General features: G+C 43.5%; 50 protein-coding genes (1 of these 50 running past the window's edge). 31 read left to right on the top strand and 19 right to left on the bottom strand.

The genetic code is table 11. From position 1 onward, the window contains the following. Both IRQ95_RS11830 and tal read right to left on the bottom strand, forming a co-directional pair. The coding region (locus IRQ95_RS11830) for a thiamine pyrophosphate-dependent enzyme (protein ID WP_267254553.1) at nucleotides 1-913 on the bottom strand (913 nt) is incomplete at its 3' end. Between the two features lie 81 nt (nucleotides 914-994). Next, nucleotides 995-1,945 carry a transaldolase gene (tal, locus tag IRQ95_RS11835; protein ID WP_194437126.1) on the bottom strand — a complete coding sequence of 317 codons (951 nt, stop codon included), beginning with the start codon at nucleotides 1,943-1,945 and terminating at the stop codon, nucleotides 995-997. A 460-nt stretch (nucleotides 1,946-2,405) separates the two neighbouring features. Here tal and IRQ95_RS11840 point away from each other — a divergent pair, with 460 nt between their 5' ends. Further along, nucleotides 2,406-3,398: a sugar-binding transcriptional regulator gene (locus tag IRQ95_RS11840; RefSeq protein WP_194437127.1), complete on the top strand. Its 993-nt coding sequence runs from the start codon at nucleotides 2,406-2,408 to the stop codon at nucleotides 3,396-3,398. A gap of 85 nt (nucleotides 3,399-3,483) precedes the next feature. On the opposite strand, the gene IRQ95_RS11845 is transcribed toward IRQ95_RS11840, so the two are convergent. The 4 genes from IRQ95_RS11845 to moeA are packed head-to-tail and all read right to left on the bottom strand — an operon-like array spanning nucleotide 3,484 to nucleotide 6,737. Next, entirely contained in the window at nucleotides 3,484-4,314 is an 831-nt protein-coding gene (locus tag IRQ95_RS11845; RefSeq protein ID WP_194437128.1) for a sulfurtransferase, read from the bottom strand. 57 nt (nucleotides 4,315-4,371) lie between these two features. Then, nucleotides 4,372-4,692, bottom strand: coding sequence for a hypothetical protein (locus IRQ95_RS11850; RefSeq protein WP_194437129.1), 321 nt, complete (start codon nucleotides 4,690-4,692; stop codon nucleotides 4,372-4,374). A gap of 51 nt (nucleotides 4,693-4,743) precedes the next feature. After that, nucleotides 4,744-5,493 (bottom strand): molybdopterin-synthase adenylyltransferase MoeB, encoded by a 750-nt coding sequence (gene moeB, locus IRQ95_RS11855; protein WP_194437130.1) that lies wholly within the window; start codon nucleotides 5,491-5,493, stop codon nucleotides 4,744-4,746. Between the two features lie 8 nt (nucleotides 5,494-5,501). Further along, complete coding sequence (gene moeA / locus IRQ95_RS11860) at nucleotides 5,502-6,737, bottom strand: molybdopterin molybdotransferase MoeA (RefSeq protein ID WP_075652762.1); 1,236 nt, start codon at nucleotides 6,735-6,737, stop codon at nucleotides 5,502-5,504. Between the two features lie 181 nt (nucleotides 6,738-6,918). Between moeA and folE the strand changes: the two genes are divergently transcribed. Together folE and dbpA are read left to right on the top strand one after the other, a co-directional pair. Then, the gene (gene folE / locus IRQ95_RS11865) at nucleotides 6,919-7,572 is read left to right on the top strand and encodes a GTP cyclohydrolase I FolE (protein WP_075652761.1); all 654 of its coding nucleotides are present in this window, start codon (nucleotides 6,919-6,921) and stop codon (nucleotides 7,570-7,572) included. Nucleotides 7,573-7,713: 141 nt separating this feature from the next. Continuing rightward, entirely contained in the window at nucleotides 7,714-9,090 is a 1,377-nt protein-coding gene (dbpA, locus tag IRQ95_RS11870; protein ID WP_431358053.1) for an ATP-dependent RNA helicase DbpA, read from the top strand. 112 nt (nucleotides 9,091-9,202) lie between these two features. Here dbpA and dld read toward each other — a convergent pair whose 3' ends face one another. Together dld and IRQ95_RS11880 are read right to left on the bottom strand one after the other, a co-directional pair. After that, a complete protein-coding gene (dld, locus tag IRQ95_RS11875; protein ID WP_194437131.1) occupies nucleotides 9,203-10,909 on the bottom strand; it encodes a D-lactate dehydrogenase in 1,707 nt (568 codons plus the stop codon). Nucleotides 10,910-11,265: 356 nt separating this feature from the next. Further along, nucleotides 11,266-12,390 carry a fatty acid desaturase gene (locus IRQ95_RS11880; RefSeq protein WP_194437132.1) on the bottom strand — a complete coding sequence of 375 codons (1,125 nt, stop codon included), beginning with the start codon at nucleotides 12,388-12,390 and terminating at the stop codon, nucleotides 11,266-11,268. A 178-nt stretch (nucleotides 12,391-12,568) separates the two neighbouring features. Between IRQ95_RS11880 and IRQ95_RS11885 the strand changes: the two genes are divergently transcribed. From IRQ95_RS11885 to IRQ95_RS11905, 5 genes are all read left to right on the top strand, one after another. Next, nucleotides 12,569-13,117, top strand: a complete 549-nt coding sequence (locus IRQ95_RS11885; RefSeq protein WP_194437133.1) for a GNAT family N-acetyltransferase — start codon at nucleotides 12,569-12,571, stop codon at nucleotides 13,115-13,117. A 123-nt stretch (nucleotides 13,118-13,240) separates the two neighbouring features. Continuing rightward, entirely contained in the window at nucleotides 13,241-14,380 is a 1,140-nt protein-coding gene (locus IRQ95_RS11890; protein ID WP_194437134.1) for an efflux RND transporter periplasmic adaptor subunit, read from the top strand. A gap of 10 nt (nucleotides 14,381-14,390) precedes the next feature. Further along, nucleotides 14,391-17,543, top strand: coding sequence for an efflux RND transporter permease subunit (locus IRQ95_RS11895; protein ID WP_194437135.1), 3,153 nt, complete (start codon nucleotides 14,391-14,393; stop codon nucleotides 17,541-17,543). A 406-nt stretch (nucleotides 17,544-17,949) separates the two neighbouring features. Beyond that, on the top strand, nucleotides 17,950-19,446 hold the full coding sequence (locus IRQ95_RS11900) for a methyl-accepting chemotaxis protein (protein ID WP_348541607.1): 1,497 nt from the start codon (nucleotides 17,950-17,952) through the stop codon (nucleotides 19,444-19,446). A 154-nt stretch (nucleotides 19,447-19,600) separates the two neighbouring features. Then, on the top strand, nucleotides 19,601-19,966 hold the full coding sequence (locus IRQ95_RS11905) for a HopJ type III effector protein (protein WP_194437137.1): 366 nt from the start codon (nucleotides 19,601-19,603) through the stop codon (nucleotides 19,964-19,966). A 52-nt stretch (nucleotides 19,967-20,018) separates the two neighbouring features. Here the strand turns inward: IRQ95_RS11905 and emrD are convergent, their stop codons facing one another. The 3 genes from emrD to IRQ95_RS11920 form a co-directional block, all read right to left on the bottom strand. Further along, a complete protein-coding gene (emrD, locus tag IRQ95_RS11910) occupies nucleotides 20,019-21,224 on the bottom strand; it encodes a multidrug efflux MFS transporter EmrD (protein WP_194437138.1) in 1,206 nt (401 codons plus the stop codon). 185 nt (nucleotides 21,225-21,409) lie between these two features. Continuing rightward, nucleotides 21,410-21,718, bottom strand: coding sequence for a cysteine-rich CWC family protein (locus IRQ95_RS11915; protein ID WP_194437139.1), 309 nt, complete (start codon nucleotides 21,716-21,718; stop codon nucleotides 21,410-21,412). Nucleotides 21,719-21,880: 162 nt separating this feature from the next. Beyond that, nucleotides 21,881-22,357 (bottom strand): MarR family winged helix-turn-helix transcriptional regulator, encoded by a 477-nt coding sequence (locus IRQ95_RS11920; RefSeq protein ID WP_075652751.1) that lies wholly within the window; start codon nucleotides 22,355-22,357, stop codon nucleotides 21,881-21,883. Nucleotides 22,358-22,687: 330 nt separating this feature from the next. On the opposite strand from IRQ95_RS11920, the gene IRQ95_RS11925 reads away from it, so the two are divergent. Beyond that, complete coding sequence (locus IRQ95_RS11925) at nucleotides 22,688-24,265, top strand: BCCT family transporter (RefSeq protein WP_194437140.1); 1,578 nt, start codon at nucleotides 22,688-22,690, stop codon at nucleotides 24,263-24,265. 84 nt (nucleotides 24,266-24,349) lie between these two features. Here IRQ95_RS11925 and IRQ95_RS11930 read toward each other — a convergent pair whose 3' ends face one another. Together IRQ95_RS11930 and IRQ95_RS11935 are read right to left on the bottom strand one after the other, a co-directional pair. Next, complete coding sequence (locus IRQ95_RS11930; RefSeq protein WP_194437141.1) at nucleotides 24,350-26,236, bottom strand: DUF294 nucleotidyltransferase-like domain-containing protein; 1,887 nt, start codon at nucleotides 26,234-26,236, stop codon at nucleotides 24,350-24,352. 107 nt (nucleotides 26,237-26,343) lie between these two features. Further along, nucleotides 26,344-27,540: an aromatic amino acid transport family protein gene (locus IRQ95_RS11935; RefSeq protein ID WP_194437142.1), complete on the bottom strand. Its 1,197-nt coding sequence runs from the start codon at nucleotides 27,538-27,540 to the stop codon at nucleotides 26,344-26,346. Nucleotides 27,541-28,179: 639 nt separating this feature from the next. Between IRQ95_RS11935 and IRQ95_RS11940 the strand changes: the two genes are divergently transcribed. Together IRQ95_RS11940 and IRQ95_RS11945 are read left to right on the top strand one after the other, a co-directional pair. Beyond that, nucleotides 28,180-28,788: an acyl carrier protein phosphodiesterase gene (locus IRQ95_RS11940; protein ID WP_194437143.1), complete on the top strand. Its 609-nt coding sequence runs from the start codon at nucleotides 28,180-28,182 to the stop codon at nucleotides 28,786-28,788. A 51-nt stretch (nucleotides 28,789-28,839) separates the two neighbouring features. Next, nucleotides 28,840-30,099 (top strand): DEAD/DEAH box helicase, encoded by a 1,260-nt coding sequence (locus IRQ95_RS11945; RefSeq protein ID WP_194437144.1) that lies wholly within the window; start codon nucleotides 28,840-28,842, stop codon nucleotides 30,097-30,099. Nucleotides 30,100-30,165: 66 nt separating this feature from the next. On the opposite strand, the gene IRQ95_RS11950 is transcribed toward IRQ95_RS11945, so the two are convergent. Next, entirely contained in the window at nucleotides 30,166-30,873 is a 708-nt protein-coding gene (locus IRQ95_RS11950; protein ID WP_194437145.1) for a TetR/AcrR family transcriptional regulator, read from the bottom strand. 997 nt (nucleotides 30,874-31,870) lie between these two features. Between IRQ95_RS11950 and IRQ95_RS11955 the strand changes: the two genes are divergently transcribed. From IRQ95_RS11955 to IRQ95_RS12005, 11 genes are all read left to right on the top strand, one after another. Beyond that, a complete protein-coding gene (locus tag IRQ95_RS11955) occupies nucleotides 31,871-32,611 on the top strand; it encodes an SDR family oxidoreductase (protein WP_194437146.1) in 741 nt (246 codons plus the stop codon). 10 nt (nucleotides 32,612-32,621) lie between these two features. Further along, on the top strand, nucleotides 32,622-33,836 hold the full coding sequence (locus IRQ95_RS11960; RefSeq protein ID WP_194437147.1) for an acetyl-CoA C-acyltransferase: 1,215 nt from the start codon (nucleotides 32,622-32,624) through the stop codon (nucleotides 33,834-33,836). A gap of 24 nt (nucleotides 33,837-33,860) precedes the next feature. After that, nucleotides 33,861-34,208, top strand: coding sequence for a phasin family protein (locus IRQ95_RS11965; protein WP_194437148.1), 348 nt, complete (start codon nucleotides 33,861-33,863; stop codon nucleotides 34,206-34,208). A 58-nt stretch (nucleotides 34,209-34,266) separates the two neighbouring features. Next, on the top strand, nucleotides 34,267-36,060 hold the full coding sequence (gene phaC / locus IRQ95_RS11970) for a class I poly(R)-hydroxyalkanoic acid synthase (RefSeq protein WP_194437149.1): 1,794 nt from the start codon (nucleotides 34,267-34,269) through the stop codon (nucleotides 36,058-36,060). A gap of 247 nt (nucleotides 36,061-36,307) precedes the next feature. Then, nucleotides 36,308-36,823 (top strand): lipocalin family protein, encoded by a 516-nt coding sequence (locus tag IRQ95_RS11975; RefSeq protein ID WP_194437150.1) that lies wholly within the window; start codon nucleotides 36,308-36,310, stop codon nucleotides 36,821-36,823. 147 nt (nucleotides 36,824-36,970) lie between these two features. Further along, the gene (locus tag IRQ95_RS11980) at nucleotides 36,971-38,041 is read left to right on the top strand and encodes a S41 family peptidase (RefSeq protein ID WP_194437151.1); all 1,071 of its coding nucleotides are present in this window, start codon (nucleotides 36,971-36,973) and stop codon (nucleotides 38,039-38,041) included. Between the two features lie 530 nt (nucleotides 38,042-38,571). After that, on the top strand, nucleotides 38,572-38,832 hold the full coding sequence (locus tag IRQ95_RS11985) for a FeoA family protein (protein ID WP_194437152.1): 261 nt from the start codon (nucleotides 38,572-38,574) through the stop codon (nucleotides 38,830-38,832). 182 nt (nucleotides 38,833-39,014) lie between these two features. Next, nucleotides 39,015-41,018 carry a ferrous iron transport protein B gene (gene feoB / locus IRQ95_RS11990; protein ID WP_194437153.1) on the top strand — a complete coding sequence of 668 codons (2,004 nt, stop codon included), beginning with the start codon at nucleotides 39,015-39,017 and terminating at the stop codon, nucleotides 41,016-41,018. Nucleotides 41,019-41,027: 9 nt separating this feature from the next. After that, entirely contained in the window at nucleotides 41,028-41,177 is a 150-nt protein-coding gene (locus tag IRQ95_RS11995) for a FeoB-associated Cys-rich membrane protein (RefSeq protein WP_194437154.1), read from the top strand. A gap of 493 nt (nucleotides 41,178-41,670) precedes the next feature. Then, on the top strand, nucleotides 41,671-41,820 hold the full coding sequence (locus IRQ95_RS12000; RefSeq protein WP_194437155.1) for a hypothetical protein: 150 nt from the start codon (nucleotides 41,671-41,673) through the stop codon (nucleotides 41,818-41,820). Then, nucleotides 41,804-44,296, top strand: coding sequence for a sensor domain-containing phosphodiesterase (locus IRQ95_RS12005; protein ID WP_194437156.1), 2,493 nt, complete (start codon nucleotides 41,804-41,806; stop codon nucleotides 44,294-44,296). Before IRQ95_RS12000 ends, IRQ95_RS12005 begins: the two co-directional genes overlap by 17 nt. 59 nt (nucleotides 44,297-44,355) lie before the next feature. Here the strand turns inward: IRQ95_RS12005 and IRQ95_RS12010 are convergent, their stop codons facing one another. Next, the gene (locus IRQ95_RS12010) at nucleotides 44,356-46,059 is read right to left on the bottom strand and encodes an FAD-dependent oxidoreductase (protein WP_194437157.1); all 1,704 of its coding nucleotides are present in this window, start codon (nucleotides 46,057-46,059) and stop codon (nucleotides 44,356-44,358) included. 209 nt (nucleotides 46,060-46,268) lie between these two features. On the opposite strand from IRQ95_RS12010, the gene IRQ95_RS12015 reads away from it, so the two are divergent. Genes IRQ95_RS12015 through IRQ95_RS12025 form a run of 3 tightly spaced genes read left to right on the top strand, consistent with a single transcriptional unit; the run spans nucleotide 46,269 to nucleotide 47,462 of the window. Then, nucleotides 46,269-46,592, top strand: coding sequence for an ArsR/SmtB family transcription factor (locus IRQ95_RS12015; protein WP_194437158.1), 324 nt, complete (start codon nucleotides 46,269-46,271; stop codon nucleotides 46,590-46,592). Then, nucleotides 46,589-47,008: a YeeE/YedE family protein gene (locus IRQ95_RS12020; RefSeq protein ID WP_123783185.1), complete on the top strand. Its 420-nt coding sequence runs from the start codon at nucleotides 46,589-46,591 to the stop codon at nucleotides 47,006-47,008. The genes IRQ95_RS12015 and IRQ95_RS12020 overlap by 4 nt, the downstream gene beginning before the upstream one ends. 10 nt (nucleotides 47,009-47,018) lie before the next feature. Further along, nucleotides 47,019-47,462, top strand: coding sequence for a YeeE/YedE family protein (locus IRQ95_RS12025; protein ID WP_194437159.1), 444 nt, complete (start codon nucleotides 47,019-47,021; stop codon nucleotides 47,460-47,462). Nucleotides 47,463-47,521: 59 nt separating this feature from the next. Here IRQ95_RS12025 and IRQ95_RS12030 read toward each other — a convergent pair whose 3' ends face one another. Then, nucleotides 47,522-48,436 carry an endonuclease/exonuclease/phosphatase family protein gene (locus tag IRQ95_RS12030; protein WP_228481387.1) on the bottom strand — a complete coding sequence of 305 codons (915 nt, stop codon included), beginning with the start codon at nucleotides 48,434-48,436 and terminating at the stop codon, nucleotides 47,522-47,524. A gap of 272 nt (nucleotides 48,437-48,708) precedes the next feature. Here IRQ95_RS12030 and nrdD point away from each other — a divergent pair, with 272 nt between their 5' ends. From nrdD to IRQ95_RS12050, 4 genes are all read left to right on the top strand, one after another. Then, complete coding sequence (gene nrdD, locus IRQ95_RS12035; protein ID WP_194437160.1) at nucleotides 48,709-50,829, top strand: anaerobic ribonucleoside-triphosphate reductase; 2,121 nt, start codon at nucleotides 48,709-48,711, stop codon at nucleotides 50,827-50,829. A gap of 69 nt (nucleotides 50,830-50,898) precedes the next feature. Then, a complete protein-coding gene (gene nrdG, locus IRQ95_RS12040) occupies nucleotides 50,899-51,366 on the top strand; it encodes an anaerobic ribonucleoside-triphosphate reductase-activating protein (protein WP_194437161.1) in 468 nt (155 codons plus the stop codon). 245 nt (nucleotides 51,367-51,611) lie between these two features. Next, the gene (locus tag IRQ95_RS12045) at nucleotides 51,612-52,793 is read left to right on the top strand and encodes an amino acid aminotransferase (RefSeq protein WP_194437162.1); all 1,182 of its coding nucleotides are present in this window, start codon (nucleotides 51,612-51,614) and stop codon (nucleotides 52,791-52,793) included. Nucleotides 52,794-52,851: 58 nt separating this feature from the next. Continuing rightward, a complete protein-coding gene (locus tag IRQ95_RS12050; protein ID WP_194437163.1) occupies nucleotides 52,852-53,505 on the top strand; it encodes a putative ATP-dependent zinc protease in 654 nt (217 codons plus the stop codon). Nucleotides 53,506-53,576: 71 nt separating this feature from the next. Here IRQ95_RS12050 and bamJ read toward each other — a convergent pair whose 3' ends face one another. Together bamJ and IRQ95_RS12060 are read right to left on the bottom strand one after the other, a co-directional pair. After that, nucleotides 53,577-54,050: a BamJ family beta-barrel-assembly machinery protein gene (bamJ, locus tag IRQ95_RS12055; RefSeq protein WP_194437164.1), complete on the bottom strand. Its 474-nt coding sequence runs from the start codon at nucleotides 54,048-54,050 to the stop codon at nucleotides 53,577-53,579. Nucleotides 54,051-54,067: 17 nt separating this feature from the next. Next, entirely contained in the window at nucleotides 54,068-54,685 is a 618-nt protein-coding gene (locus IRQ95_RS12060) for a thiol:disulfide interchange protein DsbA/DsbL (protein WP_194437165.1), read from the bottom strand. A 228-nt stretch (nucleotides 54,686-54,913) separates the two neighbouring features. Between IRQ95_RS12060 and IRQ95_RS12065 the strand changes: the two genes are divergently transcribed. After that, on the top strand, nucleotides 54,914-55,537 hold the full coding sequence (locus IRQ95_RS12065; RefSeq protein WP_194437166.1) for an OmpA family protein: 624 nt from the start codon (nucleotides 54,914-54,916) through the stop codon (nucleotides 55,535-55,537). 186 nt (nucleotides 55,538-55,723) lie between these two features. Beyond that, nucleotides 55,724-57,226, top strand: coding sequence for a glycerol kinase GlpK (gene glpK, locus IRQ95_RS12070; protein ID WP_194437167.1), 1,503 nt, complete (start codon nucleotides 55,724-55,726; stop codon nucleotides 57,224-57,226). A gap of 104 nt (nucleotides 57,227-57,330) precedes the next feature. On the opposite strand, the gene elbB is transcribed toward glpK, so the two are convergent. Next, nucleotides 57,331-57,671: the 3' portion of an isoprenoid biosynthesis glyoxalase ElbB gene (gene elbB, locus IRQ95_RS12075; protein WP_194437168.1), read on the bottom strand. It continues 310 nt past the right edge of the window; 341 of the gene's 651 nt are visible here — the last part of the coding sequence; its start codon lies off the right edge, out of view; it ends in the stop codon at nucleotides 57,331-57,333.

The raw sequence follows: 57,671 nt of genomic DNA on the forward strand, positions 1-57,671 counted from the left end.
AAGCCGCTTCTTTATCTGCGCCTGCCGCTTTTGCATCCCACTGCGCGTACACGTCAGCAGGGATTTCAAATGCAGGGTGTTCCCAACCAAGGAATTCACGCGCTGCTGCGATTTCTTCTGCACCTAGTGGTGCGCCGTGGCAGTCGTGTGAGCCTGATTTGTTTGGCGAGCCAAAACCGATGATGGTTTTGGTACAGATTAGTGTTGGGCGTGGGTCAGCTTTTGCTGCGATGATGGCAGCATTGATCGCTTCTGCATCGTGACCATCCACCGCTGGGATTACGTGCCAGCCGTACGCTTCAAAGCGTTTCGGTGTATCATCTGAGAACCAGCCTTCTACGTGACCATCGATAGAGATACCGTTGTCATCCCAGAATGCGATCAGCTTACCAAGACCAAGTGTACCTGCTAGAGAACATGCCTCGTGCGAGATACCTTCCATTAGACAGCCGTCACCCATGAACACGTAAGTGTGGTGGTCAACAATGTCGTGACCTTCTTTATTGAACTGAGCAGCCAGTGCTTTTTCAGCCATTGCCATACCAACCGCGTTGGTGATGCCTTGACCTAGTGGACCCGTGGTTGTTTCGATACCTGGTGCGTAACCGTACTCAGGGTGACCTGGCGTCTTAGAGTGCAATTGGCGGAAGTTTTTCAGATCATCAATAGATAGCTCGTAACCACTTAGGTGTAGTAGAGAGTAAATTAGCATTGAGCCGTGACCGTTAGACAGTACAAAACGGTCGCGATCAGCCCATTCTGGGTTCGCTGGGTTATGGTTTAGATGAGAACGCCAAAGAACTTCAGCGATGTCCGCCATACCCATAGGTGCTCCTGGGTGACCAGAGTTTGCTTGTTGTACACCGTCCATGCTTAGCGCACGGATTGCATTAGCTAAATGTTTACGATCCATAATAAATACCAGATAGAGTTAATTTCTAAATAGGGAAAAGAAGAGGGGAACGCAAACGTTCCCCTTATTTTATTCGTTGGATTACAGCTTAGCTGCGATCATCTCTTCAAGTTTGCCTTGGTCTACCGCGAAGTTGCGGATGCCTTCTGCCAGTTTTTCAACCGCCATTGCATCTTGGTTGTGTTCCCATAGGAACTCAGCGTGAGTCATTACTGCTGGACGCTCAGATGCGCCTTTAGAGTCAATCAGTTTCTCAACCACTTCGCCGTCAGCCGCTTCTAGCTCAGCAAGAAGTGCAGGCGCGATAGTTAGGCGGTCACAACCAGCAAGTTCAAGAATCTCACCGATGTTACGGAAACTTGCACCCATTACTACCGTGTTGTAGCCGTATTCTTTGTAGTAGTTGTAGATAGTGGTTACAGAAAGTACGCCTGGATCTTCTTGCGCTTCGAAATCACGACCTTCTTTCGCTTTGTACCAGTCCATGATGCGGCCAACGAAAGGAGAAATTAGGAATACGCCAGCTTCAGCACAAGCGCGTGCTTGAGCGAATGAAAATAGTAGCGTTAGGTTACAGTTGATGCCTTCTTTCTCTAGGATTTCTGCCGCGCGGATACCTTCCCAAGTTGATGCTAGTTTAATCAGGATGCGATCGTTAGTGATGCCCGCATCATTGTACATCTTCACTAATTGGCGCGCTTTCGCTACGCTGCCTTCCATGTCGTAAGATAGACGCGCATCTACTTCTGTAGAGATGCGACCTGGGATAGTCGTCAGGATTTCTTTACCAATGTTCACAGCAAGCATGTCACAAGTGTCTTGAATTTGTTGTGCTTTATCGCTGCTTTGTGCCTTCGCGTATTCGATTGAAGCGTCGATTAGAGGGGCGTACTCTTCGATTTGAGCCGCTTTCAGGATAAGAGACGGGTTGGTAGTGGCATCTTCTGGCTGGTATTTTTTGATTGCGTCAATCTCACCAGTATCAGCAACAACAGTGGTTAACTTACGAAGTTGCTCTAATTTATTGCTCATAATCGATCATCCTATTTCTTAGTCAGTGCTCAATCTTGGGTTAGCCCTGACATTTGCAAGCGAGCTAATGATTAGTTCACGGGTAAAAATAGACCGAGGTTAATCATTAGCAGAAATCTTTCTATCGAAATCACATTTGTTGTGAGCATTTGATCTTTCGATGAGTAAATGATGTATCCATATTTATCCTAACGACAGATAAAGTCAATTCTCTAGTGGTGAATTAGGTGACATCAATCAAGAATATTTTGTCCTTTAAATTCGCCATATCCATTTAAACGTTTGCCTTTTCCCGGCAAGGGATAGGAGAGAGTTATCACATAAAATTAAAGTTGTGAGCAAGTGTTATTGCTGTGAGCAAAAGTAAGGTTAAAATGGATTTGTAACATATGCTAAGTCAATGAGCGGATGCTCAGTTTTTTGTACAATTCCGCTTATCCATTATGAGTATTTAGAATTTATGGCGAACATCAACCAAGAGAGTTCCTTAGATAGCACCGACCTGCTTACCGAAATCTCGGTGGCTTACTATCAAGATGGTGCGACACAAGAAGAGATCTCAAAGAAGTTTTCTATTTCTCGAGCCAAAGTAGGACGACTACTTAAGCAAGCTCGCGATGAAGGCATTGTCGAAATTACTGTGAAATATCACCCGGTATTTAGCGCCAAAATTGAACAACGTTTAATAGATCGTTTTGGTGTTAAGCGTGCATTGGTGGCTTTAGATCAGCCAAGTGAAGAGCAACAACGACTTCAAGTGGCAGGTTTAGTATCAAAGTACCTTGCGAGTACACTACAAAATGGCACGGTAATGACGGTTGGGCAGGGGAGAAACGTGTCGGCAGTGGCTCATCATGTTGGCGTTATTCCACAGAAAGATGTCAAATTTGTTTGTGGTATCGGTGGTATTCACCCACGAGGCGGTATGTTTAATGCTGACCACATTTGTCGCCAATTTGCGAAAAGTTATGGCGGCAGTTCTGAAACGCTTTACGCGCCAGCGTACGCGGAAAACCGCGAACAGAAACTTGCGTTTATGCAAAACGCGACGGTTAAGCAAACATTAGACTTAGCTCGAAAAGCTGATGTTGCACTAATTGGTATCGGTGATATGAGTGAGAACAGTTACATGGTGGACCTAGGTTGGTTTACCGCTGACGAAGTTGTTCAGTCGCGCATGTTACAAGGGGTAGTGGGTGATTTTGCCGGTTATGACTTTTTTGACATTCGTGGCGTAGCCGCATCAACGGTAATGAGCGACCGTGTGATTGGCTTGGGCATTGATGAGTTTAAATCGATTTCCGAAGTGATCGCGATAGCGGCTGAAAATAGTAAACCGCTAGCATTGCTTGGAGCACTGCGAACCGGAGCGATTGACGTGATTGCAACCAGCGTAAGTAATGCATTGACAGTACTAAACCTAGATGAACAAATTGCCGACAATAAGCAGTAATAATTGCTGCAGCTTTTAACTAAAGAACCCCAGGCTTATGCTGGGGTTTTTGCTATATGAGAACGAAGCAATTTAGCTATGAAGCTTATTCGATCGGGAGATCGACGCGTTGTCCCCATTCAGTCCAAGAACCATCATAAACGGATAATTTCTGATAGCCGCAAATATACGCCGCAAGCAATAAGATAGCGGCAGTCACGCCTGAACCACAGCTAAAAATAAACTGCTTATTTTTATCCCCAAGCGCAGACTCAATAATGGGTTGTAGCTGTTCAGCGCTCTTAATTCGAGTGCCTTGAATGAGCTCGGAAAACGGTAGACAAATAGAATTAGGAATATGACCGCTGCGCACACCTTGGCGCGGCTCAGGGACTTCTTTGTTAAAGCGCGCTTTTGAGCGAGCATCAACCGTCAAGCTTTGGCTGTTATCAATCTCTGCGAGTACTTGCTCTGCGGTCAAAAAGCCGCTTGGGCTGAGTTGACCCTTGAAATCCCCAATTTCGTTTGCCTCGGCGTATTCCGTTGTGGTGGCAAAACCCGCCTCTTTCCACGCTGGTAGCCCACCATCAAGAATAACCACTTGGTTATGTCCCATTGTTTTGAACATCCACCATGCGCGCGGCGCGGCTAATGTACCGCTGTTATCGTAAACCACGATCGTCGACTCATTGTTTAAGCCCAATGCGCGAGCTTGTTGATTAAAATGTGCTTGCGTTGGCATCATATGAGGCAGTGGTGAATTTTGGTCGCAGAATACTTTGTCGTAGTCAAAGCGCAGTGCGCCAGGAATTTTGTTTATTTTATCTTTCTCACCTTCTGCTGGTATTTGGAATTCAATACTTGCATCAAGGATGACAACTTGCGCATTTTGCTCTTTCAGCTGAGCTAATTGTTCGGCGGTGATGAGTGGAAACATAACAGTCCTTTATGGTGTGTTTATCGTTAAGATAAAAATGTAGTGACAATGTCACTTTTATTGGTTTGGCTGTTTGGGATAACACGCTTTAAAGCGATAGCTTTTATCACGTTGCAATAATGTACTTTCTACATCGAGTTCGACAGTGGACCCTTGCGGACAATCGGTTTGAGCTGGAGAGGTGACCAGCATTGAGCTTTGTTCAGACGTAATGACGTTAAGGTAGCGTCGATGACCATCGAGCGACTGAGTTAAAGTCTGCGAGGTTACAGTGGCTTGGATGGTCTGTGTTGTCTGCTTAGGCTTTAGAAGTAATACACTGGTTAGCATTAGACAAGCAAACAAAAAAGCGATAAGAAAAATTTTCGGGTTATTCATTCCTTGCCTTTCTCCTTATCGCCTTTGCTTGAATCTAATCAAACGGATTACTTAGCCACATACTGAGCAGTTCGGCATCTTCATTAATCCCATGTCACGCCATGACATTGTCATCGCATCGAGGATCAAAATTTTGCCTTGTTTAGGTGTACCGTAGTTGGCAATCACCTTAATTGCTTCCATCGCCTGCATTGCGCCGATGATGCCAACGACAGGTGCCATTACTCCCGCTTCAACGCAACTTAACGCACCGCCACCAAATAGGCTACTCAAACATTGATAGCAAGGGGCGTTTTCATCTTGGTAGGTAAATACGCTAATTTGACCTTCCATACGAATCGCTGCACCGGAAACCAATGGTGTTTTACTTTGGTAACATAAGCGGTTGAGTTGATTACGGGTATCAACGTTATCTGAAGCATCGAGTACCAAAGTGTGCGCTTCAATCAATACACGGAGTTCGTCATCATTTAAGCGTCTATCAATAGCATCCACTTGAATAAATGGATTAAGCAGTTTTAATGACTCTGCAGCTGATTGAACTTTCTTTTTGCCAATATCCGCATCATGATGAAGTACCTGACGCTGCAAGTTCGATAACTCTACGATATCATCATCAATAAGCGTCAATTTACCAATACCAGCAGTCGCGAGGTACTGGCTCGATGCACAACCGAGACCACCAGCGCCAAGAATCAAAATAGAGGCTTGCTTTAACGCTTCTTGTCCTTCGAAATCAAACTGCTTGAGTACAATCTGACGGTTGTACCTTAGCATTTCTTGATCAGATAAGATCTCCACCAGCGCTCCTAGTACAACGTCGAATTAAACAGTTGAATTTGGACAGTTTCGCCAACTTCTACGCGACCACGTTCACGCTCTAGAACCACGAAACAGTTAGCTAGGCTCATAGAACGGAAGGCGCCAGAGCTTTGGTTACCTGTGGTTTCAACCACAAATTTGCCATCTTCTAACGAGTAGATACCACGTTGGTAATCGGTACGTCCCGGCGCTTTTTTGAACGCGGTTTTGGTTGTGGCTGGAATCGATTCTGGCGCTTTCCATTCCGTATGACCTGCAAGTTTGGCAAGCATTGGCTGCACTAAAACATACATGGTCAGTACCGCAGAAACCGGGTTGCCTGGCAGTCCACAGAACCAAGCGGTAGAGAGCTTACCAAATGCAAAAGGTTTACCCGGTTTAATCGCCAGTTTCCAAAAGCCGATTTCACCAAGTTCTTCAAGAATATCTTTGGTGTAGTCAGCTTCACCAACACTTACGCCACCAGATGTCACTACCACATCGGCAAGCATTTGCGCTTGTTCAAATGTCTCTTTCAGTGTTTGTGGGCAATCTGGAATAATGCCTAGGTCAATCGGCTCACAACCGAAGTTCTCGATCAATGGCTTAATGCCATAGCGGTTGCTGTCGTAAATTTGACCATCAGCCAGCGGTTCACCAAGAGGCTTAAGCTCGTCACCAGTCGAGAAGAAGGCAACTTTTGGTTTACGTACCACCACAACATGGCTGACGCCAAGTGACGCAATCATCGGGATATCGCGCGGAGACAGGCGAGCGCCTTTAGGCAGTACAATATCACCTTGCTTAATGTCATCACCGGTTGGGCGAATATTGCTCTGAGGTTTGACTTCTTCTTGCAGAAATAAAATACCTTGCTCGGTGACCTGGGTATTTTCTTGCATGATAACCGCATCACAACCTTCAGGGATTTTTGCTCCCGTCATGATACGCACGCACGTACCTTGCGCCCATTCACCTTCAAACGGTTGTCCGGCAAAAGATTTACCAGCAAGAGGCAGGGTGTTTGACTCTGCAAGATCGTTGATGCGAACAGCGTAGCCATCCATTGCAGAGTTATCAAAAGGTGGCACGAAAATAGGAGAGAGAATATCTTCGGCTAAAACATAACCTAACGCCTCAGCAAGCGGCAATTGTAGGGTAGTTTGAATCGGTTTAATGCGCGATAGCATCTTATCCATCGCTTCTTCGATTGGCATCAAGCCCGGAGCGTCACAGCAACCCATGTATGAATCCTAATGTCTTTCTAGTTTTGGCTAACTTTACCATACTTTCCGCGCGACAATAAGAAGGCTGTAACGTTGGATCGCCCGCAAACCAATGCCCACGCTTAAAATAGGGGTGTAATTGCCCTCAAATCCGAGTATCCTTGTCAGCCATCCGCGAGGAGTAATAAGAGGAAGTGGAATGTCAGGTCTTAGCGAATCAGCGAAGTTAGTAAAAGATGCGCTTGAAAGCCGTGGACTCGAGACACCTATGGTGCCGAGCGAGTTCAGTCGTGAAGAAAAAAAGGAAAAAATTCAATATCATATGAGAGAGATTCTATCTCTACTTGATCTTGACCTTACTGACGACAGTTTAGAAGAAACGCCGCATCGTATTGCGAAGATGTATGTCGATGAAATCTTCTCTGGTTTGGACTATCAAAACTTCCCAAAAATCACCGTCATTGAGAACAAAATGAATGTGAGTGAGATGGTGAGAGTTAAAGATATTACGTTGACCAGTACTTGTGAACATCACCTTGTTACTATTGATGGTAAGGCGGCAGTAGCGTATATTCCGCGCGGAAAGATTATTGGTTTGTCAAAAATTAACCGCATCGTACGCTTTTTCTCTCAACGCCCACAGGTACAAGAGCGTTTGACTCAGCAGATCTTGGTTGCTCTACAGACATTATTAGAGTCAGATGACGTAGCGGTGACTATCGATGCGACGCATTACTGCGTGAAATCTCGCGGTGTGATGGATGCAACCAGTGAAACGACAACCACTGCGCTAGGTGGGATCTTTAAATCCAACCCAGCAACACGAGCAGAATTTCTGCACGGTTTACGATAACCTTAAGGTTATCCCCAGATTACGGAAAACCGCTTCGTATGAGGCGGTTTTTTTATTTAGCCATTTTTAGCTTGCTGCATAACGCTTGGCACATACGAATAGCGATAGTTATGCAGATAGCAATTTCGACGAGAAGAGATTGTGACAGATTCATTTAAAACCCTGCCACTGAGAAACGAACTACTGACCACACTAGACACATTGGGCTACACCACAATGACGCCAATTCAAGCTCAGAGCTTGCCTGCGCTATTGGAAGGTAAAGATGTGATTGGTCAGGGGAAAACGGGCTCAGGTAAAACTGCAACGTTTTCACTTGCATTGCTAAGTAACCTAAACGTTAAGCGTTTTCGTGTACAGTCATTGGTGCTTTGTCCAACCCGTGAACTTGCTGACCAAGTAGCGAAAGAGATCCGTACGCTTGCACGCGGTATTCATAACATCAAAGTACTGACTTTGTGTGGCGGTATGCCGATGGGACCACAAATTGGTTCTCTTGAACATGGTGCGCACATTTTGGTTGGTACGCCTGGTCGTATTCTTGATCACCTAAGCAAAGGTCGCATCAATCTAGATGAGCTAAACACGCTGGTACTAGACGAAGCGGACCGCATGCTTGAAATGGGCTTCCAAGAAGCATTAGATGCGGTTATCGAGCAGGCACCGAAGCAACGCCAAACGCTGCTGTTTAGTGCAACTTTCCCTAAACAAATTGAAGCGATTGCTAGCCGCATTACCAAAACACCACTGATGGTGAAAGTAGAGTCAACGCACCAAACTTCAACTATTGAGCAGTCATTCTATAAGCTAGATACCACGCAAGAGCGTGATGATGCGTTAGAAGCCTTGCTATTAACTCACCGCCCACAGTCGTCTGTAGTGTTCTGTAACACTAAGAAAGAAGTGATGAACGTAACGGATGAGCTAACTCACCGTGGCTTCAGTGTGGTTGAGCTGCATGGTGACATGGAGCAACGCGAGCGCGATCAAGCATTAACCATGTTTGCTAACAAGAGTATCTCGATTCTAGTGGCGACTGACGTAGCAGCACGTGGTCTAGATGTTGAGAACCTAGATGCGGTATTTAACTTTGAGCTTTCTCGCGATCCAGAAGTACACGTACACCGCATTGGTCGTACTGGTCGTGCAGGCGCGAAAGGTCAAGCATTTAGCTTCTATGGCGAAAAAGACGGTTACCGCGTCGCGCTGATTGAAGAGTACATGGATATCGAAGTTAGCCCGGTAGCTGCGCCTAGCAAACCAAACAGCGAACCTTTCTACGCAGAGATGACGACGATTCAAATTCTTGGCGGTAAGAAAATGAAAGTACGCGCTGGCGATATTATGGGTGCTCTGACTAAGCAAGCAGGTATTGATGGTACGCGCATCGGTAAGATTAACATTATGGCAATGGTCTCTTACGTGGCGGTTGAAAACAGTGTAGCTAAAATTGCACTTAAACAGCTGCAAAACGGTAAGATGAAAGGCAAAGCGTTTAAAGCGCGCATTATGAAATAATGCTTAACTAGCGACCTTATATTAGAGCCCGAGCAATAAAATGCTCGGGCTTTTTCTATCTACAATTTATCACTTAAAGTTGTATCGCTGACAGAGTTTCTATAAAAGCAGGTTAACCACAGCAACTACAGTTGCGCTTATACTTGCTCATCTTGCCGATACCAGGGTTAAAGGTATTGGTTGGGTCAAGAGAATGGTAGAAGGCTTGCAATTGTTTTTCTGCCTCATAAAGATGCCCAACATTATGTTCAGCAGGGTATTTTGCCCCTTTATCTGTGAGTAGTTTTAGCATCATTGATTTGATTTTCTTGGTGTTCGCGCCTTTTTTGAAAATATAATCTTGGTGAAATACATGGCACATAAAGTGGCCATAGTAGAGTCCCATAACCATATCTTTAGTGATCTCTTCGGGTAGTTTTTCAACCCAATCGATGTCATTTCGACGCAGAGCAATATCCAATGCTAGGATTTCTTCAACTTCTTTAGAGTGGATGGTTTCGTAGCGGATCGCGGCACCCGCGGCGGCAAAGCGATGCAGCAGAGCTTTTTTACCTTCGTCGGCACTGCATTCAAAGTACTCACACTCTTCTTGCTTTGACCAAACCTCAGTAAGGTATTGCTTCGCTTCATTAATACCTGCATCACTCATTTTTAAAATCAAATGGTGTTCGTATTTGTCGCGATATTCCAGCATTCGCTTAGGCAAGTGTTGTGGGAAGAGTTTACTCAGCCAGTAGAGGGTAATGTCCGGTAAATCTTTTGAGACAAAAGGAATGCGCTTTAGTATGGTTTCGACTTTTGCTTTAAGCGCAAAAAACTTAGGTAGGTTATCTGTGCCTAAGTGATTGATCGAAAGGAAGACGTCTTTACCGTATTTTTCTGCCAAGTTAAAAATATCGCGGTGCATGTATTCGCCCATTTCCGGCAAATTTTTAAACTGACTTAACATGTCACGGCGCAACATAGTGAGTTTGGCTGGATCGTTACAGCCGATGTAGAACAGTTGTTCTTTGTCGGGAACTGGATACGTATCTACGCGAACAGCAAATACGGCTAATTTTCCGGCACAACCACTGGCTTCAAACAGTCGGCGTGAATCAGCATTAAAACGGGAAGGTGTTTCAGCGTCGACATCACGTACTCGTTGATCGTATTCATGATCAGAAGCCATCGCTTGTGTGTGCTGGATTTGCTCAGGGCTAAAGTTACCTTTCTCAACGTTGGCGAGGATTTCTTCTGGCGTGTCACCAAGTCCATCAATGCCAAGGTGATTCACCAGCTCAAGTTTGCCTTCTTTGGTGACTTGCCCGAATAAGGCGAGCTCTGTATAAGCTGGACCACGTTTGACCAATGCGCCGCCCGAGTTGTTGGCAATACCGCCCACCACGGTTGCACCGATTGAAGAAGAGCCAATCACCGAATGAGGCGCGCGCTTAACTTGATCGAGTTGTTTACTCAATTGATGCAAACTTACCCCTGGTAGACTGACGATTTGTTTACCGCCATCGATAAGATGGAGTGTTTTAATTCGGGTAATGTTGATGATCACTACTTCACGGTCGTAGTCTTCACCGCTTGGTGCTGAACCCTCGGTCAAGCCGGTTTTGGCTGCCTGCATGATGATAATGCAATTGGCGTCAACAGCAGCTTGCAGCAAGCGCCATTGTTCGACTAGCGTTGACGGGAAGAGCACGGCAAGCGCTTTGCCTTTACCTGATCGAAAACCAGAGCGATAGTATTCCGTCTTGTTCTCTTGGGTTAAGACATTGTCTTTGCCGACAATTTGTTCGAATTGATTTATCAATGCTTGGTTTTTCATGGGCTTCCTGCGTTTAAGTTTCTTAGCGCTAAGAGGTGAGACTAAGTAACAGATCTTTGTCTGAAATAATTGCTTTACAGTCTAATAACATTCAAAGGGCGAGACTAGAGAGAGTGATCATGGTTTGGTTAGAAATGAGTGTTTTTGTTTGCGCGAAATTGAACTAATTATAATTATTTCATAGGTATAGCTAGATTCGATTTGTCTATTAATTCTAAAAATAGATAGCACTAATTCCAAAAGTGACATAAAGAAGTGAGTAGTAATAGGATATACGTAGGGAATTAAGTGTGATTTTGTTCAAGAAAAAGGGAGCGACATTGCGCTCCCAAATAGGTTGGAATGGTAAATTCGTATTAGCAATGAGTTAGGATAGTGTTCCAGTTCTTCTGTTGTGCTTTAAATTCTGCTTTCATCTCTTGATAGCGCATTAGTAACAATGAGCGCTCATATTTTTCAACCAAGTTACTTTTACGCTGCTCAACGATTTGCTTTTTCAATGCATAGAAATCGTTAAGCTTTTTCATCATCTGGTCAAATTCATGTTGTAAGGTATGTTTTAACTGCAGCTTTTCAGGGTTGTGCTCAATTCGTGCCATCGCTTGTTTCAGCGCTTGTTTAGCTTTGGCTTGTTCAATCTTTAAGTACGGTGTTTCTCTTAGCTTTTCAGCTAAGCCTAACCATTGAAATGACTTGATCAACCACTTGGTTGGGTCATATTGCCACCAATAAATACCATTGCGGTAGTCATTCTCAAAGATATGATGGTAATTATGGTAACCCTCACCAAAGGTAAAAAACGCCAATACTCCATTATCTCGCGCGGTGTTCTTGTCTGTGTACGGTTGGCTTCCCCAAATGTGTGCCAAAGAATTAATAAAGAAGGTGGTGTGATGGCTGAGTACCAGACGTAAGGCGCCGACAATTAATAGCATGCCCCAGATATCTCCGTATATCACCCCCAGAAATAGTGGGAAACCTAGGTTAGTCAGGATCGCCAACATTAGGTAGTGTTTATGCTGCCACATTACCACGGAATCTTTTTGTAGATCGCGGCAGTTGGTGTAATCACTGTATGTATCTTGGTTGTAGTTACGCAGCATCCAACCAATATGAGAAAACCAGAATCCACGTTTTGCTGAATAAGGATCTTTATCATTGTTGTCGACATGCTTGTGATGTACGCGATGATCAGAGCTCCAGTGCAATGCGCTATTTTGTAGGGCAAAAGCACCGCCGATAGCGAAAACATAGCGAAGGAATGGATGAGCCTGATACGCTTTATGTGACCATAAGCGGTGATAACCCGCTGTAATGGAAAGGTTACAAAACGAGAATGCAACAATTAGCCAAACCCAATGTTCAATACTGTATCCATAGTGATATCCGTACCAAGGTGTGACGACGACTGCAAAAACAAAACTGAGCAGAAATAATGAAACATTTAGCCAAATCAGGGGTGGCTTTTCGGCAGAACGCATTGATTTATCCTTTAAGCGAACAAGTGTGCGCTAGAATATCAGCGTACACGTGTAAGTCAAACTGCTAGTGTTGCAATTTGTGAACGAGAATTTCTTTTGGATTTTTTTGCTTTTTTTTTGTTAATGAATAGTATGGATCGTGGATTAAATCCTTACAGGAAGTAAAAAGGAAATGGCAATGGAAATAAGAATAGCCGAATATAGTGACTACGAAAGAATTGCGAGTCTCCACGCGCAAAGTTGGCAGACTTTCTATCAGGGCATACTCGGCGAGGAATATCTTCGCAATGAAGTTGTTGATGAGCGTCTGTTGATTTGGCAGACCCGACTTATCAACCCACCGTTTAACCAGAATGTACTTGTTGCTGAAAATAATGGCGAACTGTGCGGTTTTATTTGTGCGTTTGGGAATCATGATTTTGAAAAAGGCACCATGATTGATGCGCTTCATGTTGATGCTCGTTACAGAAGTAAAGGCGTGGGTCGTGCATTAGTCGCTGAGACTGCGAAATGGATTGAACAGCATTTTTCAGACGGTGGTGTCTATTTGGAAGTACTAAAGGGTAACCAACAAGGTATCGATTTTTACCAAAATCTTGGTGGAACGAATTCACTTGAACGTGTTTGGAATTCACCATGTGGGAATAAGTTAACTGAATTGGTTTATACATGGAATTCACCAACTGAATTACTCAATAGTGCGTGTGCTAAGCAATTAGCTTATTAATCGCAATTCATTAGAGCTCGAAACAGATTGATACAATTTGTGAGTGATTTCTGATAGTTTTCGGACATAGAACACAATACCGTTAGTTAAGTTTCTGTTATTAAATTAGCTAACGGTATGTTTATGAAAAAAACTTTGCTAGCCACCCTTATGACGGGCAGCCTTTTATTGGTAGGGTGCGGTGAATCCACTCCTAGTAATCCTCAAGGACAAGCGCCTCTTGTGGTTGCACAACCTGCCCAGGTGACGACTCACCAACAAAGCAAATCTTACATTGGTCGTGTCGAAGCGGTTGAGGATACCAATATCACCGCTCAAGTATCGGGCTACCTTCAGCAACGCCATTTTGAAGAAGGGCAAATGGTAACAGCCGGTCAGTTGCTGTACACCATTGAACCTTCGTCATTTGAGGCTCAACTCTCGGCAGCAAAAGCGAGCCTTGCTCAAGCCAACGCGACGCTTAAAAAGTCCCAACTAGATTTTAACCGTGGCAAAAATTTGTTACCGAAAGGTAGCATCTCACAATCTGAATTTGACCATTTGACTGCCGCTCTACTCGGTGCGGAAGCTCAAGTCGAGTCAGCGAAAGCTCAACTTAACCTTGCACAAGTAAACCTCTCTTACACGGAAATTCGTGCACCATTTTCTGGCCGTATCAGCGCCAGTCAAGTTAGCACGGGCGATCTGGTATCACCACAGTCTGGTATTTTAACAACTTTAGTTAGTCTTGACCCTGTTCATACGGGTTTTAGTGTGAGTGAGCGAGAACGCTTGGATTTAGGTCTGGATAAATATCAAGGCGACGGTGCCGATGATACCGAAGCTGCGGAAGTACAGTTAATACTTGAGAATGGTCAGCCGTTTGAACATTTGGGGGCATTAGATTATTTGGGTAACCGAATTGATCTAGATACGGGCACTATCGCGATGCGCGCGGTCGTACCAAACCCTGATTATCGTCTATTGCCGGGGCAGCATATTCGAGTTGAATTGCGTGAGAAGGCATCGACTGAAGTCGTTGTGGTTCCTCGTCGCGCAGTACAAACAGACCTAGAAGGCCATTTTGTCATGCTGGTGGCAGAAGGAAATGTAGCAGAGAGACGCAATGTTGAACTTGGTCGTCAGCTAGAGCAAGGCATTATTATCCAATCAGGTATCTCCGCAGGAGATAGTGTAATCACCCAAGGGCTACAACGCATTCGTAATGGTGTGCCTGTTCGCATTGATTCAGACAGTGCCGATACAACTGTGACGTCGGAATAAAGGGGGCGTAATGCTTAGTCGTTTCTTTATCCAACGTCCTAAATTTGCGTTGGTAATCTCAATTATTCTGACTTTGGCGGGGGCGATCTCTTTAGCCATTCTGCCGGTGGCAGAGTACCCAAAAATTAGCCCGCCTTCGGTGAGTGTGAACGCTTATTACACTGGTGCGAGTGCAGAAGTTGTTGAGCAAGCCATTGCCGACCCGTTAGAGGCTGCGGTCAATGGTGTTGAAGATATGATCTATATGTCTTCAAAGAGTGCCAACGATGGCTCTTACAGCCTTAATGTGACTTTTGATGTTGGTACTGACCCAGATATGGCTCAGGTTAACGTTCAAAACCGCGTTTCACAGATCGAATCAAAGCTTCCTCAAGAAGTGCGCATGGTCGGTATTACGGTGAAAAAGCGTTCGCCGGACTTGCTGATGGTACTCAATTTTTATTCGCCTGACGGCAAATACGATGATCAGTTTCTGATTAACTACATCAACCTTAACGTCAAAGATCAACTTGCCCGAGTTAAAGGGATCAGTGAAGTTAACGTGATTGGTGGCGGTGAATACGCGATGCGTGTTTGGCTTGACCCTGAGAAGATGGCGAATTTAAAACTCACCACCAGTGATGTTTACTCGGCTTTGGCTGAGCAGAACGTACAGGTTGCTGCAGGTCGTGTGGGCGCCGCGCCTTACAATAACGCTCAGGAAGTGCAGTTTAACTTAGTGACCAAGGGCCGACTTGAATCTGTTGGTGAGTTTGAGAACGTTGTTTTGCGGGCGAATAGCGATGGCTCCACAGTTTACCTCAAAGATGTAGCGCGAGTTGAGCTGGGCAAAAAGTTCTATGACGGTAGTGGTCTGTTCAGAGGTCAAGACGCTTCAATAGTCGCGCTTTCGCTACAATCTGACGCTAATGCGCTGGAAAGTGGTCAAGCGGTGATGGACTTACTGGAGAAGCTAAGCGTCAACTTCCCTGAAGGCATGAGTTATGAAACAAGCTACGACACAACGGTCTTTGTCGCGGAATCAATTAAAGGGGTAGTAAAAACGCTGATCGAAGCGATCTTACTGGTTATTGCGGTAACCTACCTGTTCTTAGGCAGTGCACGTGCAACCCTGATTCCCGTCGTAGCTATTCCTGTTTCTTTGATTGGTACCTTTGCAGTGATGCAAATGACCGGCTTTACTATCAATACCGTAACGCTGTTTGGCTTGATTTTGGCTATTGGTATCGTTGTAGACGATGCGATTCTAGTGATTGAAAACGTCGATACTACTATGGCGAAAGATCCGAGTATTTCGCCGCGTAAAGCGACATTAATTGCGATGAAAGAGGTAACAGGACCGATCATTACCTCGACGTTGGTGCTGCTAGCTGTGTTCTTACCTGTAGCCATGCTTCCGGGCATTACCGGAATCATGTATCGCCAATTTGCTCTGACTATCTGTATTTCGGTTGTTATCTCATCTATTAATGCGTTAACCCTTTCACCAGCACTTTGTTCACTAGTGCTTAAGCAAGGCGGAGGCAATACGGCACGTTGGTTCCAAGCCTTCAACCGAGGTTTAGAAGCCGTAACCGCTCGCTATGGTCAGATAGCAGGCTTCTTGGTGAAGAAGACAGTGCTATTGGTCGGCTTTTTCATTGTCGCGGTGGCGGCAGTAAGTCTTTTTGCTAAAACGACTTCTACTGCATTTGTACCACAAGAAGACAAAGGTATTTTACTGGTTAACGTTCAACTACCGGACTCTGCCTCTTTATCACGTACTGAGGAAGTAACAGATGAACTGGTAAAAATGGTCGAACAAGAGCCTGGCGTTGATGGAGTTACGGTTGCCAACGGTTTTGCATTTATGACGGGTGCTGCGGCATCGAATGGCGCCTCGTTATTTATTAAACTGCATGATTGGGATGAGCGTAATGCTTTAAGTGGTGAACACTCGGCAGCTGCGATTGCGCAGAGAATTAATGGACGCGCGGCGATGCAGTTACCACAAGCTGTTGTGTTTGCGATGGGACCACCAGCGGTACCTGGCATGGGCGCGGCATCGGGTTTTGAATTTGTCTTAGAGGATGCCTTAGGTCGCAGTCGTACCGATCTAGCGATGGTGATGAATCAGTTAATTGAAGAGGCAAAGAAGCAACCTGAAATTGGTTTTGCGTTTTCGACCTTCCGCGCTAACGTTCCTCACTATTATGTGGATATTGATAGAGAGAAAGCACAGCAATTAGGCATCCCTTTATCCAGCATCTTCCAAACGCTACAGGGTAACCTAGGTTCGCTCTACGTCAATGACTTCACCATGTTTGGTAAGAATTTCCGTGTGACTATGCAGGCTGATGCGCAGCATCGTAGCAGTATGGATGACTTAGAGCGATTCCACTTACGTTCATCAAGCGGCAAGATGGTTCCACTGAGTACGCTGGTCACTTACGAGCAGATTTTTGAACCGGATGTTGCATGGCGATACAACATGTATCGTAGTGCGGTGATCCAAGGTCAACCGGCTCCGGGTTACTCAAGTGGTGACGCGATTGCTGCGATGGAACGCGTTGCGGCAGAGCTTCTACCTCAGGGCTATCAATATGAATGGACGGGAATGGCATACCAAGAGGTATTAGCTGGTAACCAAGCGATCTATGCGTTTGCGCTTGCTTTGATCTTTATTTATCTATTTATGGTCGCTCAATATGAGAGTTGGAGTATTCCTCTGGCAATCATTCTGGTGGTTCCTATTGCAACACTGGGCTCCTTCTTAGCACTCAACTTAACAGGGACACCGTTAAACCTTTATGCACAGATAGGTTTGGTGCTATTGATAGCATTGGCCGCAAAGAACGCGATACTAATTGTTGAGTTCGCTAAAATGGAGCGAGAAGAGAAAGATATTGCAATAGATGAAGCTGCAGTTCACGGTGGTAAGTTGCGTTTTCGTGCGGTGAATATGACTTCATGGTCGTTTATCTTAGGCATTTTCCCACTAATATTTGCTTCTGGAGCTGGACACATAAGTCAAAACTCATTGGGAATTTCACTCATTGGCGGCTTATTGTGTGTGCTGCTTGCGGGCACACTATTGATACCAGGTTTCTATGCCGTGGTTCAGCGACAGAGGGAGAAAGTACATGGTGGAAACACTAAGCTAGCAAATATTGATGAAGAATAAATGATTATAACGCCGGACATTCGCTCCGGCGTTTTTATAGCTACGTCTAGCTTAATTCAAATTTGTTGCCTTCACCGCATATCTGGAAAATGTCTAAACCTTTGTTTTAGACCATGAAAGAAATTTGGTTACCAAGCTCAGGCTAGATAGGGCAATGAGATTTGAGTTTTCGCACAAGAAGACAACCGAATAAAATACGATATGGGGAAATATTTAGATACATCTAACTGTTGTGTGATTGTTAAATATATTGATTAGCAAAATTATAATGAGAGTGAGTGAGAAGATTAACTCATTGAGATTAAAGAGCCTTTTAATTTCTTATTGAGTAACAATATCAATTATAAATAAACAAAAAGTCAGCAAATCAATGAAAAATATATCAAGCACACAAGGAGAGGTTCCAGTGCCTAAAGGTGCGGAATTGGTCTCCACTACGGATACACAAGGGGTCATTACTTATGCCAATGAAGCCTTTTGTAATATTGCAGGTTTTAGCCTAGATGAATTGGTTGGTCAACATCATAATATCGTGCGTCATCCAGAGATGCCCAAAGCGGCATTTGCCGATCTATGGAGCCATTTAAAAAGCGGAGAAGTGTGGCGGGGTGCGGTTAAAAATCGAACTAAGCAGGGTGGTTACTACTGGGTGGATGCGTTCGTTAGCCCTATTTATGAACAAGGTAAGTTAATCGGTTATCAGTCAGTGCGCGTTACATTGGATGACAAGCATAAATCCAGAGCCAAAGAGCTGTACGATAAGCTAAATCAAAGCAAAGTTAAGGCTGTTGGTTATAACAATAATCATGCAGTAAAGCTTACGGTAGCTTTGCTTCTATCTATAGTGACGTCAGTACTAGCCTATTTTGTTACGCCATGGATATCGCTATTTACACCATTGATCTTTTTAGTGATTTTTTATCGAGATCTTATCGTCTCTCCACGAAAAGAAACCGAACTTGCTCAGCAATATGACAGCGTATCACGCTTGGTATTTTGTGATGACGTGAATAGTGCATCAGAGTTCCATTTGAAAATTGAGCAAGGCAGGATCAGAACGGTATTGGGACGCGTTGTTGATAGTAGCCAAACATTACAAGACAATGTTGAAGAGCTAAATCATTCATCTATCGAGTCTCAGCAAAGCATTGCTTCTATGTCACAAGAGCTTACGTCAATCAACAGCGCAATGGATGAGATGGCAACGACAGTTTCTGATGTCGCACAAAACAGTGTAGTCACATCGGAGCGTATAACAGATGCCAACACAACGTGCGATGAGGCAATTAACTCGATTGAATCCACGCGAGGTAAAGTCGATCAGATGACTCAAGAAATCCGTAATTCTTCTGACATCGCGGCTGATCTAGTACAAGAGTCATCGCAGGTGAGTTCAGTGATGGCCGAGATTCAGGGCATTGCCGAGCAGACCAATTTACTTGCACTGAATGCGGCGATTGAAGCGGCACGAGCAGGTGAGCAGGGCAGAGGGTTTGCTGTAGTCGCCGATGAAGTTCGCGCGCTCAGTTCGCGTACCCATCAAGCGACGGAACAGATTCAGTCTTCGATTTCTAGTATACAAAAAGCGCTAACTCGTTTAGCGGAGGTCATGCAAGAAAGTGAAGCCACCAGTCATGCCTGTGTAACGGATACGCTTTCGACACAAGATAATGTAGCCAAGCTATCAGAGATACTCTCGAATATATCCGATCTATCTATGCAAACTTCTACCTCTGCTGAGGAGCAGAGTTTGGTTTCGCAAGAGATAAAAAACAATATCTTGGGAGTCAGCCAAGCCTCAGACTCGAACTTAGCTCAGTCGAAGCGGGTGTCGAAACTTGCTGAACAGTTAGAAGAATCCTCTGATAAGTTAGCAAGCCTAGTTAAATCTTTTGGTCATTAAGTCAATGATGGACTTACTTTACCACCGCGAGTGGTGACGTTACCAAGGGATAACTATATTTCTTCAGCACGTAAGTGTGAAAAAGTGTCTGGAGCAATGGTTTCATGTTCAGTACACTGTCACCCTAACTGAATAACTTAAGTGATTAGTTCATATGGAATTGAAATCTTTTCTAGCTAAACTTGAATCTTCACCTACTACGATCGAGTTTAGTCAATCCATCGCTGTTATTGATGCTAACTACACCTTTAGTCCGACTGCGTTTAGTAATGGCACGATGCGTAATCCTGCAGGAGAGAATAACGGCTCGTGTAAAATTTTGGCGTTTGGACAGGTTCATCAATTAACGGAAGAGCAGACGCTTGCTATGTTTGGTGATTTTTATCGTTTAGACGTGCTGGGAAATCCTGATGGCAACGACCACCAAAATATCCGCAATTTTATTGCACATGGATGGAAGGGGGTTAAATTTGAAGGTCAAGCACTTGAGGCGACTGAAACAGCAGTGCAAGCCATATAACTAGAAGTAAGATCAATAAGAATCACAAAAGGAGCCAATGGCTCCTTTTGTTTTAAATAGTTACAGGTAGTTCGTTGGACTCGTCTGGACTATTGTGTACTCGCACCAAACCATATGCCGCAAGCAGGGCCATTACGAGCATGAATATGCCGAGTGGCAACTGGTTAGGAGCCGGAACAAGAGAGGCCAGCAGTGTTGCCAAGCCCGCAATTAGGTTTTGCATGCCGCCTAGTACTGCACCACCAGTCCCCGCGTGGTTTGGGATTGGGGTAATAGCCCCTGTGGTAGCTGAAGGATAGACGATGCCTGTCCCTAAGAAGTACATTGCCGCGCCGCCAACTAATGCAAATGCTGACGTCTCGCCCATTAAGCCAGGAATCAAAATGATCACCGCACCTAAAGTGATGGCCGCAAGTCCAATATTTAGAATTCCGTTGGTTGTGTAGCGATTTGATAGTGCGCCGGAAATTGCTGAACCGATCAAATATCCAGGAATTGGTAAAATAAATAAAATACTGACGGTTGTCGCTGGCAACTTGAGTACGCCGCCGAGTAGAACACCGGCCGCTGCTTCAAATATCGCCAAGCCAGAAAATGTTGCGACTAGACAAATTAGATAGCCTTGAAAGCGTTTATTTGAAAGGACGAATTTGTAGCTTTGGCTCACCTTTTCACAGCGACGGTTTTCTTTTGGCAGTGTCTCAGTGAAGCTGGTCATCATTGTGATAACAACAGCTAGACCAAACAACGCTAAAAATAGGTAACTTGAACGCCAACCAAAGTTTTCTGCTAACACACCACCTAAAACTGGGGCGAGCAGTGGAGAGAAAACGATACTCATGCTGATGTAGCTATTTACTTTGTGTAGTTCAGGACCCGAGTAACAGTCTCGACCTAAGGTGCGAGACATAGCTCCACCGCAGCCAATACCTAAGCCTTGCACAAAGCTACCGAGTAAAAATAGTGCGTAGCTTGGAGCGAATAGCGCAACTAAAGTTCCAAGTACATAAAGCGCTAAGCCAAAAATGATAATCGGCTTGCGACCAAGGCGGTCGGAAATTGGGCCGTAGACAAACTGTGATAATCCATAAGGAATTAGGTAACAGGCCATAACCGCTTGTAAGCTACCTGGTGAAACCGCAAATTCTTGAGCCATTTGCCCAATTGATGGTACATACATTGTTTGCGTCATTTGGCCCACTGCCGCCAAGATCGCAATAGTAAATGTAAGTTTAATCAGCTTTGAGTAAGCAGACATATATCAATACCTGAAAAAAGGACGAACAACCCCCGCCGAGCCATAGCTCAGCTAATTAAAAATATAATGGGGATACAATACTGTTTATTATATTAGTGAGTTCGTATCTTGCAGGCAATAAAAACCATCTCGTTCAACCAAGATTAATTTCTATAATTCGGATTAGTTTTTCTAGGGCTAATTTTTTATTCAATAGGCAGTGAAGATAAGCAGCGTCGGCACATACAAAGATTGGCTTTAGGCGAGTCGGTTAGGTCACGTTTTTCAATATCAAAACACCAGCAGTGGTCTTTACCTGCACTAATGTCACAAAAACTCGCATCACCACAACTTGGACAGTGGTGGGTAGAGTTCTGTCCACGAATTTGGCTAATTTTGTTTATCTGGATTTTTTCGTCCAGGTGACGCCATTGGGTGATCTCGTTAATTGTTCTTAGGCAACCTGAGCAGATGCCGCCATTGTTTTTGCAAACCGCAATACAAGGTGTTTTCAATTGGATCTCCGTTTATTAAGCAAGGATTGTGACTACGCGATGAGGCTCGGAAGGATTATATCAACGATGAGCGCAAAATAGGCGAAGTTGATTGTCCGGGAAGAGAGACTTGCTAAGTCGCAGCAAATTAAAAGGCTCTCACTGGAAGGAGAGCCTAAGTGTTTAGTCTGCTTTTGTGATGCTGCCGAGTTCTAGAACGGGTGCTACATCGATATCTTCTGCATTCATCATTGCAGAGAGGCGCTGTACAGAAGAAAGCAATAGTGTTTGTTCCCAATCGTCTAAACGTTGGAACTTGTTAATAAAGCTCTGTTGTAATGGCAGAGGGGCTTGTTCTAAGCGTTCACGGCCTTGCTCGGTGAGAACCGCATGAACTTTACGTTTGTCAGTTTCACTGCGTTTACGTTCAATCAAGCCATTCTTCTGTAATCTGTCGAGAATGATAGTAGCGGTTGCTTGGCTCATATTGGTGTGATTAGAAAGCTGTTTAATCGTGACTTCACCAAGTTCTCTTATCGATCTCATTAAGATAAGTTGAGGGGCGGTTAGCCCAGACTCTTTACTCAATTTCTTTGAGTGTAAGTCGATTGCGCGGATTATTTGTCTTAACGACACTAGTACTTCTTCGTGCTTTTCCAAGATAAACCCTTAAAACGTCGCTACTTTTTGAAGAACATAACCTAAATTCATCATGATTAGAAGTGTAAACAGTCAAAATTTACAGTCAACAATATCATTAGACTACAAAATATAATCATCCCTTTTTATATAAGGGATTTAGCTAGGTAAAACCGTTTTTACACTAATATTATTGAGTTAACAGGTAAATGTGATGAATAAGTTTGCATAAATTGGCATTTTTTACTGCAAAGCGTACAATATTAACTAATTGCTTAATAGGTAATTGTATCTCAAATCGTTTATAGCTCTAAGCGATAGGTCAAAGAGAAGTAAAACTAGAGAGATTCTATGACTAAAGGAATTGATAAATACAGTATAGACAGTACTGACTATACAATCGGTCAAGACAATGTACAGAAGTGGGGGTTTGATGTTCATAACCCAGTTTTCGGTATCAGTGCTGGCTTTATTGCGTTGTTTTTAATTGGCGCTCTTGTACTTGATGCTCATACAGCTAAATCTGTGCTGGATGGTATTAAGTGGAGCATTATTGGTAGCTTCGACTGGCTATTTATTTGGTCGGGCAACTTATTCGTTGTTTTCTGTTTAGTTCTGATTGTGAGCCCAATGGGCAAAATTCGATTAGGTGGCGAAGGAGCCACTGCAGACTATTCGTTCATTTCATGGCTGTCGATGCTGTTTGCAGCTGGTATGGGTATTGGTTTGATGTTTTGGAGTGTAGCCGAGCCTGTGGCTTACTACACCGGTTGGTACGAAACCCCACTTGGTGTGGAAGCTAATACTCCAGAAGCGGCAAGACTTGCTATGGGTGCAACTATGTACCATTGGGGACTCCATCCCTGGGCAATTTATGGCGTCGTCGCACTCTCGTTAGCATTCTTTGCCTACAACAAAGGCTTACCGCTTTCTATACGCTCTATTTTCTACCCGTTGCTGGGAGATCGTGCTTGGGGTTGGGCTGGTCATATTGTGGATATTTTGGCGGTACTTGCCACACTGTTTGGTTTGGCAACCTCTTTGGGGTTGGGTGCACAGCAAGCGGCAAGTGGTATTCATCACGTATTTGGTGTTGATGCGGGGCTTGGTCTGCAGATAGTGGTTATCACAGTGGTGACATTGCTCGCTGTTGTCTCGGTTATTCGCGGTATCGACGGTGGTGTGAAGGTCATTAGTAACATCAATATGATTGTTGCGTTCCTTCTTTTGATTTTGGTTGCTTTGATTGGCTGGGCGGTGGCGCTTGGTAACATTCCAACCACATTCATGGCTTATATCGAAAACCTCATCCCTTTAAGTAATCCTCATGGTCGAACTGACGAAGCGTGGTTCCAAGGCTGGACTGTGTTCTATTGGGCTTGGTGGATCTCATGGTCACCATTTGTGGGTATGTTTATTGCGCGAGTTTCCAGAGGTAGAACGGTACGTGAATTTATTACGGCTGTACTGATTGTTCCAACCTCGGTGACTTTGATTTGGATGTCAGTGTTCGGTGGACTGGCGATTGATCAAGTGGTTAATAATGTTGGTCAGTTGGGCAGTAAAGGGTTAACCGATGTATCACTGGCAATGTTCGAGATGTTTGATGTGTTACCTATGGGTAATCTCTTGTCGATTATTGCCGTAGTGCTTGTATTGGTGTTTTTTATCACCTCATCGGACTCAGGCTCATTAGTTATCGATAGTATTACCGCTGGTGGTAAAGTTGACGCTCCTGTACTTCAACGTGTCTTCTGGGCATTTATGGAAGGTGCAATCGCGGTGGCATTACTATGGATTGGTGGTACAGAAGCGATTCAGGCGCTTCAAGCAGGGGCAATATCAACGGCTTTACCGTTTACAATCGTATTGCTATTAATGTGTGTCAGCTTAATTATGGGTATGCGCACCGAGAAATACAGCAAGTAGAACTTGACCTTAGCTTATAACGCTATATTCAAAGGGATGCAGAGACGCATCCCTTTTTTACAACGTTCGTTGGCTACAGACTGATTACAAACCACTATTAGCGTGATAGCGAAATTTCAAGAAATTTTGCGAGTTGCTCAGTACTAGGAAAGCATCTTTCAGATTGCGCCGTTCAAATTCCGATAAGTTCTCCGGTTCGATATTGTTGTCCGGTTCAATTTCATTTTCAACGTCGTAAGCTTGGTGGCGAATTCGCACCATAGAGATAAACTCTAACGCATCACGTAGGGCATGCGCTTTGCCTTTAGGTAGGATACCAGCATCGTGAATGTCGTCTAAACGCTCAAATGAATTTTGAGCGCGTGAACCTACGGCTAGAGCATGGACACGGACCAAATCCGCCAGTGGTGCAGTACCGCGGCGTTTAAGGTTTATGGAGTTTTTATGCTGACCATCTTTTTCCACCACAAAGTCTTTGAAAAAGCCCAGTGGAGGAGTTCGATTAAGGGCATTTCGCGCCAAGCAGGCTAAAAAACGATTGTTCTTACGCGCGCGACGGACAATAAAACCATTGAGCTGTTCTGCCCATTTTAACCTTCCATACACTCCGACTAAGTCGAAAAAAATTGAGGCATTAAGCAGAGCTTTAGGATTCGGGTCATCAATCCAATCGGCAAAGCACTCTTCCCATTCAGTGCGAGTCATGCGCCAATCAGGATTGGTTGCCATGATATCGCCAGTACAATAGGTATATCCGCAGCGCGCAAGCCCATCGCAAACAAAGGTGGAGAGTTGCTCAAAGTATTGACCATGTAACTCCGGTTGGTAACTGTTATCTAGAATAATGGCGTTGTCTTGATCGGTGACCAGCAGTTGTTCATCTCGTCCCATGGAGCCAAGAGCAAGAAAGCAGTAAGGAATAGGAGGTGGCCCCAATTTCTCTTCAGCTAACTCAATGATACGTTGCTTGAAGCTTCTGCCAATTACCGACATGGCGCTACCCACCATATGGGAATTTGCGTCCTCATTGACTAGGCGAACGAAACAATCTTTAACCTGCTCTGAAAGTAGCGCGAGATCGTCAATGGTTTGTTGCTGGAAAATGCTGCTAACTAATAACAAGGAATTCTGTGATTCATAGCGAACGATTTCAGTGGTTTCAATGACGCCAATCGGATAGCCGTCTTTAAGTACCGGTAAGTGGTGTACGTTGTAACGCAGCATAGTCAGCATTGCTTCGTATACATAGGCATTGTGGTCAAGTGAAATAACTTCGTGGGTCATGACTTCAGTTACGGGGTTACTTGGGTCAAGGCCAGTCGCTAAAACTCGGGTACAGAGATCACGGTCGGTGATTATACCGACGAGGTTAGAGCTTTCCTCGTCTTCCTCCGCTTCTACTTCGGTATCGATTATTAATAAGGAGGAAACGTTATCATTTGCCATTTTCATTGCAGCATTTTGGATGGTGTCGCGGGCGTTAAAGAATGGTGCGTCGCCATTGAGGAGGGTTCTAACTTTAGAGGTGGTCAGATCGTTTTCTTCATGAGTCGCCGAAACCGCTTGTCTTAAGCGAGTGTTATGTTCCACTTCGACAAAGTCAGCGAACGGTTCCTGACTTTCATACAGCTCAACAAATATCGTTTCAGGAATGCAGTAGATTAGCGTGTCTCTAACCGCTTTGGCTGGAAAGCGTACTTTGTTGTTGGTGAGTAAACCCATTTGACCAAACAGCCCACCACTATCAAGACGATTGTAGAGCTCACCACTACGGCGATAAATTTCTACGACGCCACTTCTCACTAGATAGAGGTCGTGGATTTGATCGCCAAAATTAATTATCGAGGAGCCTTCTCGGTAGTAAGCGACTTCGACACTTTGCGCGATGCGGTCGAGCACGTCTTCATCTAGCTCATCAAACGGAGGGTGTTGAACAATGAATGATTTGACTTCGAGTTGTTCAGCTTCCATGACGCTACCTTAATCATTGATTGGTCAATAAAGCGTATAACAACTTGGCGTGTAAAACGAAAAAGGCTTGGAATTAACCAAGCCTTTTTGATGCCAATAAAGCGAATTTAACCAAGGGCAGGTAAGACGCCAGCGGTAATCAGCAACTGTGCACTAACAATGATGACACCCGCAAAGGCGCACGCCATGACACCAGCTTTACCACCCGCAACTTGATAATTCGTGTCAGTGTATGCTGTGCGAGCTTTCAAAACCATGACCACAGGCAAGAAGACAGCCAGAATTGCTAAGGCAATTGCAGCGTAACCGAGTGCCGTAATGAAACCTTGCGGGTAGAAAAGTGCAAAGCCCATTGGTGGCAAGAAGGTCACTAAGCCAGTTAAGATACGTGATGAGTGTTTCTTGCTCATAGAGTCACCCAAAAACTCGAACAAACCTAAGCTTACGCCTAAGAAAGAGGTCAAAAGAGCGAGATCCGCAAAGATACCGATAGCTTGAGCAATGCCTGATTGCTGAACTGTGGTTGAAAGTTGTCCAATAAGTGCTGACAACCCTTGATTCTCAAGTAGTTCTGACTGGCTAACCACGCCCAGCGTAACCAACTGCCAAAAAACATAAATAACCAGTGGGATTGCAGATCCAATGACAATCGCTTTACGCAGCGAGACAGTATCGCCATCTAAGTAGCGAACAATCGCAGGGATACTGCCGTGAAAACCAAACGAGGTAAAAATGACAGGAATAGCCGCGACAACTAAGCCTTGTTCGATAGGCATGCTTAGCAAGTATGACTGAGTCACGTTTGGTGCTAAGAAAAGTAACACGCTCGCCATAGCAATCAACTTTAGGGTGAAGAGAACGCGGTTTACTTTATCTACCGTAGCCGTACCGATGATCACCACCGCAGCAACAATGGCAGTGAATAATACTGTGCCAGAAGCGCCGGTCATTTCAATGCCTGTCCACTGGGCCACACGTTGACCAAACTGCGCACCGCCACCTGCAATGTATGCAGCGCAAAGTGAGTAAAACAAAAACAACATTGCGAAACTAGCCAGCCATTTGCCGCGTTTTCCTAGGATCTGCATTGCAAGCGTATGTAACGTCGCTTGGCTATCTGCGTGTTGATGAAGTTCGACCATCATAAGCGCGGTATACGCCATTAGTGCCCATAAAAACACCATAATGACTAATGATGTTGAAAAGCCAATCCCTGCTGATGCTAGCGGCAATGCCAGCATACCTGCACCAATCGTAGTACCTGCAATAATCAAAGTACTACCCATTACCTTTGATTTACTCATGTGTATATTATTCTTTACGCTGTGTTGTTGTGATTGCGAATAAAGTGTCTATTAATCGCTCAAATCTAGTCCTATAGGCTAGCTGGTGCTCAGTTTGTAATATTGAAAACTAAATATCAAGCTAAATGTACAATTTAATTTGCATGGTGTAATTAATTGTTTACAGCGGGTTGGGTGGATTCGCTTGCAAACGTTTGCTCGTGCTCTGGTTCATAAATGGTGACGCTGTCGCTTTTGCCTTTCAAAAAAATGTCATATAAAGTCGTATACCCGAGTGACTTCAAGATGCAGGATTCAGAGCGTTGTTATTGATTTGAGTTCAAGGAAAACGCAGCAGCGAAATAGTGAACTATTTCCAAGGTTACTTGGTTTTATAAGGAATAGCCCCAATGCAAAAGCAGAAGGGTAGATACATGAAGTAAGGAGGTCTTATGTGTGACCAGTCTTTAAATGACGAAAGCTTAGAGCTACTTGATGCGTTAGAAATCGGCATTAATTTAGCCGAGTACCCAACCAATGCTGAAGAGAGCATTGAAGAAGCGTAAGCGTATAAATAAATACCCTTCAACTCGATAGCCAGTGCAATAGCGCTGGCTTTGTGCTTTTATAAGAGAAGCATTCGTTACTGATACTACTGTTATGAACTTTCTCGCCCACCTTCACATCGCCCACGTGTCGAACTCTAGTCTTATGGGAAATCTACTGGGTGATTTCGTTAAAGGTGATCCTGATAAGCACTATTCGCATAGTGTTAGTCAAGGCATTCGTTTGCACCGCTTTGTCGATAGCTATACAGACTCGCACTCTGTAATGCGAGAAGCAAAGTCCTATTTTTCTCCTGAGACAAGACGTTTCGCTGGTATCGCGTTAGATGTGATGTGGGACCATTATTTAGCTACCAATTGGAAGTTGTATCACGATCGCCCCTTAAACGATTTTTGCCGTTTCGCTGAACGAGAAGTGAAGTTAGAGCAGCATCAATCGGCGATAATTTCTGAATTGCCGAAAAGATACTTACAAATGACGACGAGAATGTGGCAAGGGCAATGGTTGCAATCTTATCAAACGCTAGAAAACATCGAGTTTGCTTTACAAAGGATGTCACACCGATCACCAAGAATGGCACCGTTAGCCGAGTGTTTTGCGCCTTTATCTGCGCATTACGCTGAACTCGAGTCGTTATTCGTTGATTTTTATCCTGAGTTGCTTCAAGTCAGTAGAGATTTTACCTTTAGTTCTGGTAAGTAACGGGCGCTTGAGTATAGAATCGCAGCCGTTGAAATAATAGGTAACGAAACTATGTCAAAAGCATTTGCAAACCTTGGCTTGGCTACATCATTAGTCGAGACGTTAGTTAAGCTCGGATTTGAAACACCGACAGACGTACAACAGCAGGCAATTCCTTACGTTCTAGAAGGGCGCGATGTGCTAGCTGGCGCACAAACTGGTACCGGCAAGACGGCAGCTTTTGGTTTACCTATTATTCACCGTCTTCTTGAGCAAGGTATCGAGCGCGATTCTCAACGCAATGATGCCTTGGCACTGGTGTTGGTACCGACACGCGAGTTGGCGCAACAAGTATATGATAACCTAACTGCTTATGCGCAAAACACTGAGCTTAAAATAGTGACGGCTTATGGCGGCACTAGCATGGGTGTGCAAGTCAAGAATCTACAAGGTGGTTGCGATATTCTGATCGCGACACCGGGTCGATTGCTTGACCATATGTTCTGTAAAAATGTCTCTTTGCAAAAAGCACACACCTTAGTGCTTGATGAAGCCGACCGAATGCTAGATATGGGTTTTTGGCCTGATCTTAAGCGTATTCTGGCGAAAATGAGCAGTGAGCGCCAAACGTTGTTTTTCTCAGCGACGTTCGACAAAAAAATTAAAGACATTGCCTATCGTATGATGAATGAACCGCAAGAGGTTCAAGTTGCTGCTGAAAACAGTACCGCAGAAACGGTAGAGCAGATGGTCTACCCAGTAGACAAGAAGCGCAAAGCGGAACTACTCGCGTATTTGATTGGCTCTCGCAACTGGCAGCAAGTTCTAGTTTTTACTAAGACCAAACAAGGTAGTGATGCATTAGCCGCTGAGCTTAAGTTAGATGGGATTAAAGCGGTTTCAATTAACGGGGATAAAAGCCAAGGTGCTCGCCAGAAAGCGCTCGATGATTTTAAAGCAGGCAAAGTACGCGCTTTAATTGCGACAGATGTAGCCGCTCGCGGTTTAGACATCAACCAACTTGAGCAAGTAGTTAACTTTGATATGCCATTTAAAGCCGAAGATTACGTTCATCGTATTGGGCGTACAGGACGTGCAGGTAAGAGTGGTCTTGCTGTGTCTCTAATGAGTCGTGACGAAGAGTATCTATTAGAGGCGATTGAGCGATTACTGGATACTCGTTTACCACAGCAATGGCTGGAAGGCTATGAGCCGAGTTTAATTGAAGAAATTGTTGATGACAGAACGCCAGCGAAAAAAAGTCGCTCTTCTGAAAAACGCCGAATGAAAGCGAAAATGAAAATTCATGCGAGTCGCGGTAAGCGTCGCTAATCATTGGAAATCAAAAAAAGCCAGCGAACGCTGGCTTTTTTGGGTCAGGATAAACCACTCCGATGCTTATAGGCGGCACTCAGCCGCGTATACCAGCTCAACAACGGTTTTTGGGGCGAGAATTTTACTCTCATCAACTTGTAGACGATGGGCCATGATCTTATTGAACATTTGCCAATGGTTTAATAAGCATTGGTCAATATCATCAGTTTCATCCGACCATGTTTGCAACAAGAATGGGGAAAGGCTTGCTGCACCGTGCGCGTACATGATCATTTGCCATTTTATTTCCCACACTTTAATTGGTGTTTGTGGGTGCTCACGGTTGTAGTCATCGGCTATCGCGTCTACAGCGGTCTGAATTTTTCCTGATTGATCAACAAAGTAATCAAACAATGCATCTTCTTGACGTACAGCATCAGCGATGAGTTGAATTGGTTGTTTGCTGATCAACATATGCGCCAAAAGCCGCACCGCAAAGATATACATCTTCTCATTTGCGGGAATTTTGTCAGGCATGTTTTCGATGATGGTATGAATATAATTCGTCATGAATTCTTGCAAAGCATCACTGATCGCGTACCAGATTTTTTCTTTACTTCCGAAATGATGACGAATCAGACTGTGTGACACACCTGCGCGTTCACTGATTTGTCGAAGAGATACTCTTTCATAACCGAGCTCGCAAAACATGTCAGCGGCGACTCTTAATATCTCACCTTTCGTTTTTACGGCATCCTGTGCGCTTCTACGACCTTGTTTTCTCTCGATCATTTGAATTACCACCCTAAATTACTCGCTCTTTTTACCAGAAACTGGGCCAAGTTTCATCTTTAATTATATATTGTACACTTGGAAAATAAGCGTTGATCTCATTTGTAAACTATTTATACTGTCCGCTTGGGTAACAAATGAAGAGTTAGGCGCTTACAAAACACTAAACTAAGTGCTTTACGATAGGGCCTATAATGCGTTGTCTTGGAGAGATGTATTGTGGATCTAGTAGTTCTTGATTTGTTACTTTTGGTTTGTTTTTGGCTTTATTGCGATAACCAACATGGAGAATCAGCTTTGCTATCTTACTAACACGGATTGTGGTCCCTGTGTTGTTTGTTATCTGTTTACCGTATCAATCTAACCACTGCCTTAAGGTTAATGCGTATTTGCCAACCCAGCCACTGAGCTGGGTTTTTTATGTCTATATTCCAAGTATTTTGGCGTCACTTGTGTATACAACTGACATTTATGAAATCAAATAGAAATTAATGTTTAATAGTTGAATAAACATCAATCAAAATAATGAATTATACGTTTGTTTTAAACGATTTGAATTTATAATCAAAACACTCATTAGAATAATTCGTTAATAGTTATATTTGTCAGTAATGGAATATGATTGCACTCAAAAAGTGAAATTGACACGTTATTTTTGAAAATTGTAATTTTCAAAAAAAGTACTTATAAATCAGTTGCATACCAATCTGGTCTTAACTGTCTTTGATGTTTTTATTTATTTAAAACAACAGCTTACTGAATCTTAACGACTGTGCAACATTTCATGATAATGAGATCTAACGCAACTTTGAGTACATTTCTAATAAATAATATTTGAAGTGTAACAATTGCCGATTAGTTTTAAATATAAAGAAGTTGATAAAAATATATCGACATAAAAAGGTTTTAAAGATTACGTGTAAGTATGTTTTTGCATTTTATTGATGTGGGAATATATAGACGTTTTTTTAACTTGCTGTTCGACATGGAGTCATAAATGGAAAAGATCGCTTTGATCACTGGATCAAAAGGCGGGATTGGTTCTGCAATTACCTCACAATTAGTGGAAGATGGTTACAGAGTTATCGCCACTCATTCACCTGGGAAACGAGAATGCGCACAAAGATGGTTTGATGAAAATAATTATTCGTCGAATAAGGTGCGTTTGTTCGAGCTTGATGTAACCGATACTGAGCAATGTGCGGAGCGTTTGACGCAACTTCTAGTCGAAGAAGGTACGGTCGATGTAGTTATCAACAACGCTGGTATTACCAAAGATGGGGTATTCAAGAAGATGACCGCGCAAGCGTGGAAAGATGTCATCGATACCAATTTGAATAGTGTGTTCAATGTAACCCAACCTCTATTCGCCGCGATGTGTGAAAAAGGGGGAGGGCGAGTTATCAATATCTCTTCGGTTAATGGCATTAAAGGTCAATTCGGTCAAACAAATTATAGTGCAGCGAAAGCGGGTATGATCGGCTTTACCAAAGCTCTCGCGGCTGAAGGGGCTCGTAGCGGCGTCACAGTTAATGCTGTTGCACCAGGCTACACCATGACCCCAATGGTCGAATTAATGAAGCCTGAAACACTAGATTTTATTAAAGGTCAGATTCCCATGGGGCGTTTGGCAGAGTCAGTCGAAATCGCAAAATCAGTCAGCTTTTTAATTAGTGATGCAGGTGCTTACATTACAGGTGAAACATTGTCTGTAAATGGCGGCCTTCATATGCAATAGGGAGATTGCAGTGGAAAAAGTTTATGTAGTTTCGGCTAAGCGTACGCCTATCGGAGCGTTTGGTGGATCACTTAAAAACGTCAGTGTGGGTGATTTAGCAGCTGTCGCGATTAAATCAGCGTTACAAGATGGCAATGTTGCGCCTGGTCTTATCGATGAGGTGATCGTTGGCAATGTTATCGGTGCTGGCCAAGGTATGAGTGTTGGTCGACAAGCCGCAATTTATGCGGGAATCCCAGAAACCACGCCGGCCTATTCCATTAATATGGTCTGTGGCAGTGGAATGAAAACAGTCATGGATGCCGTGAGTCATATTCGCTCAGGTGATGGTGACATCATCGTTGCAGCTGGCGTCGAAGTGATGTCTCAAATCCCATTTATCGTGCCTGCACAGGTACGTGATGGCCACAAAATGGGCAACATGGCCTTAACCGATTTGCTGATTAACGACGGGTTAACGGATGTTTTCAATCACTATCATATGGGTGTGACAGCAGAAAATGTCGTTAAAGAAGTCGGCTTAACCAGAGAGCAGCAAGACCACTACGCGTTGGAGAGCCAGAAGAAAGCGGTTGCAGCGATTGAAGCGGGTAAATTTGTTGCTGAGATTGCTCCAGTTGAAGTTAAACAGCGTCGAGAGATCGTTATGTTTGATACTGATGAGTATCCGAAAGATAACGCGACCCTCGAAGGCCTGCAGAAACTAAGACCGGCATTTGACAAAGAAGGTAGTGTAACAGCCGGTAATGCGTCAGGCATTAATGATGGGGCAAGTGCAGTGATTCTTGCCAGTGAGTCAGCAGTACAAAAACACAATTTGCGCCCAATTGCTGAAATTGTCAGCTACGCACAGGCTGGCATCGACCCAAAAATTATGGGGTTAGGGCCTGTTCCTGCGGTTACAAAGGCATTGTCTAAGGCTGATATTAGCGCGAAACAAATTGATGTTTTTGAGCTTAATGAAGCTTTCGCTGGTCAAGCTTTGGGAGTAATACATCAATTAGCGGACGAACATGGGCTTGCCGTGACTGAAATTTTAGACAAAGCCAATAAAAACGGTGGTGCAATAGCTCTGGGGCATCCTTTAGGGGCTTCGGGCAATCGTATCTTGGTTACTCTGATTCATGAACTTAATCGAAGTAGCGGCCAGTACGGCGTTGCCTCGCTATGTGTTGGCGGGGGTATGGGAACCGCTGTAATCGTAAAATCAATCGAATGGAATTAATTTAAATAACTAGGAGTTATCGTCATGTACACTGATTTTTTTAAAAATTTTAACGACCAAACTGAAAAGCAACTAGAGCCGTACATCAAATTCAATAAGCTCGTAACGAAAAATGTAGAAGTGGTTACTGAGCTACAGCTAAACGCGATGAAAACGTACAGCGAGATGGGACTTACTCAAATGAAGGCTGCAAGTGAAATTAAAGATGCTACGTCCTTAGTGACCTTTAATTCACAGCAGTTAACAGTATTATCGAAACTTTCTCAACAGATGGTCGATGACAGTAATAAGCTACAAAGTATTGCCAAAGAATTTAAAGATGATGTAGAGAAACTTACTTCGGAAAATTTAAAGACAGTCAACCCAGCATAACCACTGACTCAATATGCCGCCTAGTCTAGGCGGCTTTTTCCGATCTAAGGAGTAACTTATGTTTCAACACTTCTTTTCGGATTACCTTGTTAAGCTCCAAGATACCAATCAAAAGTGGTGGGAAGATTTAGAACTCAACAGGGCATCCGTCAACACTCCATTGAACAAGGCAATGCAAGAGGTCAATTTGGAAGACACTGCATTGCTGTTTGAGAAAGCAGCTAACCAACCCGCAGCGCTAATGGAAGTCCAAGCTCAGTGGTGGAAGCAGCAATTGGACATCTGGCAAAACGTTATTCTGGCTGGTAACCCCGAATGTATTGTCAGTGCGGAAAGTGGTGACAAACGCTTTAACAACGAAAGCTGGCGTAATGAACTGGTATTTAATTTTATTAAGCAGTCTTATTTGCTGTTTGGTAAAACTTATCTAGACACGATCAATAGCATTGAAGGTGTTGATGAAAAGGCCAAAGAACGTTTGGCATTCTTTTCTCGCCAAGCAATCAACGCCATGTCACCAAGTAACTTTATTGCAACGAACCCAGAGTTGCTCAAGTTAACTATTGAACGTAATGGCGAAAACTTACTTGCGGGCTTAGATCAACTTAAGCAAGATCTAGATGCGAGTTCTGATATTCTCAAAGTGCGGATGACGAATAACAATGCGTTCCGCGTCGGTGAAGATGTCGCTAACACGCCAGGTGATGTGGTTTTTGAAAACGAATTGTTCGAGTTAATTCAATATCGTCCGTTAACTGAAAAGGTTCACCAAACTCCGCTGCTCATCGTTCCGCCTTTTGTCAATAAGTACTATATCCTTGATCTTCGAGAGAAGAACTCAATGGTGCGCTGGTTGCTAGAGCAAGGTCATAGTGTATTTATGATCTCTTGGCGCAATCCTGGCTCAGAACAGCGTCAAGTTGAATTTGGTGACTACGTGACAGAAGGTGTCGTCAAAGCGGTTACTGCGATAGAGGATATTACGGGACAATCGCAAATTAATGCCGCTGGCTATTGCATTGGCGGTACTATTTTGGCCTCAACGGTAGCCTATTACGCCGCTAAGCGCATGAAGAAGCGCATCAAAAGTGCAACCTTCTTTACGACCTTACTCGACTTTTCACAACCAGGTGAAGTCGGTGCATACATCAATGAGCCAATTATTAATGCCATTGAAATGCAAAACAACTCAAAAGGCTATATGGATGGACGCTCACTAAGCGTTACATTCAGTCTTTTAAGAGAAAATAGCCTGTACTGGAATTACTATGTAGACAACTATCTGAAAGGTCAGAGCCCAGTTGACTTTGACCTGCTGTATTGGAATAGCGATAGTACAAATGTGACAGCACCCACTCATAATTTCATGCTGCGCGAACTCTACTTGGAGAATAAGCTTGTAGAGGAAAAAGGGGTGAAGATTGGTGGAGTCTGGATTGACCTCGATAAGATCAAGATTCCAAGCTATTTCATTTCTACCAAAGAGGATCATATTGCTCTCTGGCAAGGTACTTACAGAGGTGCGTTGAAAGTCGGAGGTAATAAGACGTTCGTTTTAGGTGAGTCTGGTCATATTGCGGGGATTGTTAACCATCCTAGTAAGAATAAGTATGGCTACTGGGTTAATGATAACCTTGAGGATTCAGCTGAAGATTGGATTAACTCAGCACGTCACAATGAGGGGTCATGGTGGGCGCATTGGCATCAATGGCTAATTGGTTCAAATCCTCCTGAACAAGTTGAGCCGTTTACGCAAGGTAATGAAAATTACCCGATATTATCTCCAGCGCCAGGTCGCTATGTGAAGCAAGTACTACCCGTTGAAGACAAAGTAACAGAAACTGTCGAGTAATAATGATGGTATAAGTATACGAGAGGGGCCAGTGGCTCCTCTTTTTGTATTATCTCTAATCCACTTTACCGCTATCTCTGATAACTAGATCTCAATTACCACTCAAAAAACACAAAACTATCCCTGTAGTTAGTTTGGAACAGTTTAAAGTTATCTTTATCAAGGTTCAGTTCCGTAATTTGTTTCAAGAGACTATTTGTTACAGATGCCTTTATGTCGGGAATTATTGAGCTAATGGAGTCGAGTAATGAAATGGATTTGTTTTGTCTCTGCGTTGTTAACCCTTACCGGGTGCTTGGGAATGCCGGATACGGTAAAGCCCGTTGATGGCTTTAACGTGGATCGCTATACGGGAAAATGGTATGAAATCGCTCGCCTTAATCATTCCTTTGAAGAAGGTTTAGAGAACGTAACCGCTGAGTATATTGCGAAAGAAAATGATGGGTTAGCGGTTGTCAATCGCGGCTATGATCCGGAATCAGGCGAATGGCGACAAGCGAATGGCAAAGCATTTTTCGTTAATCATAGTGACAGTGGATACCTACAGGTTTCTTTTTTTGGACCATTTTATGGTTCTTATGTCATTTTTGGTTTGGATAAACAAGATTATCAATACGCGTTTGTATCGGGGCCAACACTCGACTATTTGTGGCTGCTTGCTCGAACACCAAAGGTTGAACAATCCCTCATAGACCAATTTGTCGAACAAGCCGCCTCGCGGGGGTTTAACACTCAAGAACTGATTTATGTGCGTCATGAATAGTGATCTGTGAGGCGATTTATGGCGTGGTCTGCGGGTGAGAGGATTTAGTGGAACAAGTTTCGCCCTGAATACTGAGGTAAAGTGAGTCTTTCTGCTCTGATTTGGCTATTTCTCGGCGTAGAGATCTGATATTGAATTAGGAGAAAAATGTCTAAGGTTTTTAAAATAGTGTGTTTCAGTTTCGCACTTACCCCTTTTTACGCTTTTTCAGCGCATGTTTCCTGTGATCTTGCACTACAGACTCTCACAAACGAAGTAGAGGAAAACTATGCAGGCTATGTCGACAACAACCGAGATAGTTTGGAGTTGGCTGAGAACCAACTACGCGAACGTATAATTCATAAAACACATGTTGAGTGTTTGGACTTTTTAGCTCAGTGGCTTGATGGTTTTTCGGACCCACAGTTAAGCGTGACGTTTTCACCAAAACATTCATCTAACCCTTCTACTAATGATGGTCTAGAAAACGCAGACCAACGGGTGCAGTTGCGTTGGATTTCTGAAGATGTCGCCTTGTTTAAATTATCTTCCTTCGATGCCAACCTTAAAATGAAGATAGAGGCCTTAATCGAGAGTAATTATTCTCAATTAATGCGTGCTAAAGGGCTAATTGTCGACTTAAGAGGAAATGATTATGGTACATTTCCAACCATGTATTCAGCCCTAGAAATAATTGATATCAAAGATTATCAGTCCATTTGGCATGTTTTGTCATCTGAGAATAACACCAATTATTACGACCAAAACCTTAGTAAGATGCGTAGGAGCGATGATCCTACAATGTATTCTGCTCTAGCGAACCTTGTGGCAGATATGAACCAATTTCCAAACACTTGGTTAGAATACTCTTGGTCTAGGCCGAGTGGAGAAATCGCGCTTAAAAATCTCGAAGCAATCTATATAATTCAAGATGAAACCGTCGCTTTTGCCGCAGAAGAGTTCCTAATTGCAGCGAAAAAAAACGATAAGGTGAAAACCTTTGGTGGGGCAACATTCGGAAATCTCGATTACGCAGAACCCATTTCTTATCCCATTCTTGATTTGTATACAGCGCACATACCTTCTCAAAAGAGGGTATGGTACGAACATGGTCCGATAAACGAAAACGGATTACCGCCAGATGTAAAAATCCATGCATCAGATGAAAAGTTGATCGGATACCTTCATGATTTAATGAAGCTCAAGATCAGGGAATCTCAAGCTCATCTAAATCTTTAGTCCTGCAATTGTTGGGGCTCAATTAATGAGAGGGCAATTGTACGATAAATGCGGTTTATTGCCTCATCAGCTCTCTATATACCATTCAAATTTATAAATAAAACTTAGATTTACTTTATTCGATGTTCGTTTTGATGGTAAACGAGTTTTAGCAATGATGTTTTTTTAGTTGCGAATGTAATGAGCTTTCGCTTCTTTATTCCTATATGCACTATATGGTTTATCAAGGCGATGATGTTTGACGCACATTCTTCTGCTTTCTTACTTAATCTCATCGAGAATTGATTTCGCTCAAGTTTTTCTCCTTTCTCTTATTGGACAATATGCTGTAATAACAATGATTCTCATTTGTGTGTAAATTCTTCGAGACATTGATGCATTCATGTCAGAGGTTATGCAGTATGCAATCAGCATAAAGTTACACTCCGAAGCCCTACAAGTATCAGTACAATTGGGAATGATTATAATTTGAGCTTTTATTATCAAATGTAAGTTACAGAAAAAAGCCTCGTCTATTTTAGGAAGAATGTATGTTTTGGTTTAGTAAAAAAAATAAAACTCAAAAAGTGAACTGTAATACCTTAGCAGGCGCTGAGTTAAATAAAGAATATACGATAAAAAGCATTGTTCAAGACGACAAGGAAATGGCGTATTTTTTAAATACGTTAGGTTGTTTTGCTGGAGAAAGCATAACCATTGTTTCAGTGCTTTCAGATACTTATGTTATATCAGTAAAAGATGCTCGTTATAGTATTGATTCTGATTTGGCTAAGACAGTAATTTTAAACTAGATAGATTTTGAAGATTCATAAGCGTTTTTTTGAAACGAAAATTACGCGCATAGACAACGAGAGATATTCATTCTTTTGGTTATAAGCATTTTGGCCTCTGACTAGAACAGACATTGTTTGAGGTTTTATAGGTTAGCCAAGTCTATTTCTTGTTGTAAGTTAAAATTCATGGAGATAGAGCATTGAAAATTTCATTAGCAGGTAACCCAAATAGTGGTAAAACAACACTATTTAATGCGTTAACTGGCAGATTAGAAAAAGTGGGTAACTGGGCTGGTGTGACAATCAGCAAAAAAGAGGCCCCTTTGCGTAAGGAATTAGCGATTGCGAATGGCGAAGCAACAATCGTTGATCTACCTGGAGCATATTCAATGTCTCCATTTACGTTAGAAGAGAGTATTACTCGCGATTTTATTAAGAGTGAGAATCCAGACGTAATCCTCAATGTCGTTGACGCAACTAACCTAAACCGAAGCCTATTTTTCACTACACAACTTTTAGAGTTAGGTATTCCAGTTGTTGTCGCGTTGAATAAGAGTGATTTAAACAAAAGTAGAAAGCTTACGATTGATGTAACTCAACTTAGTCAACAACTAGGCTGTCCAGTCGTTGAAACGGTTGCGGCAGATAACTCGGTGGCCGGCTTAACAGAATTGGTGAGTAAAGTTGTTGCAAATAAAGAGCAGCAGCAAGTTGCCCCTTTTACTCAAGAATATTCAGAGATCCAACAAGCGGAAGAAGTACAAGCGTTTGACGCTAAGCGTTTTAGTTTTGTTAAGCAACTTGTTGCTGAAGTAGAAACTCGTCAGGTAAGCAGCTCAGAACCAACGATTCACGACAAAGTGGATAAAGTTTTGGCGCATAAGTGGCTTGGGTTGCCAATATTTGCTGTGATCATGTGGTGTGTGTTCTCCATTTCTCAAACGCACGTAGGTCCGCTTTTTGCCGATACTTTAGTTGGTTGGATTGATGGCTTCTACGGAATGGTAGAAGGAATGATGGGAGATGATGTATCTCCACTGCTTAGTGCGCTACTGCTTGATGGTATTATCGGTGGTGTGGGTGCGGTTGTGGGTTTCCTACCTTTAATCATGGTTTTGTTCTTCATGTTGGCATTGCTTGAAGACAGCGGTTACATGGCACGTGTCGCAATCATTATGGATAGATTCTTCAAGAAAGTGGGTCTTTCTGGTAAGTCTATTATCCCAATGATTATTGGTACCGGTTGTGCGATACCAGGCATCATGGCAACTCGCACAATTCAAAATGAAAGACAGCGCCGTACAACTGCAATGCTGACGCCATTTATGCCTTGTGGTGCGAAGTTGCCGGTCATTGCTTTGTTTGCTGGTGTTTTCTTCCAAGATTCTGCGTGGGTAGGGACTAGCATGTACTTCGCAGGTATCGGTCTTATCATTCTTGGTGCTATGCTGATTGTTCGAATTACCGGTGAGAAAAGTACGCGTTCATTTTTTATTTTAGAGATGCCTGAATATCGTGTACCAAGCTTGAAGCTCGCGATTAGCTCGACTCTGTCTCGCGCGAAAGCGTTCGTAATAAAAGCCGGTACCATCATTCTATTGTGTAATGCTGCGGTCCAAATTATGCAGACATTCACATGGGGATTCGAGATTGTTCCAGAAGGTGCTGAGAACACGAGTATTCTTGCTGGTCTAGCTTCACCATTTGCCTTCTTGCTTATCCCACTAGGTTTTGGTGTATGGCAATTGGCAGCTGCTGCAATTACAGGCTTTATCGCTAAAGAGAACGTGGTTGGTACGCTAGCGGTTGTATACGGCATCACTAACTTTATTGATACCGAAGAACTAGCGCTTGTGTCGGGCAGTGCTGATGTTGCAACAGTGATGGGCTTGTCATCTGTAGCCGCTCTTGCTTACTTGGTGTTTAACTTGTTTACTCCACCATGCTTTGCAGCCATTGGTGCGATGAACGCTGAACTAGAAAACAAGAAATGGCTAATGGGTGGTATCAGTTTACAATTAGGCATCGCCTACGTGACTGCCTTTGTTATCTATCAAGTGGGTACATTCGCAACCACTGGTACGCTAGGTGAAGGCTTTATTTTCGGTTTTATCGTGTGCGTTGCGTTGATTGGTTATTTATTTACACTACTCAAAAAAGGCTCACTTAAAGAGCAAGAGAAACTGGGTCTCAGCCTACAGTAAGGAGATAACATGACGAATCTAATTGTTTCGCTGTGTATCGTTGCTATCGTTGGTGGCGCAATCTATAAAATAGTTGCAATGAAACGAAAAGGTGGGGCATGTGCGGGCTGTTCGCAGAGCAGCGGATGTTCATCGAAAAAGAACAACACGCATTGCTAAAGAAACAAATGCTATAACTAAAAACGTGAGCCATATTGCTCACGTTTTTTGCTTATGTGGTGGGCAATAAGTAAATGCAATTTGTAACAGGGGCGGTTGATAGTACTGTTGCTGAAGCGCGAGGGGGCTTGTTAGCTATTAGCGGCCTAATTATACCCATTTTAGACATTGAAATTCTCGATGACTCTATCGTTTAGCAACTGTAGACCAGTTAAGTTAGTCATTGTTTTCGACGCTTAAACCACTTGCCTTCATGAGATCAACTTTCGCTTGAGCCACCTTTCAATCGGCTACCGAACGAACAAAAATATGATACAGGTAGCCCTTCTTGAAAATAAACTTTGTAATTGAATTGTTATCGATATTAACATACTAAAGTGCTACTTATGTGTTGTGAGTGAGTTATCATTCATAAGAACATAAAGTAAGCATAGATAAGAATAACAAAGATGAGTGCGGATGAACGCACCTTTAATATCTAAGTAATTTTGTAATGTTGTCGGAAATATTAGTTATTTACCATCATCTATGGTGTGACTTTATCAGTCGCTCAACGCCATGGATGGATAGAGCGATCATGGACCGCTGTGTTGATAGCTATATGAATCAAAAGGAATGGATTTTTAATGGACATATTGGTTAATGAGGTCATTCGTGCGAAAGACGAAGATGACCTTTATTGGCGTTGCCTGAGAGAAATCTACACTCTATACCAACCTACGCACGGTTTTATTGCGGAGTTTAATGCTGCCCGCAGTGAGGCAAGTACATTAGCCTACTTATACGATGGCAAACCGTTAGGTAACTTTACCTATGATCTTGCGGGGACGCCTTGTGTTAATGTTCTGCATGACAAAGAAATCTGCCGTTACGCAGATAATGTGCAACAACACTTTCCCCAAGATATAGCTTTGGTCGAGTTAGGCGCAGAAAGTTATATTGGCGTCCCTTTACAGAATCAAGATGGCGATATCGTTGGGGTTTTGGCTCTACTCTATTCTAAACCTCTCGCTGATCGCTTATTCGATGACACGTGGTTACTGACAGCCGGTTTCTTAATTGGCAAGACAATAGTGCAACAAAGATTAACTCGCGAAAAAAACCAGTTATTGGCGCAATTTGAACGCTCCGAGCAGATCACTGAATCTTGCTCTTGGCATTGGGACGTAGCGACTGATCGCTTTAGTCATTCTAAGAATTTGAAGTCGATGTTTGACATATCAGACTCGGTAGATTTGAGCTTTGATGATTTCTTTTCAAATTATGTCTTTTACTCACCACAGCGTTACGCGCAGTTTCTCTCTGGGGCATTTTCTCCTTGCTCGATAAATAAAGTTGTCATTGATAAGGATCAGACTAGATGCGGGCTTGCGTTGGAGTTAACGTTCTTTAAGCATTATAGCGCACAAGGAGCGTTGCGCAGTATTGAAGGCAATTTGAAAAACATAAGCGATTATTCACTATTGGAAAATAACCATTTAATCGCAACCAAAGTTATCGAGCTATCCAATAACGGCGTTATCGTCACCGACGAGGAAAACCGAATTCGGCACATGAATGCCAAGGCTGAGCAAATCACCGGCTTTACGTTTGAGGAAGCGCAAGGGCATACACCGGGCATATTTCGCTCTGATATCCATGATAATAAGTTTTATGGCTCGATGTGGCATCAACTCAATCGTACGGGGCATTGGTCAGGTGAAGTGTGGAATAAGACCAAATCTGGTGCTGTTTACCCCGAGGTACTCTCTATCTCTGCGGTGAAAGATAGAAATGGCATCGTTAAGAATTACATCGGTATATTCGATGACATCAGTGATAGAAAGCTGATGGAAAGTGAGTTGTTAAAATATAAAAACAAGCAAGACTTTACGGGGCTACAAACGCGCACCAAGTTTATGCAGTATTTCGAGCAGCACAAAGACTTGATTGTGGTGTTGTTAGATATTCATCGTTTCTCGACAATTAACAATTTGTATGGTGAAAGTTTTGGTAACAAAGTGCTCCGTTATGTGGGCTTGCTGCTTTATCGAAATTTTCTTGGGGGGACGGTAAGTGTTTGTCGTTACGCTGCCGATCAATTTGCCTTGTCTTGGCGTATCGAGCACCTAGATGATATTGATGCTGTTATTGATGAGATTCGCAGTCGAGTTGAAAAAGCGTTCTATATTGATGGTCGGCTCGTAAAGCTAAGTATTAACATGGGATATGCGTTACCAGATACCTCAGAAAATAAGATCCATATTATGGCTAAGGCCTATTATGCTCTCGATTCAGCGAAATCACAGTCCCTTCCCAGTACTGTGCGTTACTCTGATTATCTTGAAAAAAATATTGGTCGCAAAGAGCAGTTAGGTATCCGTTTGAAGCGGGCGATAGATGAATCGCGGTTACATGTAGAGTACCAACCAATATACGATTTTGATCTGAAAAAAGTGGTTAAGTTTGAAGCTTTGGCAAGATGGACAGATAATGGAGAAATAATCTCTCCTTTTGAGTTTATTCCGATAGCAGAAGAGTTGGGATACATTAGTCAACTTGGCAACCTTATTCTTACCATCGTGTGCCAAGATTTAACTCAGTTGAAGCGTTTAGGTCACAATGATGTCAAAGTGTCAGTGAATCGCTCGATTGATGAACTGACCGATGAGAATATCGATGATTGTTCAATTCTCAATACGTTACGTATGTATGGTCTGGACACGACTGATATTATTATCGAGATTACAGAATCCGTCCCATTAGAAGACAAGCCGGAAGTGCAAGAACTGCTGCACTATCTTCGTGGCAAAGGCCTAAAACTGGCGTTAGATGATTTTGGTACCGGCTTCGCTTCTTTTTCAAATTTAATGAAGAATACGGTTGATATCCTCAAGATCGATCGTTCATTTATCCGTAACATCGATACAGATAAAAACAACTCAGTACTGGTTCAATCCGTTAATTTGCTGGCAACTCAATTAGGGCTAGATGTGATTGCTGAAGGTGTAGAAACCAAAGAACAGTTAGCGATATTAAGTGAAATGGGCTGTCGTTATATTCAAGGTTATTACATCAGCAAGCCTGTTCCATTTGAGCAAGCAATCGCGTTTCTGGAAATAGAACATTGTCCTGCTTAAAAAGAAAAGAGGTGCACTAGATGTGTTCCTCTTTTACTCATCGAACCATCTGGTTTTTGCTATGCGTTAGCAAACTTGTAAGTTCTGAAACCACCGATTAGGTTTCGCGCTCTATAGCCGTTGTTAACCAACTGACGATAGGCGACATTACCGCGCAGACCAACCTGACAGTAGATCACAATTTCTTTGTCTTTTGGTAACTCGTTTATACGTTGACGAAGTTGATCGACCGGAATATTGATATCACCGCTTAAGTGATTGCCATTTTCTCGTTCGCCCGGATTACGCACATCAAGCAGTATCTGATCTTCTGACAGGTTATCAATCTGATCAAAATGAATCGGAGTTGAGTCGCCTTGAATGATGTTGTTGGCTACAAATGCCGCTTGGTTGATAACATCTTTTGCACTTCCGTAAGGTGGCGCATAAGTTAATTCTAGGTGCTGTAGTTGTTCAACTGTCATACCAGCACGTTGGGCAACGGCCATCACATCAATACGTTTATCGACACCATCTTTACCCACAGCTTGAGCGCCTAAAATCTTACCTGTTTTAGGGGCGAACAGCATTTTGAACGAAACGATTTCTGCACCAGGGTAGTAACTCGCATGGCTTGCTGTGTGCACATACACCTTTTCATAAGTGATGTTGTCACGTTTTAGTTGTTTCTCATTTTTACCGGTTGATGCTACGGCTAAATTAAAGATCTTGCATATAGCAGTGCCTTGCGTACCTTGGTAAGTCTCTTGACGACCAAGCATGTTGTCTGCAGCCATACGACCTTGGCGGTTTGCTGGTCCAGCAAGTGGAACAAGAGTTTGCTCGCTCGTGACAAAGTCTTTTTCCTCAACGGCATCGCCTACCGCATAAATAGCAGGATCGCTGGTTTGCATATATTCGTTGGTGTAAATGCCTCCCAGTGCACCAAGTTGTAAACCTGCTTGTTGGGCAAGCCCTGTTTCGGGACGAACGCCAATCGCCATGATCAATATATCGGTTTTTAGCTGCTCGTCATTGCTCAGCGTTAATACCAGGTGTCCGTTTAAATGTTGGTGCTGATTGTTTTCACCGGCATCCTGATTGGCGACATGCGATTCAGGAATATACTCCACACTGCTAAGCGCGGTTCCTAGACGTAGGTCAATGCCATGATTACGGATCTCGTCGTGGGCAAATCCTGCCATTTCGCGATCAACGGGAGTCATCACTTGGTCAGATAGCTCAAGCAGCGTGGTTTTGATGCCAAGTTGATGGAACGCTTCCATCATTTCTAAGCCAATAAAACCGCCACCGACAACCGTAGCATGCTCAACATTATTCATCTTGATGGTCTGGATGATTTTATCCATATCTGGAATATTGCGCAGCGAATGGGTGAGTGGGTTGTCTACCCCTGGGATGGGTGGGACAACAGGTGCTGCGCCCGGGCTTAATAGCAAGAAATCATATTCTTGTTGGTATTCACTGCCATCAAGTAAATTCTTTACTGTCACGGTTTTATCGTGGCGATTGATGGCGGTAACTTCGTTCATTACGCGCACGTCGACATTAAAACGGGCTAAGAAACTTTCAGGTGTTTGTAGGAGTAACTTACTGCGTTCTTGAATATCGCCACCAATATGATAAGGCAATCCGCAGTTAGCAAATGAGACAAATGGTCCGCGCTCAAGCATAATGATCTGTGCATCTTCGCTTAAACGTCGTGCTCTTGCCGCCGCAGAAGCGCCGCCCGCGACACCACCGATAATTACAATCTTCGTCATAGTTACTCCTAGATTTCCTTGTATTTGCGTTTATTGCAATCGCTGATAGTGCAGTCGATCTGCAAGCTTAACATTCAATAACTGCTACTATAATGAACTATATTAGCTATGTCTAATTTTAAATAATCTAAATGTGATTTTACTAAATTAGATTTGACTAATGTTAATTTGTGGTTAGAATCTAAACAAAATGGTAGCGGGACGGAATAATGAGTGAAACGCAATTTGACATGATGCAGATGCAAAAAAATGCAGCGCAAGCTGCGGAATTACTGAAAGTAATGGCGCATCCAGAGCGCCTGATGGTGATTTGCCAACTGACGCAAGGTGAAGTTGGCGTAGGCTCCTTACAAGCGAACTCAACACTTAGCCAATCCGCATTGTCGCAACATCTAAGCGTATTGCGTAAACACAACATCATCAAAGCGCGAAAGGCGTCTCAGCAGGTATTTTACTCGCTCGCGGATTCGAGAGTCGAAGTAATGATGAAGTCACTACACTGCGTATTTTGCGCAAACAAGGAGGATTTATGATTGATGCCATTCCATGGAATGCACTGATAGGCGGGATGTTACTCGGCTGTTCTGCCACATTGCTTTTACTGTTTAACGGTAAAGTTGCGGGTATAAGTGGCATAGTGAACGGTCTCTTCGCTCGAGTGCGAGGTGACGTTGCTTGGCGATTGGTTTTCGTTATTGGCATGGTATTCGGTGGTGGCAGTGCTATCCGTTTATTCTCTATCAATGTTCCCGATACTCAGAACATTTCTTTAGTTGCGTTTGCGGTAGCTGGTTTACTGGTGGGCGTTGGTACAAGGCTTGGCAATGGTTGTACGAGCGGTCATGGTATTTGCGGTATTGGGCGTTTGTCTAAACGTTCTATAGTGGCAACAGTTACATTTATGCTGGTGGCGGGCATTACCGTGTTTATCCGTCTGCATGTGATTTAGGAGTCATGCTATGAATCTATTTGTTGCAGCGTTAAGTGGTCTGTTATTTGGTTTAGGCATGGCAGTATCAGGCATGATTGATCCTGCCAAAGTGATTGGCTTTCTTGATGTTGCTGGAAATTGGGACCCGAGTTTGGCGTTTGTGATGGGCGGAGCCCTAGCGGTATTTATGCCTGCGTATTTTGTGTTGATAAAACCACGTGCACATTCTGTGTCGGGCGCTGAGTATTGCTTACCAACCAACAACACTATCGATAAGCGCTTGGTTATTGGTGCAGCGCTGTTTGGTGTCGGTTGGGGAGTTGCAGGTGTTTGTCCGGGTCCTGCGATAGCGAGTCTGAGCTATGGCAATCTCGGGATTTGGATTTTTATTGCTACCATGTTGCTGGGCTCGCTGTTAACTCAATTATTGAACCTCTCTAACACACACCTATCTAAGTTATCTGTAAAATAATGGCTCCAGTCAAACTGTAAATGCGCTGACAGACTTTATTCAGCGCATAATAGTTAGGCTCATTTGAGTGTTGCCGTGATTGGGCAGTGGTCACTGAGTTGATAGTCCATTACATCTTGCGATTGGTAAAGATTCTGTTCTATTTTAATAATGTTTATATCACGGCTGGTTACAACATGGTCGATTAATGAACGGAACTGATGAGTTCGGTTCGGATTTTTACGGCTACGCACTTTACATTCTGCGTTTACATGACGAGTTGCCAACACAGCATCTGTCGATTTGCTTAATATTTGCCATAACCAATCTCGGTTAAAAGATAGATTGTGGTTGAAGTCGCCCACGATCATATAGCGCTCAACATTGGCTTCGCGCTCTCTAATCCATTGATTTAAAGCTTCGCCCTGTAGTTTAAGGGTTTGACACGCACGATTGTTTTCATAGCGTCCGCTGCAACGCGCTTTCAAATGAACGTTGAGCAAATGAATGGGGGAGTCGCTAGAGGGTTTTACTATGATATAGCTTGCGAAACGGAGCTTGTCATGCCGCTGCGCAGGTAGTAGTGAGAAATCATCGACATCTTGTACTGTTGCATCGTTTCGCACTGCGAACCCCGTATATTGGTTGATGTCATCATATTGGAGCCGGCTATTCATTGCTAGCGCTCGATCGGACATATATAGGGTATATTTGTCGCCAATGAGCTTCTCTAATGCCGCTGCATCCCCAACTTCTTGGAACGCGAGGATAGAGGTGTCGACCTTATTGAAATAGTGCGCCATTTTGTAAAAATCATCGCTATTGCGCAACGAAGGCGCAAAACGTTCATTTCCCTCAGAAACAAACCACTCCATATTCCACGTCGAAACTTTGAACGATTGTTCTGCTTGTGCCTCAAATGCGGTCAATGCCACTATATATAGGAAAATGAGAGGTTTTGCATGTAATTTAAACAACGGGTTTTTCATCATCATCGTAGAACCTTTATCTCGTAAGCCTTCGCAAAAAATCAAGTTTAAAACGCCAATTTTTGCAATTTTCATTGTTTTATTTGTATCTGAGAGCCATGCCAATAAGATCGTTTCGTTTCTGTACTGTAACTTGGTTTTATTGATCTAAATCAATACTTTTAAGGTGCGGTTTGGAGTCTAATACGCCACAACATCTAGTGTCAGTCAAAAAAATAACAACCCTATATAGTGTGTTTGTGGATAACTCTGTGAATATACTGGGGTAAGGAGAAAAGGTGAAACCAATCGTAATCAAGCGTGACGGCTCAAGAGCTCCGTTTAGCAGGGATCGTATTCAAGCAGCAGTGGAAGCAGCAGCAGAGCACGTGAACAACGAGATTGCTATTTATGCCCTTAATGTGGCATTAGCAGTAGAGCTGCAGCTAAAAGATCACGATGAAGTACACATTAACGAAATCCAAACCCTAGTTGAAAATGAGCTTATGCAAGGACCATATAAGTCACTTGCACGTTCATACATCGAATACCGTCATGATCGCGACATCGCTCGTGAGAAGCAAAGTGCGCTTACTCGTGAAATCGAAGGTCTGATCGAAGAGAGCAACGTTGACCTAATCAACGAAAACGCGAACAAAGACGGTAAAGTAATTCCGACACAACGTGACCTGCTTGCAGGTATCGTGGCTAAACACTATGCGAAAACTCACATTCTGCCACGTGACGTAGTACAAGCACACGATGAAGGTGACTTACACTACCACGACCTAGATTACGCACCATTCTTCCCGATGTTTAACTGTATGCTTATCGATCTTAAAGGCATGCTGACACACGGCTTTAAAATGGGTAATGCTGAAATTGATACACCAAAGTCAATTTCTACAGCAACAGCAGTAACAGCACAGATCATTGCGCAAGTAGCAAGCCATATTTACGGTGGTACAACCATCAACCGCATTGATGAAGTACTAGAACCTTATGTACAGGCAAGCTACGAGAAACACCTTTCTATCGCAAAAGAGTGGGATATCCACAACCCAGAAGCTTTTGCTATCTCTCGCACAGAGAAAGAGTGTTACGACGCATTCCAATCTTTAGAGTATGAAGTAAACACCTTGCATACTGCAAATGGTCAAACACCATTTGTGACCTTTGGTTTTGGTTTAGGCACAAGTTGGGCATCACGTCTAATTCAAGAGTCAATTTTGAAAAACCGTATTGCAGGCCTTGGTAAGAACCGTAAAACAGCGGTGTTCCCAAAACTTGTATTTGCGATTAAAGATGGTCTGAACCACAAAGAGCAAGATCCAAACTACGACATTAAGAAGCTTGCGCTAGAGTGTGCTTCTAAGCGTATGTACCCAGATATTCTTAACTACGACAAAGTAGTAGAAGTAACAGGTTCATTCAAAACCCCAATGGGCTGCCGTAGTTTCCTAAACACTTACGAAGAAAACGGTGAACTTATCCATGAAGGTCGTAATAACCTTGGTGTAGTAAGTTTGAACCTGCCTCGTATCGCAATTCGTGCAAACGGCAGCGAAGAAGAGTTCTTCAAAATCCTAGATGAGAAACTAATCGTCGCACGCCGTGCATTAGAAACACGTATCTCTCGTCTAGAAAACGTGAAAGCTCGCGTTGCGCCAATTCTATATATGGAAGGTGCATGTGGTGTTCGTCTAAAAGCAGACGATTCAATTGCTGATATCTTTAAAAATGGTCGCGCGTCTATTTCTCTTGGTTACATTGGTATCCATGAGATGGTTAACGCACTATACGGCACGTCAGAACACGTATACGACAATGAAGAACTGCGTGAAAAAGCACTTAACATCGTTAAGTACCTGAAGAAACACGTAGAGCAATGGACTGAAGAAACAGGTTACGGCTTCAGCCTATACGGCACGCCAAGTGAAAACCTATGTAGCCGTTTCTGCCGTATCGACACTAAAGAGTTCGGTGTTATTGAAGGCGTGACCGACAAAGGTTACTACACCAACAGCTTCCACTTAGATGTTGAGAAGAAGGTAAACCCATACGATAAGATTGACTTTGAGATGCCATACCCACACATCTCAAGCGGTGGCTTTATCTGTTACGGTGAATTCCCGAACATGCAACGTAACGTTGAAGCTCTGGAAAACGTATGGGACTACAGCTACACTCGCGTACCTTACTACGGCACCAATACACCTATCGATGAGTGTTATGAGTGTGGTTACACTGGTGAGTTTGACTGTACGAGCAAAGGCTTTACTTGCCCAAGCTGTGGCAACCATGATTCAAGCAAAGTATCAGTAACCCGCCGTGTATGTGGTTACTTAGGTAGCCCAGACGCTCGTCCATTTAACTTCGGTAAGCAAGAAGAAGTTAAGCGTCGCGTTAAGCACCTATAATTGAACCTGTAAGTATCATTCACCAGCTCGCTCTGCTTTAAGGCGGGCTGGTTTTTTCGTTTTGGAATTATGAACTACCATCAATACTACCCAATCGACGTTGTAAATGGTCCCGGTACTCGCGTGACTCTGTTTGTTTCTGGCTGCGAACATAAGTGTCGCGGTTGTTACAACAAGACAACTTGGCGCGTAGACAGTGGTCATCTGTTCACTCAGCAACTTGAAGATCAAATCATTGCCGACCTAAACGATACGCGCATCAAACGTAAAGGTTTATCGCTGTCAGGGGGCGATCCGCTTCATCCCGCGAATGTGGCTGATGTACTGCGTTTGGTAAAACGCGTGCGAGCTGAATGTCCTAACAAAGATATCTGGCTATGGACTGGTTACATGCTCAGTGAGTTGAGCGAGGCACAAAAAGAGATTGTTGAACTCATCGATGTGATGGTTGACGGTAAGTTTGAGCAAGAAAAGCGAGACTTGAACCTCGAATGGCGCGGCAGTTCAAATCAGGTGATTCATTACTTCAAGGTATGATTTACAAACCTAACTCAAAGGCAGCAGTGGCTGCCTTTTTTGATCCTGTAGTTTGAGCAAAATGTTAGCCCTAAGCTTGATGCTTTGATAACTGGTATGAAAGGGGTTCAATAGAGTGATAAGTTTAGTAAATCGCTCTTACAGAAAAATTTCATCGAGAAGTTGTTTAATTGTCGATATTTACAAAAACTAGTGTTAATTTGGATAACACTATCAACAATGAATTTCAAAGGGTTGTGACTTTCATGTTCTCTCATTTACCTGAACCAAAACTTGATCCAATACTTTCTCTTTCTGTCGCTTATAGGAATGATCCGCGCGAAGAAAAAGTGGATTTGGGTATAGGTGTGTATAAAAGCAGTACGGGCGAAACCCCGATTATGCAGGCGATTGACCTTGCACAACAAAAAGTTGTGGCAACACAAAAAACCAAGTCATATGTTGGGCTTGCTGGTTGTGAAGAGTTTAATCAGTCGATGATTGATTTGGTGTTAGGGCAGTCATTAATCTTAGATCGCGTATCTGCGATTCAAACGCCGGGCGCAAGTGGCGCACTACGCATGCTAGGCGATCTGATTAGAGTGGCTCAACCTAACACAACGGTTTGGTTGTCAAACCCAAGTTATGTTAACCATCAGCCAGTTATGGAAGCGGCAGGGCTTAAGGTAAAGCATTATAGCTATTTTTGTCCGGTGACTAAGCAAGTCGACAAAACACGCATGCTAGAAGAAATTTCGCAGGCAGGCAAAGATGATGTCGTTTTGCTGCATGGCTGCTGCCATAACCCAACGGGCGCTGATATTGATTTCGATACTTGGCAACAAGTGACTCGACTAGCTCAAGAGAAGGGTTTTACGCCGTTTGTTGATCTGGCTTACCAAGGCTTTGGTGATGGTATCGAAGAAGATGCAGCTGGCTTACGTTACATGGCTGAACGTGTCGAAGAGATGATGATCACTACATCATGTTCGAAAAACTTCGGTTTGTATCGCGAACGTACGGGTGCCGCGATAGTTTTGGGTCGTTCAGCGCAAGATGCTCTAAACGCAAAAGGTAAGTTACTTACTATGGCACGTGCGACATACACGATGCCACCAGACCACGGTGCGGCATTGGTTAAAACTATCATGCAAGATACAGAATTAACCACAATATGGCGTGATGAGTTAAAGACGATGCGTAATCGCCTTGTTTCATTACGCGCTTCACTTTGTGAAGAGCTTAGAACGACGCACAATACCTCTGAGTTTGACTTCATCCAATCGCACAAAGGTATGTTTACTGTGCTAGGCTTTAGTCAAGAACAGATGGCACGTTTACGAGAAGAATTCGGGATTTACGGCGTCGGCGATGGTCGTATTAACATCGCGGGTTTAACGGAAAGAGACATTCCGTATGTCGCGGATGCGATTTTGAAAGTGTCATAAACCAAAGGCTCGTAAGAGCCTTTTTTATCCTATTCAATTATCAATTCGGGGGGATTGAATGAGAAAGAACTGGCAAACCACTTGTCTGGTTATTTTGTCTACTACGTTAGCGGCTTGCGCTAGCCAAACGAGCACACCAGAGCAACCAGTTAAACCAGAACAACCACCAGTTGAGCAGCCGAGTGTTGAGACACCGAGCAAACCGGTAGAGAAACCTACAGTTGATCCAGAAGTTACACCTGACAAAAAGCCGTTACCTCCTGTTGTTGAACCAGATAGAAAAACTTCTGATGGCAAGCTGATTCTTGGTGAGAAAGAGTGGGTTTATATTCCAGGGCTAGAAGAGTCTTTCCGTGCTCGAGTCGATACTGGCGCCACTACGTCTTCAATTAGCGCTGTTGACATCAAGCCTTTCGAGCGAGATGGAAAAGATTGGGTGAAATTCAAAATGGAACACGACGGAGTGAGCAGTAAAGAGATTTCTTTACCTGTCGAGCGTTGGGTTAAGATTAAACAGTCTAGTGCAGAAGGTTCACAACGCCGCGCAGTGGTACATGCTTGGATTCAGATTGGTGACCTTAAGGAGAAAACCGAATTTACCCTTGCAGACCGCACCCATTTGTCGTTTCCAGTTTTGCTAGGAAGAAGTTTCTTTAGAGATGTAGCTGTGGTTGATGTGAGTCGAAAGTATGTGCAAAAAAAGCACAACTAGTTGAGACGCGAAAGCCACTATTTACGAATAATAAAAAACCGCTCGATGAGCGGTTTTTTTAATCACTATGATTATTGGATGTCGAGCAATTCAACATCAAAAACTAGTGTTGCAGCAGGTGGGATAGGGCCTGTACCACTTTTACCGTAAGCAAGAGTACTTGGGATAAACAGACGGAATTTGTCTCCGACAGTCATGTAAGTAAGACCTTCTTGCCAGCCCGCAATTACTTGGCCAAGACCAAAAGTAATTGGTTCACCGCGGTCAACAGAGCTGTCGAAAACAGTACCATCGATCAACGTGCCGTGGTAATGAACTTTAACTTTGTTGCTCTTAGTTGGGTGAACAGTACCTTCACCTTTTTCTAAAACTAAATATTGCAAGCCGCTTTCAGTCGTTACCACGCCTTCTTTTTGGCCATTCTCAGCCAAGAATGCTTGGCCTTGCTGAAAGTTAACATCCGCTGTTTTATGATTGGTCCAAGTGCGGTAAATCATAAAGCCAGCTAAAATGACGACAACAATAGGGATAATAATTTTAGTCATGAATCCTTTCCAATAAGTTACTTTTTGATTAGGTAGTTAATCGTGTTCGCGATTTCTTCAATTGTCTGGTGACCAGCGGTAATAACTTCATATTTACCATTGACGATAAACGTTGGTACACCGTTAATTTCACCTTTTGTGATGATCTCATCGGCAATTTGCATCGCTTGGAACAGTTGGTTTTGCTGTTCTTCAGTAATGTCGTATGGAGAAACTAAGCCACGGCTTTTAAACGCGTTATCAATTTGGCCTTTTTTCTCAGCCAATGTTGCGCCATCACCCATTTGTGCAGCATTAAATAGGTCAAGCATCATCTCATGATCTGGCTTTTTACCCAGTTGCATCTCTGCGCTGTAGTAGATCATCGCGCCAATTTGTGCGCTTTCGTTGAAAGTTACATGAACCTTGCCCACACTTTGGTCGATAAGCTTTTCAAGTTTAGGAAGTTGAGATTCCATTTGTTTACAGTGACCACAGTTAAGTGAGAACACTTCCGTTACTTGTGGTAGACGGTAGGTTGAAAGGTTGTTTGACAAAGTTCTGTATTGCTTACCTTCTACAGGTGTAGAGCTTTCAGAGCAACCCACCATAAGCGTAGAAATAGCGACAAGAAATAGAGCGATCATTTTTTTCATATATTTATCTCTTTGGGAACGCGTGTTAGCGAGTCAAAAGTGAAGCAGAGTTTACCGTTATCAGTGCTTGAAACAAATGGTTATCTCCAATCGATTAGTAAATTTTAACAACTTCTGTAGATATTGGTAAAAATTTGAGCATTTGAACCAAATTCGAGTCGTAGAGCTAAAGATTTACGCCAAGTGAACGATATAAATTAAGTAATCGAATGAATGAATGGTGAGGCGATGAGGTTTTTAGCTATAGGTTTAAGTACAGCAGTACTAGCGTTAAGTGGGTGTGGCACATTACCAACGGATGTGCTCACGGGCAATATGCTCACAGTTGCTCCCCAGAGTGATTCGGAGTTAATGCACCCAGAGTGGGGAGACCCAACGGTATTTCCGCGCTCAGACGTACAAGGACCCTATGGCAAGAAAAAAGTCTATCAACAACATTCACTTGAGAGCTTTTTAGCCAAGCACAATTTAGACTATGAAGTGCTGCCGGGTGGTTACAAGATGATCCGTCTAAACGATACTATTAAATTTCATACAGGTTCTTCAAAAGTATCGAGCCAATCAGCATATTGGCTATCGACGATTGGACGTTACATCGCCTCTCAACCTGGTATTGATATCGTCATTGATGGGCATGCGGATAACACAGGTGCAATGCAATTTAACGATTCCCTATCAGTGAAACGTGCTGAAGCAGTAAAACAACAGTTAGTCCGCAATAATGTCGATAAACAAATGATCTTTACTCGTGGTTACGGCGAAACAGCGCCAGCATGTAGCAACTCAACCTCAAGTGGTAAAGCATGTAATCGTAGAGCGGAATTGCGTTTTATTCTTTCAACCGATTATTAGCTTTAGAAATAACCAGTCATTCGATGTAGAACGAGAATAGTGACAGAATCACTATTCTCGTTTTTTTATATGTTTATACTTATTAAAACAGTGACAACCTGCAATGCCAGCCACATTCACTTCATTGAGTTTGGTGAACAACATAAGGTTGTAAACAATTATTCAGAAACAAATAGGAACATGTCGTTGGAACAGAAGACGTACATCGTAGCCCTTGACCAAGGCACCACGAGTTCACGCGCGATTGTATTCGACCAGAGCGCGACTATTATCAGCTCGTCCCAAAGGGAATTCCCCCAAATCTACCCTAAAGCGGGTTGGGTCGAGCATGACCCTTTGGAAATCTATGCGACACAAAGTGCCACTTTGTCAGAGGCTATAGCCAAAGCGGAAATCAGCAGTGAGCAGATCGCTGCTATTGGTATCACCAATCAGCGAGAAACGACGGTCGTTTGGAATAAACACACAGGTAAGCCTATTTACAATGCGATCGTTTGGCAGTGTCGGCGCACCACTGAAGTGTGTGATCGTCTGACTGCTGAAGGGCATGAGCCAGTTATTAGAGAAAAAACTGGTTTAGTGCTCGACCCTTACTTTTCAGCTTCAAAGATCCAATGGATTTTGGATAACGTGCCAAATGCCCGTCAGCAAGCGGAAAAAGGTGATTTGTTGTTCGGCACGATCGATACCTGGTTAATGTGGAAGATGACCAAAGGGACAGTCCATGCCACGGACTACACCAATGCGTCTCGCACTATGCTATTCAATATCAACACCAAGCAATGGGATGACGAGTTACTCGATTTATTCGATATTCCAAAGTCGATGATGCCTAAAGTAAAACTATCTTCGACTCTGTACGGCAATGCACATATAGGTGGCGCAGTTGTACCGATTACTGGCGTTGCCGGCGATCAACAAGCAGCACTGTTTGGACAGAAATGTATTCGTAAAGGTCAAGCCAAAAACACCTATGGTACAGGTTGCTTCTTACTTATGAATACTGGTGAAAACAAAGTTGAATCTACTCATGGTTTGTTAACAACGCTGGCCTGTAATCATCTCGGAGAACCCGTTTACGCGCTAGAAGGTTCAGTGTTTATGGGCGGCGCATCCATTCAATGGCTACGTGATGAACTTGAACTGATCAGTGATGCGCAGCAGTCAGAGCAGTTGGCAACCCAAGTCGAGTCATCGAATGGTGTTTATGTTGTGCCTGCATTCACTGGGCTGGGTGCTCCCTACTGGGATGCACATGCGAGAGGCACGATTGTAGGATTAACTCGTGGTGTGAACGCCAAACATATTGTACGTGCAACCTTAGAGAGTATCGCTTATCAATCCAAAGACGTACTCGACGCAATGCTGGCAGATGCGCAGGTTTCATTAGCAGGTTTGAAGGTTGATGGCGGTGCTGTAGCAAACAACTTTTTAATGCAGTTTCAAGCAGATGTGCTTCAGACGGAAGTTCATCGACCTCAAGCAAGAGAAACCACGGCTATGGGAGCGGCGTATCTAGCAGGGTTGGGGATTGGCTTTTGGCCAAGTCTTGAGGCCATTCAGAGCAAAACAATAGCAGATGATTGCTTTATACCAAGTAGCAATATAGATAAGCAAACACAACGCTATAAAGGTTGGAAGCGTGCAGTAAGGTGTGCGCAGGTTTGGGCAGATATGGATAATGAGTGACAATGTCACTTAATGCGTTGTAACTTAGTATCAATTGCAGCGCCTTGACTAAATCGGTTATCAAAGGAGCTGATTTTCTCCGCAAACAAGTGCGTTGTTGTTGATTAAGCGATGGTAATCAGCTGTTTGACTAATTTATTAATTCCACTGGCTGCTTCACTCACGGATTGAGCAAGCATGTATGCTGGCGTAGATAGTACGTTATGTTTTTCATCGAAAACTACTTCATCAACATTACAAGCGATATGCTCACCACCTGCCATAGTAAAGGCTGACGCAGTATCAACGTCATTACCAATGGTGCCTTGTACGCCGCTAGTGTAAATCATCGGGATCAGGGCAGGAGCGATGCATACGTATCCGGCGGGTTTACCTAATTCAGCGAACTGTTTACAAGCTTGAGCGACGGCGGGGTTTATCGTGGCATCTGCGCCTTTAAATGCGA

This window comes from Vibrio fluminensis (genome assembly GCF_015278125.1).
Lineage (GTDB): Bacteria > Pseudomonadota > Gammaproteobacteria > Enterobacterales > Vibrionaceae > Vibrio > Vibrio fluminensis.

Coding starts and splice junctions, on each gene's coding strand:
- tal (WP_194437126.1), bottom strand. CDS start 1,945: ATGAGCAATAAATTAGAGCAACTTCGTAAGTTAACCACTGTTGTTGCT.
- IRQ95_RS11840 (WP_194437127.1), top strand. CDS start 2,406: ATGGCGAACATCAACCAAGAGAGTTCCTTAGATAGCACCGACCTGCTT.
- IRQ95_RS11845 (WP_194437128.1), bottom strand. CDS start 4,314: ATGTTTCCACTCATCACCGCCGAACAATTAGCTCAGCTGAAAGAGCAA.
- IRQ95_RS11850 (WP_194437129.1), bottom strand. CDS start 4,692: ATGAATAACCCGAAAATTTTTCTTATCGCTTTTTTGTTTGCTTGTCTA.
- moeA (WP_075652762.1), bottom strand. CDS start 6,737: ATGGGTTGCTGTGACGCTCCGGGCTTGATGCCAATCGAAGAAGCGATG.
- folE (WP_075652761.1), top strand. CDS start 6,919: ATGTCAGGTCTTAGCGAATCAGCGAAGTTAGTAAAAGATGCGCTTGAA.
- dld (WP_194437131.1), bottom strand. CDS start 10,909: ATGAAAAACCAAGCATTGATAAATCAATTCGAACAAATTGTCGGCAAA.
- IRQ95_RS11880 (WP_194437132.1), bottom strand. CDS start 12,390: ATGCGTTCTGCCGAAAAGCCACCCCTGATTTGGCTAAATGTTTCATTA.
- IRQ95_RS11885 (WP_194437133.1), top strand. CDS start 12,569: ATGGAAATAAGAATAGCCGAATATAGTGACTACGAAAGAATTGCGAGT.
- IRQ95_RS11890 (WP_194437134.1), top strand. CDS start 13,241: ATGAAAAAAACTTTGCTAGCCACCCTTATGACGGGCAGCCTTTTATTG.
- IRQ95_RS11895 (WP_194437135.1), top strand. CDS start 14,391: ATGCTTAGTCGTTTCTTTATCCAACGTCCTAAATTTGCGTTGGTAATC.
- IRQ95_RS11905 (WP_194437137.1), top strand. CDS start 19,601: ATGGAATTGAAATCTTTTCTAGCTAAACTTGAATCTTCACCTACTACG.
- emrD (WP_194437138.1), bottom strand. CDS start 21,224: ATGTCTGCTTACTCAAAGCTGATTAAACTTACATTTACTATTGCGATC.
- IRQ95_RS11925 (WP_194437140.1), top strand. CDS start 22,688: ATGACTAAAGGAATTGATAAATACAGTATAGACAGTACTGACTATACA.
- IRQ95_RS11930 (WP_194437141.1), bottom strand. CDS start 26,236: ATGGAAGCTGAACAACTCGAAGTCAAATCATTCATTGTTCAACACCCT.
- IRQ95_RS11935 (WP_194437142.1), bottom strand. CDS start 27,540: ATGAGTAAATCAAAGGTAATGGGTAGTACTTTGATTATTGCAGGTACT.
- IRQ95_RS11940 (WP_194437143.1), top strand. CDS start 28,180: ATGAACTTTCTCGCCCACCTTCACATCGCCCACGTGTCGAACTCTAGT.
- IRQ95_RS11945 (WP_194437144.1), top strand. CDS start 28,840: ATGTCAAAAGCATTTGCAAACCTTGGCTTGGCTACATCATTAGTCGAG.
- IRQ95_RS11950 (WP_194437145.1), bottom strand. CDS start 30,873: ATGATCGAGAGAAAACAAGGTCGTAGAAGCGCACAGGATGCCGTAAAA.
- IRQ95_RS11955 (WP_194437146.1), top strand. CDS start 31,871: ATGGAAAAGATCGCTTTGATCACTGGATCAAAAGGCGGGATTGGTTCT.
- IRQ95_RS11965 (WP_194437148.1), top strand. CDS start 33,861: ATGTACACTGATTTTTTTAAAAATTTTAACGACCAAACTGAAAAGCAA.
- phaC (WP_194437149.1), top strand. CDS start 34,267: ATGTTTCAACACTTCTTTTCGGATTACCTTGTTAAGCTCCAAGATACC.
- IRQ95_RS11975 (WP_194437150.1), top strand. CDS start 36,308: ATGAAATGGATTTGTTTTGTCTCTGCGTTGTTAACCCTTACCGGGTGC.
- IRQ95_RS11980 (WP_194437151.1), top strand. CDS start 36,971: ATGTCTAAGGTTTTTAAAATAGTGTGTTTCAGTTTCGCACTTACCCCT.
- IRQ95_RS11985 (WP_194437152.1), top strand. CDS start 38,572: ATGTTTTGGTTTAGTAAAAAAAATAAAACTCAAAAAGTGAACTGTAAT.
- IRQ95_RS11995 (WP_194437154.1), top strand. CDS start 41,028: ATGACGAATCTAATTGTTTCGCTGTGTATCGTTGCTATCGTTGGTGGC.
- IRQ95_RS12000 (WP_194437155.1), top strand. CDS start 41,671: ATGTTGTCGGAAATATTAGTTATTTACCATCATCTATGGTGTGACTTT.
- IRQ95_RS12005 (WP_194437156.1), top strand. CDS start 41,804: ATGGACATATTGGTTAATGAGGTCATTCGTGCGAAAGACGAAGATGAC.
- IRQ95_RS12010 (WP_194437157.1), bottom strand. CDS start 46,059: ATGACGAAGATTGTAATTATCGGTGGTGTCGCGGGCGGCGCTTCTGCG.
- IRQ95_RS12015 (WP_194437158.1), top strand. CDS start 46,269: ATGAGTGAAACGCAATTTGACATGATGCAGATGCAAAAAAATGCAGCG.
- IRQ95_RS12020 (WP_123783185.1), top strand. CDS start 46,589: ATGATTGATGCCATTCCATGGAATGCACTGATAGGCGGGATGTTACTC.
- IRQ95_RS12025 (WP_194437159.1), top strand. CDS start 47,019: ATGAATCTATTTGTTGCAGCGTTAAGTGGTCTGTTATTTGGTTTAGGC.
- IRQ95_RS12030 (WP_228481387.1), bottom strand. CDS start 48,436: ATGATGATGAAAAACCCGTTGTTTAAATTACATGCAAAACCTCTCATT.
- nrdG (WP_194437161.1), top strand. CDS start 50,899: ATGAACTACCATCAATACTACCCAATCGACGTTGTAAATGGTCCCGGT.
- IRQ95_RS12045 (WP_194437162.1), top strand. CDS start 51,612: ATGTTCTCTCATTTACCTGAACCAAAACTTGATCCAATACTTTCTCTT.
- IRQ95_RS12050 (WP_194437163.1), top strand. CDS start 52,852: ATGAGAAAGAACTGGCAAACCACTTGTCTGGTTATTTTGTCTACTACG.
- bamJ (WP_194437164.1), bottom strand. CDS start 54,050: ATGACTAAAATTATTATCCCTATTGTTGTCGTCATTTTAGCTGGCTTT.
- IRQ95_RS12060 (WP_194437165.1), bottom strand. CDS start 54,685: ATGAAAAAAATGATCGCTCTATTTCTTGTCGCTATTTCTACGCTTATG.
- IRQ95_RS12065 (WP_194437166.1), top strand. CDS start 54,914: ATGAGGTTTTTAGCTATAGGTTTAAGTACAGCAGTACTAGCGTTAAGT.